Annotated in this window: 59 protein-coding genes and 1 riboswitch (1 of these 60 running past the window's edge); of the genes, 16 read left to right on the forward strand and 43 right to left on the reverse strand. The window is 54.4% G+C overall.

Annotated elements, in window-relative coordinates:
- Positions 1-569: 569 nt before the first annotated feature.
- Positions 570-1,712, reverse strand: coding sequence for a homocysteine methyltransferase (locus MHH28_RS16185; RefSeq protein WP_405116658.1), 1,143 nt, complete (start codon positions 1,710-1,712; stop codon positions 570-572).
- A gap of 523 nt (positions 1,713-2,235) precedes the next feature.
- Here MHH28_RS16185 and MHH28_RS16190 point away from each other — a divergent pair.
- The gene (locus MHH28_RS16190; RefSeq protein WP_405116660.1) at positions 2,236-3,063 is read left to right on the forward strand and encodes a TerC family protein; all 828 of its coding nucleotides are present in this window, start codon (positions 2,236-2,238) and stop codon (positions 3,061-3,063) included.
- 142 nt (positions 3,064-3,205) lie between these two features.
- Here MHH28_RS16190 and MHH28_RS16195 read toward each other — a convergent pair whose 3' ends face one another.
- Genes MHH28_RS16195 through MHH28_RS16205 form a run of 3 tightly spaced genes read right to left on the reverse strand, consistent with a single transcriptional unit; the run spans position 3,206 to position 5,686 of the window.
- Positions 3,206-3,958 carry an ABC transporter permease gene (locus MHH28_RS16195; protein ID WP_405116663.1) on the reverse strand — a complete coding sequence of 251 codons (753 nt, stop codon included), beginning with the start codon at positions 3,956-3,958 and terminating at the stop codon, positions 3,206-3,208.
- The gene (locus MHH28_RS16200) at positions 3,952-4,734 is read right to left on the reverse strand and encodes an ABC transporter ATP-binding protein (RefSeq protein WP_405116665.1); all 783 of its coding nucleotides are present in this window, start codon (positions 4,732-4,734) and stop codon (positions 3,952-3,954) included. The genes MHH28_RS16195 and MHH28_RS16200 overlap by 7 nt, the downstream gene beginning before the upstream one ends.
- Positions 4,715-5,686 carry an ABC transporter substrate-binding protein gene (locus MHH28_RS16205; protein WP_405116668.1) on the reverse strand — a complete coding sequence of 324 codons (972 nt, stop codon included), beginning with the start codon at positions 5,684-5,686 and terminating at the stop codon, positions 4,715-4,717. The genes MHH28_RS16200 and MHH28_RS16205 overlap by 20 nt, the downstream gene beginning before the upstream one ends.
- A 280-nt stretch (positions 5,687-5,966) precedes the next feature.
- On the opposite strand from MHH28_RS16205, the gene MHH28_RS16210 reads away from it, so the two are divergent.
- Together MHH28_RS16210 and MHH28_RS16215 are read left to right on the forward strand one after the other, a co-directional pair.
- Positions 5,967-6,512, forward strand: coding sequence for a hypothetical protein (locus MHH28_RS16210; RefSeq protein ID WP_405116670.1), 546 nt, complete (start codon positions 5,967-5,969; stop codon positions 6,510-6,512).
- A 252-nt stretch (positions 6,513-6,764) separates the two neighbouring features.
- Positions 6,765-6,950: a hypothetical protein gene (locus tag MHH28_RS16215; protein ID WP_036723496.1), complete on the forward strand. Its 186-nt coding sequence runs from the start codon at positions 6,765-6,767 to the stop codon at positions 6,948-6,950.
- 104 nt (positions 6,951-7,054) lie between these two features.
- Here MHH28_RS16215 and MHH28_RS16220 read toward each other — a convergent pair whose 3' ends face one another.
- The 3 genes from MHH28_RS16220 to MHH28_RS16230 are packed head-to-tail and all read right to left on the reverse strand — an operon-like array spanning position 7,055 to position 8,774.
- Entirely contained in the window at positions 7,055-7,891 is an 837-nt protein-coding gene (locus tag MHH28_RS16220; RefSeq protein WP_405116672.1) for an alpha/beta hydrolase, read from the reverse strand.
- Between the two features lie 52 nt (positions 7,892-7,943).
- Positions 7,944-8,366, reverse strand: a complete 423-nt coding sequence (locus MHH28_RS16225) for a MarR family winged helix-turn-helix transcriptional regulator (RefSeq protein WP_405116675.1) — start codon at positions 8,364-8,366, stop codon at positions 7,944-7,946.
- A 48-nt stretch (positions 8,367-8,414) separates the two neighbouring features.
- Positions 8,415-8,774 (reverse strand): helix-turn-helix domain-containing protein, encoded by a 360-nt coding sequence (locus MHH28_RS16230; RefSeq protein WP_341184170.1) that lies wholly within the window; start codon positions 8,772-8,774, stop codon positions 8,415-8,417.
- A 193-nt stretch (positions 8,775-8,967) separates the two neighbouring features.
- On the opposite strand from MHH28_RS16230, the gene MHH28_RS16235 reads away from it, so the two are divergent.
- Positions 8,968-9,498 carry an NAD(P)H-dependent oxidoreductase gene (locus MHH28_RS16235; RefSeq protein ID WP_405116678.1) on the forward strand — a complete coding sequence of 177 codons (531 nt, stop codon included), beginning with the start codon at positions 8,968-8,970 and terminating at the stop codon, positions 9,496-9,498.
- Between the two features lie 7 nt (positions 9,499-9,505).
- On the opposite strand, the gene MHH28_RS16240 is transcribed toward MHH28_RS16235, so the two are convergent.
- The 12 genes from MHH28_RS16240 to MHH28_RS16295 all read right to left on the reverse strand — a co-directional run bounded on the left by MHH28_RS16240 (position 9,506) and on the right by MHH28_RS16295 (position 22,180).
- Entirely contained in the window at positions 9,506-10,267 is a 762-nt protein-coding gene (locus MHH28_RS16240) for a SagB/ThcOx family dehydrogenase (protein WP_405116680.1), read from the reverse strand.
- Positions 10,268-10,530: 263 nt separating this feature from the next.
- On the reverse strand, positions 10,531-10,713 hold the full coding sequence (locus tag MHH28_RS16245) for a hypothetical protein (protein ID WP_405116683.1): 183 nt from the start codon (positions 10,711-10,713) through the stop codon (positions 10,531-10,533).
- Positions 10,710-10,958, reverse strand: coding sequence for a hypothetical protein (locus tag MHH28_RS16250; protein ID WP_405116685.1), 249 nt, complete (start codon positions 10,956-10,958; stop codon positions 10,710-10,712). Before MHH28_RS16250 ends, MHH28_RS16245 begins: the two co-directional genes overlap by 4 nt.
- Before the next feature lie 245 nt (positions 10,959-11,203).
- A complete protein-coding gene (locus MHH28_RS16255; RefSeq protein ID WP_405116687.1) occupies positions 11,204-12,925 on the reverse strand; it encodes a beta-N-acetylhexosaminidase family protein in 1,722 nt (573 codons plus the stop codon).
- 14 nt (positions 12,926-12,939) lie between these two features.
- The gene (locus tag MHH28_RS16260) at positions 12,940-14,679 is read right to left on the reverse strand and encodes a family 10 glycosylhydrolase (RefSeq protein ID WP_405116689.1); all 1,740 of its coding nucleotides are present in this window, start codon (positions 14,677-14,679) and stop codon (positions 12,940-12,942) included.
- 56 nt (positions 14,680-14,735) lie between these two features.
- A complete protein-coding gene (locus tag MHH28_RS16265) occupies positions 14,736-16,370 on the reverse strand; it encodes an extracellular solute-binding protein (protein WP_405116690.1) in 1,635 nt (544 codons plus the stop codon).
- A gap of 34 nt (positions 16,371-16,404) precedes the next feature.
- Entirely contained in the window at positions 16,405-17,295 is an 891-nt protein-coding gene (locus tag MHH28_RS16270; RefSeq protein WP_405116692.1) for a carbohydrate ABC transporter permease, read from the reverse strand.
- Between the two features lie 94 nt (positions 17,296-17,389).
- Complete coding sequence (locus MHH28_RS16275; protein WP_341184163.1) at positions 17,390-18,316, reverse strand: ABC transporter permease subunit; 927 nt, start codon at positions 18,314-18,316, stop codon at positions 17,390-17,392.
- A gap of 24 nt (positions 18,317-18,340) precedes the next feature.
- The gene (locus MHH28_RS16280; protein WP_405116694.1) at positions 18,341-19,639 is read right to left on the reverse strand and encodes a 6-phospho-beta-glucosidase; all 1,299 of its coding nucleotides are present in this window, start codon (positions 19,637-19,639) and stop codon (positions 18,341-18,343) included.
- On the reverse strand, positions 19,624-20,613 hold the full coding sequence (locus MHH28_RS16285; protein ID WP_405116697.1) for an N-acetylglucosamine kinase: 990 nt from the start codon (positions 20,611-20,613) through the stop codon (positions 19,624-19,626). Before MHH28_RS16285 ends, MHH28_RS16280 begins: the two co-directional genes overlap by 16 nt.
- 19 nt (positions 20,614-20,632) lie before the next feature.
- The gene (locus MHH28_RS16290; RefSeq protein ID WP_405116700.1) at positions 20,633-21,622 is read right to left on the reverse strand and encodes a LacI family DNA-binding transcriptional regulator; all 990 of its coding nucleotides are present in this window, start codon (positions 21,620-21,622) and stop codon (positions 20,633-20,635) included.
- Positions 21,623-21,955: 333 nt separating this feature from the next.
- Positions 21,956-22,180 (reverse strand): LuxR C-terminal-related transcriptional regulator, encoded by a 225-nt coding sequence (locus MHH28_RS16295; RefSeq protein ID WP_019908812.1) that lies wholly within the window; start codon positions 22,178-22,180, stop codon positions 21,956-21,958.
- 424 nt (positions 22,181-22,604) lie between these two features.
- On the opposite strand from MHH28_RS16295, the gene MHH28_RS16300 reads away from it, so the two are divergent.
- The 8 genes from MHH28_RS16300 (at position 22,605) to nagA (ending at position 31,580) form a co-directional block, all read left to right on the forward strand.
- Complete coding sequence (locus MHH28_RS16300) at positions 22,605-23,582, forward strand: LacI family DNA-binding transcriptional regulator (RefSeq protein ID WP_405116705.1); 978 nt, start codon at positions 22,605-22,607, stop codon at positions 23,580-23,582.
- 407 nt (positions 23,583-23,989) lie between these two features.
- Entirely contained in the window at positions 23,990-24,913 is a 924-nt protein-coding gene (efeO, locus tag MHH28_RS16305; protein ID WP_405116707.1) for an iron uptake system protein EfeO, read from the forward strand.
- A 4-nt stretch (positions 24,914-24,917) separates the two neighbouring features.
- A complete protein-coding gene (efeB, locus tag MHH28_RS16310; RefSeq protein ID WP_405116709.1) occupies positions 24,918-26,258 on the forward strand; it encodes an iron uptake transporter deferrochelatase/peroxidase subunit in 1,341 nt (446 codons plus the stop codon).
- A gap of 12 nt (positions 26,259-26,270) precedes the next feature.
- On the forward strand, positions 26,271-26,696 hold the full coding sequence (locus MHH28_RS16315; protein WP_405116712.1) for a hypothetical protein: 426 nt from the start codon (positions 26,271-26,273) through the stop codon (positions 26,694-26,696).
- Between the two features lie 50 nt (positions 26,697-26,746).
- Positions 26,747-28,573, forward strand: a complete 1,827-nt coding sequence (locus MHH28_RS16320) for an FTR1 family protein (RefSeq protein ID WP_405117138.1) — start codon at positions 26,747-26,749, stop codon at positions 28,571-28,573.
- Positions 28,574-28,792: 219 nt separating this feature from the next.
- Complete coding sequence (locus MHH28_RS16325) at positions 28,793-29,671, forward strand: MurR/RpiR family transcriptional regulator (protein ID WP_405116715.1); 879 nt, start codon at positions 28,793-28,795, stop codon at positions 29,669-29,671.
- Complete coding sequence (gene nagB / locus MHH28_RS16330; protein ID WP_340994254.1) at positions 29,671-30,399, forward strand: glucosamine-6-phosphate deaminase; 729 nt, start codon at positions 29,671-29,673, stop codon at positions 30,397-30,399. Before MHH28_RS16325 ends, nagB begins: the two co-directional genes overlap by 1 nt.
- The gene (gene nagA / locus MHH28_RS16335) at positions 30,387-31,580 is read left to right on the forward strand and encodes an N-acetylglucosamine-6-phosphate deacetylase (protein ID WP_405116719.1); all 1,194 of its coding nucleotides are present in this window, start codon (positions 30,387-30,389) and stop codon (positions 31,578-31,580) included. Before nagB ends, nagA begins: the two co-directional genes overlap by 13 nt.
- A gap of 169 nt (positions 31,581-31,749) precedes the next feature.
- Here the strand turns inward: nagA and MHH28_RS16340 are convergent, their stop codons facing one another.
- Complete coding sequence (locus tag MHH28_RS16340; RefSeq protein WP_405116722.1) at positions 31,750-32,586, reverse strand: YhcN/YlaJ family sporulation lipoprotein; 837 nt, start codon at positions 32,584-32,586, stop codon at positions 31,750-31,752.
- Between the two features lie 190 nt (positions 32,587-32,776).
- On the opposite strand from MHH28_RS16340, the gene MHH28_RS16345 reads away from it, so the two are divergent.
- On the forward strand, positions 32,777-33,847 hold the full coding sequence (locus MHH28_RS16345; protein WP_405116725.1) for a glycosyltransferase family 4 protein: 1,071 nt from the start codon (positions 32,777-32,779) through the stop codon (positions 33,845-33,847).
- Between the two features lie 95 nt (positions 33,848-33,942).
- Here MHH28_RS16345 and MHH28_RS16350 read toward each other — a convergent pair whose 3' ends face one another.
- The 11 genes from MHH28_RS16350 to MHH28_RS16400 form a co-directional block, all read right to left on the reverse strand.
- Positions 33,943-34,986 carry a glycosyltransferase family 4 protein gene (locus MHH28_RS16350; protein WP_405116728.1) on the reverse strand — a complete coding sequence of 348 codons (1,044 nt, stop codon included), beginning with the start codon at positions 34,984-34,986 and terminating at the stop codon, positions 33,943-33,945.
- Entirely contained in the window at positions 34,983-35,705 is a 723-nt protein-coding gene (locus MHH28_RS16355; RefSeq protein WP_405116730.1) for a glycosyltransferase family 2 protein, read from the reverse strand. The genes MHH28_RS16350 and MHH28_RS16355 overlap by 4 nt, the downstream gene beginning before the upstream one ends.
- Before the next feature lie 25 nt (positions 35,706-35,730).
- Positions 35,731-36,306: a class I SAM-dependent methyltransferase gene (locus tag MHH28_RS16360; RefSeq protein ID WP_405116732.1), complete on the reverse strand. Its 576-nt coding sequence runs from the start codon at positions 36,304-36,306 to the stop codon at positions 35,731-35,733.
- Between the two features lie 71 nt (positions 36,307-36,377).
- Entirely contained in the window at positions 36,378-37,094 is a 717-nt protein-coding gene (locus MHH28_RS16365; protein WP_405116734.1) for a glycosyltransferase, read from the reverse strand.
- Complete coding sequence (locus MHH28_RS16370; protein WP_405116736.1) at positions 37,091-38,089, reverse strand: NAD-dependent epimerase/dehydratase family protein; 999 nt, start codon at positions 38,087-38,089, stop codon at positions 37,091-37,093. Before MHH28_RS16370 ends, MHH28_RS16365 begins: the two co-directional genes overlap by 4 nt.
- Positions 38,086-38,925 carry a dTDP-4-dehydrorhamnose reductase family protein gene (locus MHH28_RS16375; protein WP_405116738.1) on the reverse strand — a complete coding sequence of 280 codons (840 nt, stop codon included), beginning with the start codon at positions 38,923-38,925 and terminating at the stop codon, positions 38,086-38,088. The genes MHH28_RS16370 and MHH28_RS16375 overlap by 4 nt, the downstream gene beginning before the upstream one ends.
- A complete protein-coding gene (locus tag MHH28_RS16380) occupies positions 38,922-39,908 on the reverse strand; it encodes a polysaccharide biosynthesis protein (protein WP_405116740.1) in 987 nt (328 codons plus the stop codon). Before MHH28_RS16380 ends, MHH28_RS16375 begins: the two co-directional genes overlap by 4 nt.
- Positions 39,898-40,992: a non-hydrolyzing UDP-N-acetylglucosamine 2-epimerase gene (gene wecB / locus MHH28_RS16385; RefSeq protein ID WP_405116742.1), complete on the reverse strand. Its 1,095-nt coding sequence runs from the start codon at positions 40,990-40,992 to the stop codon at positions 39,898-39,900. Before wecB ends, MHH28_RS16380 begins: the two co-directional genes overlap by 11 nt.
- 52 nt (positions 40,993-41,044) lie before the next feature.
- Entirely contained in the window at positions 41,045-42,538 is a 1,494-nt protein-coding gene (locus MHH28_RS16390; RefSeq protein WP_405116743.1) for a glycosyltransferase family 4 protein, read from the reverse strand.
- A 238-nt stretch (positions 42,539-42,776) separates the two neighbouring features.
- Positions 42,777-43,910 carry a glycosyltransferase gene (locus MHH28_RS16395; protein WP_405116745.1) on the reverse strand — a complete coding sequence of 378 codons (1,134 nt, stop codon included), beginning with the start codon at positions 43,908-43,910 and terminating at the stop codon, positions 42,777-42,779.
- Positions 43,911-43,942: 32 nt separating this feature from the next.
- Positions 43,943-45,040, reverse strand: coding sequence for a glycosyltransferase (locus tag MHH28_RS16400; protein WP_405104142.1), 1,098 nt, complete (start codon positions 45,038-45,040; stop codon positions 43,943-43,945).
- Between the two features lie 398 nt (positions 45,041-45,438).
- On the opposite strand from MHH28_RS16400, the gene MHH28_RS16405 reads away from it, so the two are divergent.
- Positions 45,439-46,203, forward strand: a complete 765-nt coding sequence (locus MHH28_RS16405) for an AAA family ATPase (protein WP_405104143.1) — start codon at positions 45,439-45,441, stop codon at positions 46,201-46,203.
- 96 nt (positions 46,204-46,299) lie between these two features.
- Here the strand turns inward: MHH28_RS16405 and MHH28_RS16410 are convergent, their stop codons facing one another.
- From MHH28_RS16410 to MHH28_RS16450, 9 genes are all read right to left on the reverse strand, one after another.
- Positions 46,300-46,473 carry an aspartyl-phosphate phosphatase Spo0E family protein gene (locus MHH28_RS16410; protein WP_405104144.1) on the reverse strand — a complete coding sequence of 58 codons (174 nt, stop codon included), beginning with the start codon at positions 46,471-46,473 and terminating at the stop codon, positions 46,300-46,302.
- 116 nt (positions 46,474-46,589) lie between these two features.
- On the reverse strand, positions 46,590-48,002 hold the full coding sequence (locus MHH28_RS16415) for a hypothetical protein (protein ID WP_405104145.1): 1,413 nt from the start codon (positions 48,000-48,002) through the stop codon (positions 46,590-46,592).
- A gap of 9 nt (positions 48,003-48,011) precedes the next feature.
- A complete protein-coding gene (locus MHH28_RS16420) occupies positions 48,012-49,913 on the reverse strand; it encodes an LTA synthase family protein (RefSeq protein ID WP_405104146.1) in 1,902 nt (633 codons plus the stop codon).
- A gap of 317 nt (positions 49,914-50,230) precedes the next feature.
- Entirely contained in the window at positions 50,231-51,568 is a 1,338-nt protein-coding gene (locus tag MHH28_RS16425; RefSeq protein WP_405104147.1) for a 5'-deoxyadenosine deaminase, read from the reverse strand.
- 63 nt (positions 51,569-51,631) lie between these two features.
- A riboswitch (purine riboswitch) is annotated at positions 51,632-51,730 on the reverse strand.
- A 177-nt stretch (positions 51,731-51,907) separates the two neighbouring features.
- The gene (locus MHH28_RS16430) at positions 51,908-52,435 is read right to left on the reverse strand and encodes a GNAT family N-acetyltransferase (RefSeq protein ID WP_405104148.1); all 528 of its coding nucleotides are present in this window, start codon (positions 52,433-52,435) and stop codon (positions 51,908-51,910) included.
- A 182-nt stretch (positions 52,436-52,617) separates the two neighbouring features.
- Positions 52,618-53,022: a hypothetical protein gene (locus tag MHH28_RS16435; protein WP_405104149.1), complete on the reverse strand. Its 405-nt coding sequence runs from the start codon at positions 53,020-53,022 to the stop codon at positions 52,618-52,620.
- A gap of 19 nt (positions 53,023-53,041) precedes the next feature.
- Positions 53,042-53,329: a hypothetical protein gene (locus tag MHH28_RS16440; protein ID WP_405104150.1), complete on the reverse strand. Its 288-nt coding sequence runs from the start codon at positions 53,327-53,329 to the stop codon at positions 53,042-53,044.
- Positions 53,326-53,661, reverse strand: coding sequence for a restriction endonuclease subunit S (locus MHH28_RS16445; protein ID WP_405104151.1), 336 nt, complete (start codon positions 53,659-53,661; stop codon positions 53,326-53,328). Before MHH28_RS16445 ends, MHH28_RS16440 begins: the two co-directional genes overlap by 4 nt.
- 33 nt (positions 53,662-53,694) lie before the next feature.
- Complete coding sequence (locus MHH28_RS16450; protein ID WP_405117140.1) at positions 53,695-53,988, reverse strand: nucleoside-diphosphate sugar epimerase; 294 nt, start codon at positions 53,986-53,988, stop codon at positions 53,695-53,697.
- 317 nt (positions 53,989-54,305) lie between these two features.
- Here MHH28_RS16450 and MHH28_RS16455 point away from each other — a divergent pair, with 317 nt between their 5' ends.
- Together MHH28_RS16455 and MHH28_RS16460 are read left to right on the forward strand one after the other, a co-directional pair.
- The gene (locus tag MHH28_RS16455; RefSeq protein ID WP_405104152.1) at positions 54,306-54,830 is read left to right on the forward strand and encodes a GNAT family N-acetyltransferase; all 525 of its coding nucleotides are present in this window, start codon (positions 54,306-54,308) and stop codon (positions 54,828-54,830) included.
- A 168-nt stretch (positions 54,831-54,998) separates the two neighbouring features.
- Positions 54,999-55,370 carry a hypothetical protein gene (locus MHH28_RS16460; protein WP_405104153.1) on the forward strand — a complete coding sequence of 124 codons (372 nt, stop codon included), beginning with the start codon at positions 54,999-55,001 and terminating at the stop codon, positions 55,368-55,370.
- 324 nt (positions 55,371-55,694) lie between these two features.
- Here the strand turns inward: MHH28_RS16460 and MHH28_RS16465 are convergent, their stop codons facing one another.
- The 3 genes in view from MHH28_RS16465 to MHH28_RS16475 are tightly spaced (at most 47 nt apart) and all read right to left on the reverse strand, a layout consistent with a single transcriptional unit that may run on beyond the window.
- Complete coding sequence (locus tag MHH28_RS16465; protein ID WP_405104154.1) at positions 55,695-56,426, reverse strand: sugar phosphate nucleotidyltransferase; 732 nt, start codon at positions 56,424-56,426, stop codon at positions 55,695-55,697.
- A gap of 47 nt (positions 56,427-56,473) precedes the next feature.
- Entirely contained in the window at positions 56,474-57,211 is a 738-nt protein-coding gene (locus tag MHH28_RS16470; protein WP_209994792.1) for a glycosyltransferase family 2 protein, read from the reverse strand.
- A protein-coding gene (locus MHH28_RS16475) for a glycosyltransferase family 2 protein (protein WP_405104155.1) crosses the window boundary here: on the reverse strand, positions 57,208-57,432 show its 3' portion. It continues 768 nt past the right edge of the window; the window shows 225 of its 993 coding nt (coding positions 769-993); the start codon falls outside the window, past its right edge; the stop codon is at positions 57,208-57,210. Before MHH28_RS16475 ends, MHH28_RS16470 begins: the two co-directional genes overlap by 4 nt.

Below are 57,432 nucleotides of genomic sequence, written 5' to 3' on the forward strand. Positions count from 1 at the left end.
AAACTAGTACAGTGTCAGATTTAAAAGGGTGGATAAGCTTGTGAAACTCAGGGGTTCGTGTAATGAAACCCTATCCTCCCAAAAAATCTAACGGACCGAAAAGACCTTATTCCCACGAGAACGCCACCTTATGCAGCTTAACGGACTCAGGAGACCTTATCATCCTTCTACGAGTCGTTTTGGAGCTGAATTGGAGGGGATAAGGTCCTTGGAGTCCGTTACTCGCCCAATTGGCGACTTTCTTCCCAAATAAGAGTACCTCAGTCCGTTACGCTAAGCCAAACGCCCCTGAAGAACAAGGCCCGCTTGGAAAAAAGATGTAATTTGAAGGGGGATGGCGTCTGCTCCACTATTTTAAATCTGATAAGGTACCAATCTCTCTCAAGTGGAAACGGCTTTGCCGTCCTTTTAAAGGACGGTACCGTTTCAGCGAGAAATAGAAGGATAATGTATAGCGTGAAACCTATACATTCTTATATCTCAAAAAAAGCCGCGCCAGTACTCCACATAGAGAACCGCCGCAGCTTAAACATCAGCATATAAAATTACCGCTTCAGCCTGTAAACCCTTTATACCGCATTCTGCGCTCGCTGCTGCTCTTCCATCAGCCACTGCAGCAGCATAACTTCCGGCACAGTGCCTTTGCCGGCTTCTGCGTATGCTCGGACCTTCTCCAGCAGGCGTCCGGCCGTCTCGTCGCTGACCGCAAGACCCTGCTGCTCCAGCACATGCGTCACACCGCCGCTGCCGGAATGCTTGCCGAGCACGAAGCGGTGGGCCCGTCCCACCTCCGCCGGATCAAGGAACTGGTATGTGGACTTCTCCTTCATCAGCCCGTCCACATGAATCCCCGATTCATGGGTGAAGGCAAGCTGCCCCACAATCGGCTTCGCATCGCCGACACTTCGCCCCGACGCGGTAATAACCTTGTCCGCGATGCTCTGGAGCAAGTCCGCACGGACAGCGCATTCCCCGCCGTACAAATAACGCCAGGCCATGGCGACTTCCTCCATGGCCGCATTGCCGGTCCGCTCGCCGATCCCGGCCACTGTCGTACTGGCCCACACCGCTCCGGCAGCGATGCCGCTAAGGGTATTGGCGCAGGCCAGTCCGAAATCATTGTGGCAGTGTACCTCCAGCTCCACATCCTCAGGCACTGCACCCAGCAGCAGGCTCACCCTGTCTGCCATCTGCCCCGGATGATGGGCCGAGACGGTATCCGCATACCGGAACCTGCGGATTCCTTCCTTGTACAAGGTATTCACCACTTCGATCAGGAAATTCATATCCGCCCTAGAAGAGTCCTCCAGGCCTGTCGATACGGTCATACCCTGCCGCAGCCCGTATTCCACGGTACGCAGCAGCTTGTTCAGACCTTCGCGGGGCGTCAGCCCCAGCTTGCCCTGCAGCTGAATCTCCGACACCGGAATGGAGATGTGACTCCAGTTCACACCGCTCGCCTTGGCCTTGTCAATATCCCCGGGGACCGAGCGGTTCCATGTCATTAGCTTCATGGGTAATCCCAGCTCAGCTACAGCAGCAATATCCTCCTGCTCCCGCTTGCCCATGGCAGGAATGCCTACCTCTGCCTGCTCTACTCCGCTCTCCGACAGCAACTTTGCGATTTCCAGCTTTTCCGCCCTCGTGAATGATACTCCAGCCGCCTGTTCACCATCCCTCAGTGTCGTGTCACATAGCTTGAGACGTTTCACGGTTTACCTCCCTCTCCGCAGCAAGCGCAATTCGGATTACGGGCAATACGGACGCTATAACAGGCGAAGTCGAGTGAGCTGAAGCGATGCATTACGCCCGCATAAGTTGTCCCTACCCCTGTAATCCATTTTACGGCCTCCAGCGCCGCCAGACAACCGGCAATCCCGGGGTGGCTTTTCAGGCCTGTCACTTTCTAATGATATTTGTTCTCATAAAACATTGACAACGCCTCTTAACTCGGATATGATACTTTTAGCCAGAGACGAATCACTCAAAATTTCATATAATCCCGTAAAGGGGAGTAGCTGTTAGATAAAATCGTCAATACGAGAGTATGAGGATATTCTCCGGTTTTATCGGCAATAGATTATTGTTAGCGAGACCTTTACCAACCAGGTTACCTTTATTCCAAAGGCTAATCTGTTTGGTAAAGGTCTTTTTTATATATATTTTTGGTTAAACTAAGGGTATCACCGTTAGTTTCTCAAAAAAGCAGCTAAACCACTTGAGGAGGAAACAGCAATGGATTGGGGATTATTATTAGAATACGGATGGGTATTGCTCGTTCTCGTAGCACTGGAAGGGCTGCTTGCCGCAGACAACGCACTTGTTCTGGCAATTATGGTTAAACATCTTCCTGATGAGGAACGGAAGAAGGCGCTGTTCTACGGATTGGCCGGTGCATTTGTCTTCCGGTTCGGCTCGCTGTTCGTCATCTCCTATCTGGTGGATATCTGGCAGGTACAAGCCATCGGAGCGCTATATCTGTTATTTATCGCGGGGAATCACATCTTCCGAAAAGTGCTATTCGCTAAGCCGGTCACGGAAGATGCTGCTGAAAGCGGAAGCCCCGGAGCTGTAAATAAGAAGAAAGCCAGCTTCTGGTTCACTGTACTTAAGGTTGAAGTAGCAGATATTGCCTTTGCTGTAGACTCCATCCTCGCAGCCGTAGCCTTGGCTGTTGCCCTTCCGCCAAGCGGAATCGGTCACATCGGCGGCCTCGACGGCGGACAGTTCCTCGTGATCTTCGCGGGCGGCTTCATCGGTCTCGTCATTATGCGGTTCGCTGCTTCGTTCTTCGTCAAGCTGCTTCACACCCGTCCGGGTCTTGAGGTTGCTGCCTTCTTCATCGTCGGCTGGGTTGGCGTTAAGCTTGCCGTCATCACCCTGGCCCATCCTTCGCTGGGTGTACTGTCCGAAGACTTCGCACACAGCACCTGGTGGAAACTGACCTTCTACGTGGTTCTGATTATCATTGCGGCCACGGGCTGGTTCCTGAGCAGTGTTAAGACTGAAGAGAATGTCGGCGAGAATCCTGTCAAGGAAGTCGACAAGCAGCTCGGCAAATAATCTCTATTAGAAAGAATAGCTGGTCCTTAAAAATAAAAAGAAATCGCCCCTTTTTGATGGTTAATGGATTTTCCATCTTACCAAAAGGGCGATTTCTTTTTTGAGTTTTTTGAAACTTAGGTATCGCATCCCGCTTAAACAGCTATCTTCGCCACTTCATGAATCTGTAATCCAGTACATCCACCAGCAGGAACAGCACGAACCCCACCAGGCTGAACAGCATAATTCCGGCATACATCTCGGGGTAATCCAGCCGCAGCCAGGCATCCATGATAAAGAAGCCCATGCCATGCTCCGTCCCATAGATCTCGGTGAAAAAGAGTACAGAAATCGCTGTGCCCAGCGAAATACGAATCGTGCTGAGGATCACCGACAACGCGCCGGGAAGCGTCACATTCCAGAATTTCTGCAGCGGACTGGCACCGATACTTGTCAGGACATCATAGGTACTCTCAGGGATAGCTTTCACACCGTCACGTACCGAGATAATGACCTGGAACAGCAGGATCAGCATAATCATGAGCACCTTGGAGGTCTCCCCGAGGCCGAAGAAGAGCATCACCACCGGCAGCAGTGCAATCTTGGGAATCGGATAGGTCAGATAGACGACAGGGTCCAGTACCCGGTTCCAGAATGGGGAGCGGCCCATCAGCAGACCAGCCAGCAGACCCAGCAGCAGAGCCAGCAGCACACCTTCAAAGATCCTCAACAGACTGTAGCCGACATTCAGCGCCACATCACGGGCCCCCAGCTGAAACATCGCCTGATAGACTGCGCCGGGACTGGGCAGGATGGAATGATTCATTAGCAGATAAGCAATATACCAGAGCGCATTCATCCCGGCAAAAACAAGCAGCAGGCGCAGCAGATGAATAAAATGCCGTCGTTTTACCATTTCTCCATCATTACCTTTCGGATTCTCTTACTCTGCTCGAAGTACTCATCGCTCTCCCGCTTCCCGGTATGCTTCATTGCAAATACAGCAGCGTTATCGAGAATCTCCGGCGGCTCCTGTTGTCCCGGCAGCATGATGATAATCTTCTGTCCCAGGAGAATCGCCTCCTCCACATCGTGGGTCACGAACAGCGTGGTAGCCGGATGCGCCTGCCAGTTATCTATGAAAATCTGCTGCAGCCCTTCCCGCGTCATCGCGTCAAGCGCCGAGAACGGCTCATCCAGCAGCAGCAGCGTCGGCTGAATGGCAAAAGCGCGGGCAATGGCTACCCGCTGCTGCTGCCCGCCGCTCAGCGACAGCGGGAACCGCCCGGCAAGCCGGGCGATCCCCATAGATTCAAGCCAATGCATAATTTGACGGTCCTGCTCCTGTCTTGTATGGCCCGCCGCGCCGGGACGGGCGATCCGCATCGCAATCCGGATGTTGTCCCGGACCGTCTTCCAGGGCAGCAATCCGTAATTCTGCGGCACCAGCCCGATTAGCGTCTCCTTCTCATGAACAGATCTGCCATTGAACAGCAGCTCTCCTTCGTATCCGGGCAGCAGTCCGGCAATGGCCCGCAGCAGTGTGGATTTACCGCTGCCGGAGGGGCCGATCACCGTATAAATCCCGTGCTCCGGCAGGGTCAGATTCATCTCTCCCAGGGCCAGCTGCCCGTTCCGGTAGGCTACATGCAGATGATGAATGCGGAGACCGCTATTTTTTAAACTGGACATCGGAGATCACATCTTCGGCCGCCAGATCTTTGGTCAGCAGTCCTTTTTCACGGGCCCAGGCAAAAGCAGCCTCCACTTCCTTCACATCCACCTGGTTCGCAGGCAGATACTCCGGCACCTTAATCTCATTCTTCAGCGTGTCCGGATAACCCACTTCCTTAATAATCAGGTCGATATATTCCGACTGGTCGTGCGTCTTCATGTAGTCTACAGCCTCATCATAAGCGGCATACATATCGCGGATACCCTGGCCCTTGGCATCAATGGCACTCTGCGGAAAAGCCAGCACAAACGGATTGACACCCGCGCTGTGGGTCGAGCTGAGAACGCGCAGACCGGCAGAGCGGCCCATCGTTACAAAAGGCTCCGGCAATACAGCCGCATCGGCCTTATTATTCTTAAGCAGCTCCAGTCGCGTTGGAATCTGCGGCACTTCCGTTACGGTAATGTCGGCTTCTGTCAGGCCAGCCTGCTTCAGCATCATGGCGACAGTATACTGGGTGGAGGTATTCTTGGACAGGATGACAGTCTTCCCCTTAAGGTCCTTAACCTCTTTCACTGCATCATTTCCGGTCAGCAGGTCGAATTCACCTGTGGTCGTGCTGGTGATTTTGACATCGAGTCCTGCTTCATTATAGATTGAGATCGCCACCAGATCCGCACTGAGTCCATCTACCTTACCCGCCTGAAAAGCCACATCACGATCCTTCGCGCTCTTGAAGGTCTGGATATCCAGGTTCACCTGATGCTTCTGATCGAATCCCTGCTCATGGGCAATAATAAAAGGAATCGCATCGATGGATGGCAGCAGTCCCAGCGATATCGTAACAGCCTCAGCAGGTGCAGCTGCAGCAGCTCCTGTATTTGCATTCTTGGCATTTCCTGCCTGATTTGCGTTACCGCATCCGGCAGCTGTCACGCTGACAGCAACAGTCAGTACGACTAGCTTCATAAGGTGTTTCCAGTTTCTTGTCTTCATGAATCTTAATTCCCCCATCTCTTATCGGTTACGCTTCATGCGAATTTATTCACATACATAGTACACCCATTGTCCTATTTTGTATATTTATAAATTTAAATATCAGTCTTCTAATGTCCAATATGTTCATGGAATTCTTTTTACAGCAGCACCCAATAATGACGCAAATATGCTATAATGACCTGTACCTATCCGCAGGTATCCCCCTTCAAGCAGCAGTTCTATTCCAACCCTATCTAAGGAGCTGTGCCCTATGAGCGATGTAATTCTCCAGCAGATTCTTGCCGAGCTGCAAGGCGTGAAGTCTGAAATTACAGAATTAAAATCGGAGATTTCAGGAGTTAAATTCGAAGTTACAGGAATGAAGTCCGAAATCACAGAATTAAAATCCGAAATTTCAGGAGTTAAATCCGAAGTTACAGGAATGAAGTCTGAAATCACAGGGATCAAATCCGAGATTTCAGGACTCAAGGCCGATGTTAAAAATCTTCAGTCAGAATTCGCTGCATTCAAGTCTGAAATTACGGCCGAGCTGGTGATCATCAAGGATGAAATTGAAAACATCAAGGCAGACATCTTTACCATCAAGGATGATATCGAAAGCATTAAGGAAGATACGAAGCTAATTCCGCTTATTCAGCAAGCGGTAGCCGAAGTCAACACCGAAGTCGTTGCTGGCCGGGATTCTCTGGAGCGGATCGACCGGAGCCTGCGCGGACATGACGCAACGCTGGATATACTGGCCCGGCGTTCTATAGATCAGGAAGCCGAAATGAAACGGTTAGCTGCTTCTGCATAACACCCCACCTTTAAGCGACTGCCCTGCCCGGCTGCCGCTTTTTTGTTGCCTGTGCGCAGTCCACCCCACAAGGACATTGATCTCTTATGCAAACACAAACCCAGGTATCACAACATTATTCCTTATTTATTTGTCTTTTAGAGGCGGACATCACATTGATTTATTGATTATCCATGTTATAATGAAAGCGTAACCAGGATAGATGTCCCAGAGTTTCATTACCGTATTTCATCGCCAAGGAGGATGAATGCAATGCTGGCAGGGATTAAGGAACTGAAGAATTGGGTAACCGGAATGTGGCAGCCTGGAATGGCTTCAGGAGAAGAGGATTACCGGAGAATGGAGTACAGCGCACACCGGCACCTGCACACACCGCCAACACCGAGCCCGCTTACTTACGAACAGGAATCACGGATCAAGACCGTCAAATTTCACTAATTTCCATTTCGATGTATATATAGAACATCATTCACCTATCAGGTTAAGGCCGCTAAGGAACGGGAGCATCCCGGTTCAGGCGGCCTTTTATTTGTGACACTACATTATCTTGCTAACCACCGCAAGATCGTCTGTGCCGCTTCCAGATAGCGCTGTCCTGCGAGCAGGCCGGTATGGGTGGTGCCCCAAAGCCCTGCGTAGGCTGCGTGGAAATACGCTGCATTGGCTCTGCCCCGGTGCTCATCTTCATCACTGTTAACGGCATGGATCACCAGACAAGGGCAAGTAATGGACCCGCTGTCTACGGATACCCCCTCTGCCCCAAAGTGATAAGAGAAGGTTCGAAACGCCTTGGCAGACTCCATCGTCAGGTATTTCCGCTGAAACGCTATGTCCTCTGCCGTCTCATCCAGGCTGATCTCCTCTTCTCGAACCGGAGCGGGCACTACGTTACCCGGCACTATCTTAACGATATCCGTATAAGGAACCTCCTCATGTACCTCTCTGCATAGACTTGAATCAATCAGCACAAGCCCAGCCAGCGCGGTTGTCTCCGCTACCTTTTGACTAAGGATTCCGCCCATGCTGAACCCGATCAGGACAGGAGCAGCTCCGCGTTCAGCCTGAATCAACTGCACTATCTCATGGATATCCTCCAGATAATCTTCAAAGGTAATCTGCGTCATATCCAGCACCCTGCTCCGGTAATGACTTCTCAGATTCATCACATAACAGGTCCAGCCTTCGCGGATGAAATGGGGAAGGTACTTGCTCCACATCCAGCTTCCGGTATACGCACCATGCACAAACAGCAGCGGTGCCTTATTTTTCTGTTTCTGGCCTTCCCGGGCCTCCTCACCCTTGTAAATCTCCAGGTAGAGATCATGCTCCCCGACATATTTCTGTGTATGCGGCGGTAATTCATTAGTGTAGTCTCTCATTGTAATGTCCTTCCCGCAATTAGTTTGATATCAAACTATCACACAAATTTTTTTAGAAATTATGATTGATTTTCATTAAAATTGTCAGCAAAATTGTCTGCTCCTCTTCCGTAATATTACGGTAGAATTGCTTCAGCATCGCAGAGGAGACCGATTCAAATACCGGCTCAAGCTCCTTCCCCTTCCCGGTTAGAGTAACATATACGTACCGGGTGTCCTCCTGATCCCTCTCCTTCGTAACCAGCCCCAGCCGGACCAGCTTATCGACAAGTGCTGTAACCGTAGATTTGTCCTTATGAATATGGGCCGAGATCTCGGCCATGGTGAGTCTGTGCTTAGACAGCAGGGCATACAGAATATCGCCATGTGAGGTGGCAATGCCGTCTACTCCCTGCTTCGCCATCTCTTGTACGATGAACCGGTTAACCTTCTCGCGGATCTTGGATATAAGTGAAATAGCATCTCTGGTTTCCATAAATGAATTATAGTTTGATATCAAACTAATGTCAATAGATCAGTTCTTCTACTCTTCGGAGTCCTCATCAAGCAGCATGATTTCCTCGCCCCGCTGCTGGCGGATCGCAATATTGGTTCTCCCCCAGGAGCACATCAGGTCAATAATCTCATTGGCTGTGATCCCATACTCGGTGATGTAATATTCCACTTTGGGCGGCATTTGACTATAGACCAACCTGCCGATGATCCCGTCCCGTTCCAGCTCGCGGAGCTGCTGAATCAGAACCTTTTGCGAGATGCCCGGAATACTGCGCTGCAGTTCACTGGTCCTCTTGGTCCCCGACATCAGTATACATATGATCAGCGACTTCCACTTCCCGCCGATAATCTCAAGCGTCGCCTCGATCCCTAAATGATATTGCTTCATCCCCGCACCTCCCCGGCAGTCATAACAACGTGCTGATCTAATGATTACTATTCTGCCACATCCGGCACCCGATTCCAATGCACACCTTGAGGTAACCTTGTTACTTCATTGTCTGTATTTACATTTTCGGGGGCTTACAAAATAATAGAAACAGCTGCACAACATAAATTATACACCGGAAAGGTGATCCCTAATGACAACCCTAGTAATCATGGCACACCCCGATATAGAGGCTTCAAGAGTGAACCGGAGATGGAGACAAGAGCTGCTGCTGCATCCGGAGGACGTTACGGTCCACGAGCTCTACAAGGAATACCCGGACTGGAGCATCGATGTTCCGCGGGAGCAGCGTTTATTGGAGGCGCACGACCTGATTATTTTCCAATTCCCCTTATACTGGTACAGCTACCCCCCGCTGCTGAAAAAATGGCTCGACGATGTGTTCACTCACGGCTGGGCTTACGGCTCGAGCGGAAATAAGCTGAAGGGTAAGAAGCTGGGCATAGCGATGACCATCGGCGATAAAAAGGAAAACTACCTGCCAGCCGGGTCCGTTTCTTTCACTGTAGAGGAGATCATCGCCCCGTTCCAGGCCAGTGCCATCCATGTCGGCGCAACCGCCCTACCCTACTTCGCCGTGTTCGGCGCTTCCTTCCAGGCGAGTGATGATGTTATTAATCAGAGTGCCGTGGATTATCTGGCGTATATCAATCAGAACCGGTAATGTGCTGCTAGTCCCTCTTCTTCCCGACCGCGCCAAGGTAGATTACAAATTCATCATCGCCATCCAGTTCGAGCACCTCATCAATCAGCTTCTGGTCGTAGATTCCGATGGCACAAGCTCCGGCCCCGATGGATTCACTGGCCAGGTACAGATTCTGGCAGACATGCCCGGCATCAATGAGAATTTTTTTGTGCGCGGAGATATCATATTTCCATTCGGACCGGTATGGGGTGGTGCTCCAGGCGAACAGAACGGCAGCCTTCCTGGCGAAGTTGGGGACAAAGGGCTGATCCAGCGTGATCGCATCAATCTTCTGCTCCAGCTGGTCTAATTCAAACATAAATAACAGCTTGTGCTCCACAGGAAGGTACCGGTAGATGCCCTGCGGTATGCCTTCCACCCGCATAATCAGCAGATAGGTCTCAAACGTATGGGTCGCCCCGCTACAGGGTACCGTCCGCAGAGTCAGTCCATTCTTGCTCATTCCCGTAATGCCCTGGGTGGCCCATAGTAGATAGGATAGCTCCTCCAGACTTAGCATGTCGGCCGAATAGAACCTTGTGCTCCTTCTTTGCCCGATACAGTCTACCATACTGTTCTGACTCACAACGTCCCGGCTGACCTCAGGCAATTCGATGATCCGCGATCCTTCATCATAGGGCTTCACAATCGGCGGCTGCGCGATGCCCTTCATCTTATCCGTTTTGATCTGCTTGAATTCATGAAAATTGGATTTCAGCAGTTGTCTTTGTTGTTCGTATCTTGTCATGTTAAATCCTCCCGGTGTCCCTTGATCCTATAAATTTATCATGTGTCTTGAATTAGTTTGTGATTATAATCACTATATTAACAAATGCAAAGCTATTTTTGCAGCGATGACTAGTCCAGCTTGAAAAAAGACCAAATGAGGCCCACCTTTCCCGGCGGCAGTCACTTGGTCTATTCACTATTGAAGAATGGAAGCGATATCATTAATGCGAACGCAACTCCATCTTTTGCATATCTACGATAAAACCATGGGTCCGCAAGATATCATGCTTCATAAACAGGGTCTCCGTTTTCATAAGTTACACCTATCTCTTCGAGTACATCAGGACTGAACACAGTATGCGAGGAACCCGTATCAATAATGATATCTTTAATTTGCAGCGTTCTCCCTTGGTAGCATACGGAAATATCTATTGTCAGAAGTTGTCCATCATAAGCTATCTTCATGACCGCCGCCTCACACTCATCAATGGGTCTCTGCGCAGATGAATAACGCACTCCTCATTGGCAGTGTGATAGACAAGATTTCCAGGTTCGGCGCCGAAAAATTCCTGGTTGGCATTCTTCTCAGATACTGCACGAATAGGAGCTACTTCCGTTATAATTTTCTTATCATCTTCCTCACGATACTCAAGAATGGAAAGCAAAACAAATTGGTCAGGAAACAATTCTCTTACTTGCTGCCATTTCATTCTTTCACACCTCCCGGGTAGCCATCGATAAAAAAGTGGTTCTAATGAATTCATTTTAGCATAGTTTGAAATCAAATTGAGAGCTGGCAAACAACAAAAAACCTCCCCTCACCCGAAAGGGTAAAGGAAGGCTTAAACACATCACCTCTGAAGCACGGCAGCTAAATTCTCAGCTCTCCAAGCCTATTCCGGTAGGAATACCTGTTGCGAACGGCCTATACGTCAGCTGTACAGTGTTGTGCTGCTTAGATTACCTCCTCAGCTTCCAAAATCAGCCGGTAGCCGTTCTTGCCCTCCCGGACAGCAAATCCCCAAGCCTCAGCGGCTGTCCAGGCCGGATCACTGCCCAGCCGGACCTCGAAGGCCTGAGCGGCTTCGGCCCGCCCGCGTAATTCTTCATCGGCTCCGGGTTCCGTCGTCCCGGCAGCCTTCCGCCGCAAGGCTCTCCACAGCTCTACATCCGCAAGCGCTCTGTGCAGCCAGGGTCCTGCTTCTTGCTTGAACTTGGAATTCTCCATTTCAAGCAACCGGTAAGAGACGCTCTCCAGGCGGTCGAAATACGCGTCAAGCCTGCGGATATCTTTGCTGCGCACAGCCTCATTCAGTTCCTCATATCCGCCGCTATAGAGCTGGCTGTTCAGATTCTGGCTACAGAAGAACATCATGTCGTCTGCCAGTTCTCCGGCGAATTCCCGGACCGACAGCTCCCAGGACAGCTCCGGCATATAACGCTCACTGTTCCACATATAGTCGGCCATGGTGTTCAGTGTAATCTTGGAGCATTCCCACTGAACCATCGGATTCGCTACCACGGCCTGATGTCCGGTCTGGCCAAGCCGGGAATAACGTCCGCGAACCGGGTCCAGAAACAGCCGGTCGTAGTCGGCATCATTGACAGGGATGTTGTCCCACAGCCACAGCTCATGTCCGTAATAGGTGTAATTATCCCGTGCCTGCCTGCTCCCGACCTGCCGGGCAAAGACGGCCGAACCGGTCCAGAATACCTTGATATCCGTATGCAGCTGCTCACGGATATCCCGCTTATATTCGCTATCCCGGCAGGACCAATACTCGGAGGGGCACATCACCAGAGTGACCTTCTGCAATTGACGGCTTAAATAGTCATACATACGGTTGGCCACATAGGCATGCGCCAGCCCGGAGCGCTCCAGGTAATGAAGGTTCTCCCCTGACAATGCGTAGTCGATGTCGTCCATCAGCAAGGCGAAATGCCGCACCCCGATGGCGATCATCGCTCCCAGCTTCGCTTCCAGACTGGCCAAATCATCCTCACTACGAAACTGCAGATCATTCCCCGGACTAATACAATAATAGAAGTCCACCAGCTGCGTATCGCATTCCTGCTTCAGCTCACGAATCTGCTCGAACATGGCCTCTGGATAAGGCTCACGCCACAGCTCACGATGATAGGGATCATCCTTGGGAGCATGCATGAAGGTGTTCATTCGATGAGCTGCCAGGTAACGCACAGCATCGATCCGGTCAGCCCAGCTCCACGGTGTGCCATAGAAGCCTTCAATAATGCCGCGAACCGGAAAAGAGGGTTCATCCTGAATGGCAGCCACGGGCAATCGGCACTTGCCTTCCTCTACCCTCAGCAGCCGGTGTAAGGCGTCCATCCCATACCTGAGTCCTCTCTTATTGGAGGCAGCAATGGTAATTTTGCCGTCCTTACCGATGTCCAGCCGGTAACCATCGGCCTTAAGCGCTCCCTCATATTCAAGCTCCAGCCTGATATTGCCCGGCTCAGGTGATTCTTCTCCTTCTCCAGGCGGTTCAATGATCCTAATCGGGCCATCCGCAACAAGCGGGCCTTCATATTTCTGAATCATGGAGAACGTTGAAGACAGCTCAATTCTCAGCTGCTGCCCTTCCAGCACCAGCTCTTCGCCCTGATCGTAGTAATCCCGGAAGAAATACTGCCGTTCCTGTAGCGGCATAGTCATATGCATCTCTCCCCCTAATCCGTAACCTTTACATTTCCAAACACAGCTTTGTTCCGCGAATCATTCCCGGGATTACTGAGGGCAATCCCGATATACACTTTATGTTTCATGGGGATCTGAATGGTTCCGACCGTCTGCCAGCTGCTTCCATTGGCCGAAATGGACCCTTTGAACGTATTGCCGTTTCTCGTCAGCTTCAGCCATTTCGGAACCGAGGCAGCTGCGGTATGGTCGGCCATACTGCCCGCAGTTTCTGTTCGATACTGGAAGGTGGCCCCATTCGCAGGGGTTAGCATCATATCCGCGTGCCTGGAATTATGACTCAGCGACTCCCGGATCATAATACCGGCCTTGGCCCAGCCATCCAGCCAGCTGGCGGACTGCACCTTCACCACGATCTCCGCATTGCCGCTCACGGGTTGATAGATATAATTCAGCTGATCCCCATTGCCCCAAATATCCGTTGAGCTGCTGCTAAGTGTAAATTGCTTATTGGAAGCATTGTAGGTGGCGTTCCCCGGCATGGAACCGATATTCCGCGCCTTCCATACCGCGGGCAGCTGAGCCGGATAATCCTGCTCTACCGGAGCCGTCCAGCCTGGCGTCGGCCAGGTCTCCCGTTCATGGATGTTCGCCAGTTCCTCTTCCGGCCAGGCCCCGTAGGCAAAGAACGACAGGCGCTTCACGCCCGGATAATTCTCACGGATGCCTTTATACACCTCCTGATATTGATCATCGGTCCAGTCATTATCCAGGGTAGCTACAATGTCCACATTACTGCCGCTGATCCGGTCGCTCGTATCCTTCAGGATGCCGTAGGAGGTACTGTATACCCAATCACTGTTGAATTCCCAGTCATCGAAGTACGCCATCGGTGCAACGAAGTCGATCTCATCCTTGAACTTGGCAACATTCTGTCCAACCTCTGTGAACTCCGGCGGCAAAATATACACACCGAGCGGCACATCCGGATTCGCGGACTGGGAAATATCCTCACGGATATCGCCTACATACTGTCCAATTTGTTCGGTTCTCCATTCATTCCACTGCTGGCGCTGCGGCGAATCCGTATCAAAGTCAATGCTGAGCGGCGAATATCCGAACTGAGCCTGATACTTCGCAACCGTGTAATCACTGACGTCCATGTTGTAATTGTCGAAGCGGATCCAGTCCAGCACAACACCGTCCACATCATAATTCCCGATCACTTCCTGAATGATGGAACGCTCATACTGCTGAACCTCATGGTGAACCGGATTGACGAAATATTCGTTGCCGTTAGAGCCTGTAAACGGCGTCTGAACCCCGTCCACAAGCGCCTGCATCTGCCATTCATCGTGAGCGAGGAAGGCCTGCTGGTCGTGGAACTGGGGAATCCAGGCATGAACCTTGATTCCTGCGGCATGGGCCGCCGTAATGACAGCCTGCAGAGCATCGAAATTCTGGTAACCCTGGGCGATGGGAGCGATATCACTCTGATAAAATACACTGCCGGACGGAACCTCATCATCTTCATCCTGCTTCACGTTCATGCTGATGACATCGACCCCGTAGGTTGTGGACAGCGCGATGAAGTTCTGGACATCCGCCAGGTTCTTGAACTGGTTCACGGTCCGTACAATCACTTCCGTCTCAAAAGGGGGATTGCTCTGCTCCTCGGCCTGGGCCGGAAGGGGAAGGGAACCACCCGCTACCGAAGAAACCAACACCAAGCTTAACACTGCCATAAACCTTGATCTCAGCGTAAATGCCATAATCTCGCCTCCACATCATAGTCGTATTTAACTCAGTGCTACCTAGATGACAAGAATTATTTCGTAGCGTTGATCTTCTTAACATTCTCCTGCCATTTCTCGGTTCTGAACGCCAGCAGCTTATCCAGTCCGGCCTTTTCGGTGTTTTTTCTGGCGGTATCCAGTGCTGCCAGCACCTCTTCGTCCGACTTCGCCTGAACCATCTGGGCGTAGGCAAGGGTGTAAATATCCGCAATATTCTGGGCGATGATGCCGGTCTCCGTATCGGGAAGCGGATCGGTATTTACGAATTGTGTAATGTCCAGCGCGGTTTTCCAGGTCACTGTGGACTGCGCTACGGTCTCCCAGGATTTCTGGTTCGCGGAGAGCAGCGCCTCGAGGCTCATTTTCGCCGTATCAATGAAGGTCGTATTCCCGGCCCAGTTAAAGTCCTCGAATTTCCGCATCGTATCCGTACGCTCGTTGGCAGGCGTTGTCTTGTATTTCTCGTTCGGGATCGGTGCTCCGTCCGCATCCTCTTCATCCCAGTATAAGCCCTTAGGGCCGAAGAACAGCACCTTCTGTCCCTCCGGACCGGTAATCCAGTCAAAGTAAGCGAAGATCGCCTCCGGGTCCTTGGCTTGCTTGGTAATGACACTGACGTTCCAGCCCAGCGTCTCAAAGCCGCTTACAAATACTTTGGTCTTGTCTATTCCCGCCTTGTGGACCGGCCAGATAATTTCATAACCGCTGTCCGGATTGCTGGCTGTCAGTGCCCGGTGTCCCTCGGCTCCGTACGTGGTGATGTTGGATTCAACCATGACGGCTACCCGTCCGGTATTGACCTTTTCCTTGACCGCATCCTGGGTTTGCTGAAGTGCGTCCTGCGTAATCAGCCGTTCACGGTACAGCTTATTGATGTACAGCACCATCTCCTCATAAGCAGGATCATCCAGAATCGATGACAGCTTGTCGCCGTCCGGGTAGCCCATGAGTGTAACGAACTTGCTGGTAGAGTTCTCCTTGAAGCCGCCATACATAATTTCCAGACCGGCCCCCTTCTCCCCAACCTCCAGAGGAACTACATCCGGGTACTTCTCTTGCACCTTTAGCAAATATTGATATAAGTCATCGAAGGTTTCCAGCGCCGGTCTGCCGAGTGCGTTATATATATCCTTATTCACCATCCACCCGCCGTTGCCGAATTGCCCGGAGGTGTACCAGTTCGGGATCTGATAGATTTTCCCGTCATCGGAACGGAGCAGATTCAGCGTCGATTCCTTCACATATTTCTTGAAGTTCGGATACTTCTCATAGTAATCATCCAGGGCAACGAGCTGCCCCGCCTGCACCAGCCGTTCCACCGAAGATCCCCGGTCTGTAAAAATGACATCCGGCAAATCGCCGCCAACGATCATCGTGTTCAGCTTTTCTCCGGCCGCTCCTCCCGACTGGATCGGTTCAACCGTAACCTTGCGGTTCTCCTGAATCCACTTCGTCGCCTCATTCTCCCCCCATGGTGATGTCGTAAGCCAGTCGTAGTTCCCATAGAAGCTGAAGGTGACAGGCTTGATCCCGCTGCCGTCATCTGTAGCACCCTCGGTATTCAGATTGTTCTGTGAAGTGCCGGAATTCCCCCCTCCGCTACAGGCAGCGAGCAGAAGCACCAGCGAAGTCAGCAACAGAGCTACCCATGTCAGGCGATTGCGCATTCTTTTTCCTTCTTTCTACGTAAGATGGAGACTGCTATTCTTTCAATGAACCGACCATTACGCCCTTCACAAAGTACTTCTGGAGAAAAGGGTAGGTCAGGATAATCGGAATAGTCGCGATCATCATCGTAGCCATAGTCAGTGACTTCGTGGTAATCGTCCGATTCCGGTTCATATGATCCAGCGCGATCGCATTCGAGGAGCCAATCTGGGTCATGATGTTGGAGTTCATCACCTGCCGCAGCAGGGTCTGTATAGGAAGCAAGTGATCTTCGGTAATGTAGATTGCTCCTGTAAACCAGTCGTTCCAGTACCCTACTGCGGTGAACAAAGCTATCGTAGCCAGTACCGGGCCGGAGACGGGAATCACGATCCGGAAGAAAATGCCGTAGTTGCTGCTGCCGTCGATTTTGGCGGATTCCTCCAGCCCCTCCGGCAAAGCGCTAAAGAAGGTGCGGATGACAATCATGTTCCAGACGCTGATGATGCCGGGGATAATCAACACCCAAAAGGTATCCAGCATCCCCAAAGAACGGATGAGTAAATAACTGGGGATAAGCCCTCCGCTGAAAAACATTGTGATCATGAAGAACACCATGTATTGTTTGCGGAATACCAAGGTCTTCTTGGACATTCCGTAAGCTAACAGAGCCGTGAAGAAGACGGATAATGCCGTGCCGCAGAGCGTTCTGAGAATGGTGATCCAAAAAGAATTCAGCAGGCGGTCATCCTGAAACACAATATAATAATTTTCCAGCGTAAATGCTCTCGGCCACAGGGTTACACCACCGAGCGCCGTATCGCTCCCCAGATTAAGGGAGATGACAAGCGCATTCCAAAACGGGTATAGCATAAGCAGCGACAGCAGGGCCAAAAGGATATAAATACTCCGCTGCATCACTTTGTCGCCCAGGCTTAGTCTCATTGTTCACCCCTCCTAAAAAGGTTTATGGAGTATTACTTACAGCCGGTACCTCGCAATAAAACTTGCACCCGTAAGCATTCGCTATGAGCAGCGGCTACCAGAGACTGACGTCTGCCCGGCGGGCGATTTTGTTGGCTGTCACCAGCAGAATGACGCTGATCACCGCTTTGAACAGCCCTACCGCTGTCGCATAAGAGAATCTGGCATTGAGTATCCCAACACGGTACACATAGGTGTCGATCACATCGGAGTAAGGGCGCAGCACCGGATTGGTTGCGAGCAGCAGAATATCCTCGAAGCCCGCACTGAGCAGACCGCCGATGGCAAGAATCATAAAGATGACGATAATGGGGGTAATGCTGGGGAGTGTAATCAGGTGAATTTGTTTAAAACGGCTTGCTCCGTCTATAGATGCAGCCTCATACAGGGTCGGATCAATGCCGGCAATCGCAGCCAGATAGACAATGCTTCCGAAGCCGACCTCCTTCCACACATTTACACTTACCAGAATGGACCAGAAGTATCTGGGTACCGCAAGGAAGTTAACCGGCTCCTGGACCAGATTGAACCGTTCCAGCAGATAGTTCACCGTTCCGTTATCAACGGACAACAGCGAGAAAACGAAACCGGATACGATAACCCAGGACAGGAAATACGGTAAGTAGCTGACAGTCTGGATCACGCGCTTGAAGCCCATATGCCCGACTTCATTCAGCATCAGCGCAAGCAGAATCGGGGCAGGAAAGCAGATAATCAATTTAAGCAGGCTAATCACAAGGGTATTGCGCATCACATTCCAGAACTCCGGCGCCTCGAAGAACATACTGAATTGCCTCAGTCCAACCCAGGGGCTGTTCATCATGCCGCCGAAAATATCGTATTGCTGGAACGCCATAACCACGCCATACATCGGAATGTAACTGAAAATGAAGACAAAAATAATTCCCGGCCAAACCATAGACTGCAAATCCAGTTGACTGTTAAATTCCTTCCACCTGCTCGGTTTCTTGGCCGTATTCATCCGCTTGGCCTCCTCTGGACGATTCTATTGAAATAACGGCAAAAACGGTTTGTTCTTCTCCAGCATGACATCCAGCAGCTGTTCTGCCACAGTAACCGAAGGCATGAGCGGATGATGAACCATTGCCTGCAGGGCTACATCCCGGTCTCCATGCACCGCCGCCTCGATCGTAAGGCTCTCATATTGCTTGACGGCAGCCAGCAGGCCTCTCATAGACTGGGGGACTTTGCGGAGCGGAATGGGCAGCGGACCCTGCTTGGTGACTATACAGTTCACCTCAATCGAAGCATCATCCGGCAAGAAATCAATAATCCCGTTATTCCTTACATTCAGGGTCTGGATATCGCGGGAATCATTATGAATGGAACGCATCAGCAACACTGCCGCCTCCGAGTAATAGGCTCCGCCGCGCTGCTCGAGCTGCTCCGGCTTCTCCTTCAGCTCTACGTTCCGGTAAAGCTCAAACAGCTCCTCTTCCACCTTCTTCACGACTTCGGCGCGCGAGCCGGTTGTTGCCGCTGCTTCCTTCTGTTCCGCAAGCATCTCATCCGTCATATAGTAATAGCTCAAATAATAGGAAGGGATCGCCTGCAAACCATTCAGAAACCGGTGATCCCAGGCGTCAAACGGCACATTTCCCGCCTTGTAGCTCTGGGGATAATCTATGAGCTCCTGCAGCCTGCTTTTTCCGTCAATTACAACATCGGATACCCAGTGCAGATGATTGATGCCGACAAACTCCGCATAGATCTTCTCCATGGGAAGTCCGAAGAACCCGGAGAGCCACTTTTGAAACCCGATGGGCGAGTTGCACAGGCCTACACTTTTTACCGATGAATATTTGTGAACCGCTTCAGTCACCATACCGGCTGGATTCGTAAAATTCAGCAGCCAGGCATCGGGGGCCAGCTCCTCCATATCCTTGCAAATATCCAGAATAACCGGAATGGTCCGCAGGCCCTTCATCATTCCTCCGGGACCTGTCGTCTCCTGACCGATGACACCGTACTCAAGCGGAAGGAGTTCATCCCATTTGCGCGCTTCCAGCATGCCTACCCGGATTTGTGTGCAGACGAAGTCGGCTCCCGCAATGGCCTCCCGGCGATCAAGCGTCTGCGTAACGGTAACCGGCAGCCCGGACTCTGCAATCATGCGCTTGCTCAGTTCCGTAATCGTATGTAGCTTCTCTCTCCCCTCTTCAATATCCACCAGCCATATTTCGCAGACAGGAAGCTCCCGGTGATGCAGGATGATCCCTTCAATTAATTCAGGTGTATACGATGACCCCGCTCCGATCACAACCAGCTTCAATGTGTTCTCCATGAATATTGCTCCTCCTTACCCTGTGATAGTTGATCAAGAACCTCGTGATTCACACGCAGCCCGCTGCTTTCCATCGCCAGAACGACCGACCCCACCACTGGCTCCCGGGTTAAAATCCTTAATGTGCCGTTCGGAGCCGCCTGCTTCACTCTTTCCTCAATCGCCCGCCGGATAATGCCCGGGCGGTCTCCCTTGGTCAGCAGGCTGCCGGCAAGCACGATGTCGAAGGACTCCTCCTCCATGCCCAACCGGCGGATGGCCGATGCCGCCGCCAGACCCAGCTCATCACCTTGCTTGACCAGCAGCCCGTTGGCTACCGGGTCCCCTTCCTCTGCCGCCTGAAACAGCAGCTCCGCAATCTGCGGAGGCAGGTCTCTGAAATGATCCAGGTAATCCTCCCTCAGCTCCGGGACGTTGGAGTAGCCCAGCAGCTCAGTTAGGCGCTCGCTGAGGACCGTCTTCTCTCCTCTGCCGTCATCCGCCCTGAGGACACTGCGGAAGACCTCCATACTTAAGTCATAGCCGCCACCGAAATCCCCGAACCGGTAGCCGAATCCGCCGCATTGATAAGTCGCACCCGCCGGATTTTTGCCGCTGCAGTTCACGCCCGAGCCGCAAATCAGCACGATTCCGTAACTCTTCTCTGTCCCTGAACGCAAGGCGTTCCAGGTATCACAGGAAATCTCAGTCCGGGGAAGGCCGAGACGGCTGATGATGGGCCGCAGGATTCGGAAATCGGCTTCCCTGTCCGCTCCCGCCAGGCCGAACCAGGCGTGATCCAGCTGGTCCCTGGTCAGGCCGGAGGCCATAAGGGCTTCCGATACCGCCTGCTGCAAGCTGTTCTCCGCCTGCTCACGGTTCAGCTGATGATTCCCGTTCCCGCCCTTGCCTGCACCGAGAATCTTCCCCTGTTCATCTGCAATCATTGCGTAGGTCTTACTGCCCCCTGCATCCACTCCCAAAAAATACTTCACAGATCATTCACTCCTAATCTCAAGTTAATCGAACAGAGGCGGTGGATTCACGAATGAGAAGCTGTGGAGCAAGCTTCGTTACCGCAGGCGGAATCACCTCCCCATGAATCAGCTTCAGCAGGATGTCAACGCCGATGTTGCCCATCTGCGCCTCAGGCTGCCGGACTGTCGTAAGCCGCGGGTAGAATTCACCGACAAACTGCTGATCGTCAAAACCCACCACCGAAATATCCTGCGGCACCCGAATCCCTTCCTCCCGCAGGGCTTGAACAACCCCAAGCGCAATAAAGTCGTCTCCGCAAAAAATGGCCGTCGGCAGCTTATCTTCACGAATCCATCTCTGGGCCATCTCATAACCGCTGCTTACCGTAAATCCGCAATATTCTGTGGCAAAGGGCGATAGTCCTGCATCATCCAGCGCCTGAACGTACCCCCGTTTGCGCTCCGTTACACTGAGGAACTCGGGCGGGCCGCCGATATAGGCGATCCGGGTGTGTCCAAGGCTGATCAGGTGCCCGGCAGCTTCATACCCCCCTTGATAGTTATCAACGAGCACACTTGGAACATCTTCATGCTCGAACTGATTATCCAGCAGGACCACCGGAATGTTCTTGCGCTTCAGCTCCTCCACGTATTCCTTCTCCTCCAGCGGAGACAACAGGATAATCCCGTCCACGCGGTCCTTCTGGAACAGGAAGTTGACCCCATCATCGTCATTCTCAGCGATCGACAGGGCCAGGAAATAACCCTGCTCTGCCAGCTTCCGGTTCACTACGCGAATCACGCGGTCATAGAAAGAGTCGTTAAAATTGGTAATCGACATCCCGATGACTCCAGTCTTGCCGCGCACAAGGCTCCGCGCCGCTGAATTGGGCTGATAGTTCAGCTCCTCCATCGCTTGCAGCACTTTCCGCCTGTTGCCTTCACGTACAGAAGGTGAATTGTTAAGGACTCTGGATACGGTCACTACAGAGAGCCCCGACTTCTTGGCTACATCATGAATATTCATGTAAATATCTATGCCTCCACGCTCGAAAGTTTAAACGATTTAACTTTTTAAGAAATAAAAAAGATTTACTCAGCATGCCACAACCTACAGCCTGACTGAAAAATCGAACATTGGACGTCAGCTTTACATTTTACTAAAAGTATCGAAACCACTTCAAAAGTTTAAAGGTTTATACTTTACACAGATTTTACAACCAATCGCCCCATCCGTCAATCTGTAAATCGCAAAAAGCTTAATATTCGCGGACTACAATCACCTGCAAACAACAAAAAACCTCCCCTCATCCCGAAGGATAAGAGAAGGCTTAAACGCATCACCTCTGAAGCATGGCAGCTAAATTTTCAGCTCCCCAAGCTTGATCAGCTCGACAACCGCTTGCGAACGGCCTTTTACGTTTAATTTTTGCATTACATTGGAAATGTGATTGCGGACGGTTTTTTCGCTAATGAATAGCAGTCCGGCAATATCCCGTGTAGTTTTGTCCTGCACAAGAAGCTCGAATACTTCGCGTTCACGATGCGTCAACAAAAATTTACTATGATGTTCATTCCCCTTCAATGGTGTCACCCCTCCTTGCCCTGGGTTTGTTTGGTATAACAAGGTAAAGGGATACAGTCAAACCATACTATGTGGGGGGGCAGTTAATGGTGCTGTCGCAGCATTAAATTGGGCGGGGGCAGGAGCGGAGTCTGGACAATCCCGGCATATTGCAGCCAGGGCGCAGCAAAAACAGCCGCAGCTCCTTAGACATCAAGGGCGGCAGCCGGCAGGCAAATGGTATAGAATTCGGTTACAGCAACAAGCTGTACCGGTCCGTCACGCCCTTGCGGTCACGCCGGTTTCTCCGGTAGAGATTGCTGTTGCACCCCCAGTGTAATGTATGAAATGGATTCCATAGCAAGCTTTTTATAGGCCGGAAAAGCTGTTCATTTCTATGGTAAAATAATGACATACCAGTCTCACACAGGAGGCGCAGACGCACGTGGCTAATATTAAAGAAATCGCCCGGATGGCCGGAGTATCCGTCACCACCGTCTCGCGGGTGCTGAATAATCATCCGTATGTCAGCAAGGACAAAAGAGCTGCCGTACTGCAAACGATCGAGCAGCTGGACTATACCCGCAATATGAACGCCGTTCATCTGATTACCGGACGCACCGGTGCGGTGGCGGTGATTGTTCCGTATATTCATGCTTTTTATTTCTCGATTATTATGAATGGAATTGCCCACGAGGCGCTGCTCTCGCAATACCGGCTGATTCTGTGCCAGAGCAATTACCGGGAAGAAGAAGAAATCAAAGTGCTGGAGATGCTGCGCCATAAAGAGATTGACGGTGTCGTTATTGTATCTACTGCGCTGAAGCCAGACATCATCGAGGAGTATACGGCCTACGGTCCGGTCGTCACCTGCCAGGACAGCGGTGAGCGCCGCTATTCCTCTGTCTATATTGAGCATTATGCGGCTTTCAAGCAGGGGCTGGAGTATTTGACCGGCAAGGGCTACCGCTCCATCGGTTACTGCGAGGGCCGTCAGGGCGGCAGCAGCGCCATGATCCGGCAGGCCGCTTACCGCGAATTCATTGCTGGGCATCAGCTGGCTTTTGAAGAGGAATGGATGATCTATGACTGCCTAACGGAGGAGGACGGCGCAGCCGCTGCCCGGTCACTGCTGAGGATGCCGCGGCGGCCGGAAGCCTTGATAATCACCGGCGATCATGTGGCGGCAGGGCTGATCATTGAAGCGCGCAAAGCGGGTCTCTGCATCCCCGGGGACCTCGCGGTCATGGGCTTCGATAATCAGCCGATCGGCCGGCTGCTGGAGATTACCACCATCGACAATCATCTGTATGAGATGGGAGCCGCCGCCTTCCGCATCATCCATGAGCAGATTCACTCGGAGCACCCCGAGCCGGTCTACCGCAAGCTGGACTACCGGATTATTGAGCGGTCCACGGTGTAGTAACAGATCTGGCGGTTGAGCTATTGTAGGATTTCAGGAGTTTTCGGGATTACACATTGTTGTAGGTATTACAACTTTGATTCAAGAATAGCCGGATGTCCGAGAGGAATGTTGTATAAAAAACAGGAATTTACAAGACTCTCTCCTAAAAACAGAGAAATTGCTGTCTTTTCTACAACAAAACTTGATTTGGGCCATGGTTATGAGTAGAGTGTTGCATTTTGTACAGGAATTCAGATAATATCTGCGTCTTCTGGTTAGCCGGAGGCGTTTTTTGTTATTTCATTTGTGCGAATCGGCATGAATATGATAATTATCACATTTTCATTGACAGGTAAAGGTTCGAGAATTATGATAAGTCCATCATTGATAATGATTATCATTAACAGAAGGAGTGTCCATAATCCATGAAGATTAGTCATGCCGTACCTGCGGGTCTGCTTGCAGCTTCCCTCCTGTTTGCCGGATGCGCAAGCAAGGATAACAGTAATAACGATGGCAACAATGGCAACGGCGGGAATAACTCCGGAAATAATGCCGCAGCTGGGACCGGGGGCGGGGCCGCCGGCACACCTTCAGCCACCACAGCCCCGGACGGAACGGCGGCCGACTTCACTACTGCCATCGACGAGTACCGGAAATACGTTATTGAACAGTGCGATGCGTTCGTCAAGCAGACCGAGGGCTTCACAGATGCCGTCAAGGCGGGCAAGCTGGAAGAAGCCAAGGCGCTGTATGCTCCGGCGCGTATGCATTATGAACGGATCGAGCCGATTGCTGAAGCGCTTGGAGATCTGGACCCGAATATAGATGCCCGTGAGAATGATGTGGATGCAGCGCAGTGGCGCGGCTTCCATAAGATTGAACAGGCGCTCTGGCAGAATCATACAACGGAAGGAATGACGGAGGTCGCGGACCGCCTGCTGAAGGATGCGCAGCTGCTGCGCGCCAAGGTCGAGACGGCCGGAGTCGATGCCAATCTGCTCGTTACCGGGGCTGTTGAGCTGCTGAATGAGGTCTCCTCCTCCAAAGTAACAGGGGAAGAGGAGCGTTATTCCCATACGGATCTGTATGATTTTGTGGCGAATGTGGAGGGGGCCCGGAAGATCTATGAGCTGCTCCAGCCGGAGCTGGCCAAAAAAGACCCGGACCTTGCGCAAACCATCGGCGAGCGGTTCACAGCCTTAATGAATGAGCTTGCGCCGTTCAAATCCGGGGATGGATATGTGTCTTACGAAACACTGAAAGAAGACGAGGTCCGGAAGTTAAGCCAGAATCTGGATGCCTTGGCCGAGCCGTTATCCAATATGGGAACGATTCTGGGAGTGTGACGGTATGAATAAGAAAGACAAGAATCCCCGGAGTCACGCCGACGCGGACAGCAGGACTCCTGCGCCGGAGTCCAAGTTGTTCAATACCAAATTCAGCCGCCGCGATATGCTGCGGCTTACCGGTGCCTCGGGCCTCGGCCTGCTGCTCGGCGGAGGCGGTGTGGGCGGCATTCTGGCTGCGCGCCAGGCGGCGGCTCCGGCTGTTCCTGCGGCTTCTGCGCAGTACACAGCAACAGATCGCATTCCGTTCTACGGAAAGCATCAGGCGGGTATCCTTACCCCTGCGCAGAATTTTCTGTGCTTCGCCTCCTTTGATCTGACGACCACCAAGGTCAGTGATGTGAAAAAACTGCTGGAGGCCTGGACCGCCGCTGCCGCCGCCCTGACCTCAGGCACGATGATCGGCACAGCGAATGACAAACCCAATCTTCCGCCTACCGACACCGGCGAAGCGGATGGCCTTACCCCATCCAAGTGCACGCTTACCTTCGGCGCAGGTCCGGCCTTGTTCGACAGCCGCTTCGGCCTTGCCGGGAAGCGGCCTGCCTCCTTCACCGAGCTCCCGGCATTCACAGGCGACAGCCTGGAGCCGCAGTGGTGCGGCGGCGATCTCTGTGTGCAGGCCTGCGCCGATGATATGCAGGTGGCATTCCATGCCATCCGCAATCTGGCCCGTATCGCCCGGGGCACGGCAGTGCTGCGCTGGACACAGGAAGGCTTCCAGCGCAGCGGCAGTGCCGACCCGTCAGGCGGCACGCCGCGCAATCTGCTCGGCTTCAAGGACGGCACCGGGAATCCCGGGGTCACCGATGAGGCGCAGATGCGAAATATCGTCTGGAGCGGCAGCGCGGATGGCCCGGCCTGGATGAACGGGGGCACGTATCTTGCACTGCGCCGCGTACGTTTCCGTATTGAGGTCTGGGACCGCTCCTCCCTGAGCGATCAGGAGGCCACCTTCGGGCGGCACCGGCAGAGCGGCGCACCGATCGGAGCGCAGGATGAATTCGCCGAGCTGAATCTGGAGGCAGCCGATGCCGCCGGCAAGCCGCTTATTCCGCCGGATTCCCATTCCGCTCTCGCCCACGGGGACGGCTCGGTCAAAATGCTGCGCCGCTCCTACTCCTATTCCAGCGGCATGGATCTCAAGACCGGACAGCTGGATGCCGGACTGGTATTCATCAGCTTCCAGAAGGACCTGATGAAGCAGTTCGTCAGCATCCAGCAGCGCCTCTCCAAAAATGACCGGCTGAATGAATATATGGTTCACACCGGCAGCGCTGTGTTCGCCTGCTTCCCGGGTGTACGCGAAGGCGGCTATATCGGGGAGCTGCTGCTCGAGGGATGAAATGCCCAGGCTGTGACGGGTGACGCTGAGGAAGCAGGAGCCATGGAGATTCTGAGGCCAGAAGCGCAACGGCGATTCGGGGACCAGAGCTGCGGCGATTCGGGGACCAGAGCTGCGGCGATTCGGGGACCAGAGCTGCGGCGATTCGGGGACCGGAGCTGCGGCGATTCGGGGACCGGAGCTGCGGCGATTCGGGGACCGGAGCTGCGGCGATTCGGGGACCGGAGCTGCGGCGATTCGGGGACCGGAGAGGACGGACAGGTAGCTGATCGTTACGGACAGAGAGGCCTTTATTTTCTCTTTTCGAGCATATTCAGCTACTCGAGCGGACTGCACGGCGCTTATTTCCGCTACGGCGGGCGTTTTCCTCCCAATTATTTGTACATAAGCTCCACTGAGTCCGTTCAACTTGCAGAAACGTTAATATTGCTAAAATAAGCGCAGCTGAGTCCGTTACAAGTGACCCCTCCTCGCTAAACTTGAAGGGAATGATCCCGATGATCCTCACAGTTACACAGAGTTCTTGGCGGCAGATCCGGGCAGCGCTGCTGCTGCTCTGCCTGCTTGTGCTGCTGCCCGGCGCGCCGGCTTCTGCGTCAGGCGCGCCGCTGGATGAGCTGCTGCCGCCTGTAGGCAGCGCGCTGGTCGAGGCCGGCCAGAGCCGCTGGGAGGCGGCGGCGGCCGATATTGAATCGTTCGCGGCGCTGTGGCGCAGCGCGAACGAGAGCAAGCCGGACCCGGCACTCGCCGGTCCGGCGGCCGAGGTGGACGCCGCGCTGGCCGCTGCGGCGGAAGCCCTGGCGGGCGGCGGCGGAGCGCCCGCCAAGACGGCCCTGTCCACGCTCGCCCGCAGCGTGGACGCGTTCGTCACCGCCGCTGCAGGCGAAGGCGGCGGTGCCCCGGGCGCTGCCGGCCGCGCAGCGGCGGCGAAGCTGCTGCCCGCGGCGGAGCGCACGCGGGATGCGGCGCGCAGCGCCGACTGGGCAGCGGCGGCGGAAGCCTACCGCGCCGTGGTGAACGGATGGACGCCGGCGGAACGCGGCATCCGGGCGGACAATCCCGCCGTCTACGGCTTGCTGGAGACGAAGATGAGCCTGCTGCGAATTGCGCTGCAGGCAGAGCCGGTCCGCGCGGAGGCCGCGCAGGCGGAATCCGGGGCGCTCGCGGCCCTGCTGTCCGACTACAGCGAAGGCAAGGCCGTCGATACCGGAGGCACGCCAGCGGAGCCGGCTTCCATTGAGGGGCTGATCAGCTATCTGAAGCAGGCTTCCGCCGCCGCCCAGGCCGGAGACAGCGCAGCAGCCGCTGAGGTAATGGGGCAGTTCATCGCCGCCTGGCCATCGGCAGAAGGCCAGGTGCAGCTTGCCTCGCCCACAGTCTACGCCAGCATTGAGAATGAGAGCACTGCCGTCACCGGCTATCTGCTCTCCAGCCCTCCGAAGCTGAACCAAGCGCTACCGCTGATGGACACGATGCTCTCTGAGCTGACGCCGCTGGCCGGGGAACGGACATATACCGCGTGGGATGCGGCACTCATTCTGCTGCGCGAGGGGCTGGAGGCGATTCTTGTACTCGCCGCTCTCCTCGCCTATCTGCGCCGGGAAGCAGAACCGGCGGCCCGCCGCTGGGTCTGGTCCGGCGCGGCGGCAGGTCTGGCCGCAAGCATCGGGCTCGCCGTATTGCTGACCTATTCCCTCTCCCAAGCCGCCTCCGGCGGAGCGCGTGAGCTGATCGAAGGCATCACCGGCCTCGTTGCCGTGGTCATGATGCTCACCGTCGGCCGCTGGCTGCACGGCAAATCCAGCACGGCAGCCTGGAATAAGTATGTGGACCGCCAGATGCAAGGGGCCCTGGCCAAAGGCAATCTGTGGTACCTGTTCTTCATCGCTGCGCTGGCCATTCTGCGCGAAGGGGCGGAGACTACGATTTTCTACGCAGGGATGGCACCGGCCATTAACACCTCTCAGCTGCTGCTCGGGATTGGCAGTGCCCTGGTGGTTCTGATCATCCTCGGCTATGCCATGATTGTACTAAGTGCCAAATTGCCGGTTGCCGCCTTCTTCCGCGCTGCTACAGTGCTGATCTACTATCTGGTGTTCCGCTTTCTCGGTGAGAGCCTCCATGCCTTACAGATCGCCGGTAAGCTGCCCGCCCATAACGGGCACAGTCTGCCTTCCATCGGCTGGCTTGGCATGTATCCGACCTGGGAGACCACCATCCCGCAGCTGCTCATTCTCGTCTTCATTCTATGGGAGCTGCTGCGCGGCAGACGTCCTGCCAACAGGACGAAGGCTGCTGGCGGGATCACTAAGTAAACACTCTTGTTATGTAAAAGCTGCAATCTGTGCGTGTGCCTTCAACACGCAGATTGCAGCTTTTTGTGTGTCATTCCACCCCAAACCAAACTGCCTATTGCAACCTTCCGCAATTTGTTTTATCCTGAATATGAAAATAATTTTCTTTATCTATGTATATATTATGTAAAATAATTTCATGAGTAATCTTGAGCAATCTATAGAAAAGAAGGTGAGTGCTTGTCTCCCATTCTGCATGCTCTGGAGCATGGCAAGCCCAAGCTGTCACAAGTGGAACGCAAGCTGGCTGAACGCATTCTGGCCTCGCCCGGGGAAATTGTCCATATGGGCATCACGGAGCTGGCTGAGGCATGCGGCATCAGCACGGCGACGATTACGCGCTTCTGCAAAGCGCTGCACTTCAAGGGGTATCCCGATTTCAAGCTCAAGCTGGCGGCTGAGCTGGCGCATAGCGACGGCTCGCCGGAGGCGGGCAGCTCCTCTTATCAGGACATCGTCGCTGGTAATCCGCTGCCATTCATTGTAGAAGCGATGCAGGCCAACCACCTGGCCTCGATCCGGGACACTACCTCGCTGCTGGATCTGGGACGGCTGCAGCAGGTCATTGATCTGCTGTGCCGGGCGCGGCGGGTCGATCTGTACGGGATGGCTACGTCGTCCATCGTGGCCCAGGATTTCTATCAGAAGCTGATCCGCATTGGCGTGAACTGCACCGCTTTTGCCGATTCTCATATGCAGATCACTTCCGCTTCCTCGCTCTCTTCCGGCGATGTGGCCTTCGCGGTCTCGTATTCGGGGGAGACCCCGGAGACAGTCGATGCCTTAACCTGTGCGGCCGCAAGCGGCGCTGCCACAGTGTCGTTAACCTCTTATGGAAGCAGCACATTGGCTACGCTGGCCGATATTCCGCTGTTCTCCTCGTCCCTTGAGCAAGGCATGCGGCGCGGCGATATGGCGTCAAGAATCGCACAGCTGCATATTATCGATATTCTGTTCACCGGCATGGTCAGTACCCGGTTCGGGGATTTCATCCCCAAGCTGGAGCAGTCCTACAGGAACGTCCAACATTACCGTCATAAACGGGGAGGTCAAATCTAATGAATATTTTGAAATTTCAGCATGAAGAAGATTTCGCAGCTACAGGAGCCAACCTGATCGCCAGTCTGCTGCAGAGCAATCCCAGAGCCGTTCTGGGACTGGCTACCGGAAGCTCACCTGTCGGGGTATATGAGAAGCTGGTGGAGATGCACCGCAAGGGCAATGTCAGCTTCGCCAAAGCCTCGTCCTATAACCTGGATGAATATGTCGGGCTCCCTGTGGATCATCCGCAGAGCTATCGCAGCTTCATGAATGAGCATCTGTTCAACCATATTGATATCGACTTGGCCCGCACCCATGTCCCGAACGGAAATGCCCCCGATCTGGAAGCCGAATGTCTGGCCTATGACCGGATGCTGGAGGATAACGGCCCTGTGGATCTCCAGATTCTCGGCATCGGCAGCAACGGCCATATTGGCTTCAATGAGCCGGACGCCAGCCTGAGCAGCGGGACGCATGTGGTTGACCTGCTGGAAGAGACCCGGGAGGCCAATGCCCGCTTCTTCGAGCGTGTGGAGGATGTGCCGCGCCAAGCCGTAACGATGGGGATTGGCGGCATTCTCAAGGCGAAGCAGATTGTCCTGCTTGTCCGCGGGGAAGAGAAGGCCGAAGCGGTTAAGAATGCGCTGGAGGGTCCAATCACCACCCAGTGTCCCGCCTCGCTGCTGCAGAGCCATCCGAATGTGGTCGTGCTGCTGGATGAAGGAGCTGCCAAATGGCTGAAATAAACGGTACGCGCGGAGAATTGTTGTACGGCAAAGTGCTGACTCCTGACGGAATTATTGAGCAGGGTGTAGTTGCCGTAGCGGAAGGCTTGATCCAATATGCCGGAGAAGCTGCCTGGCTGCCCGCAGCCTATGAGGGCTGGCATATAGCCACCCGGGAGCCGCAAGGTCTGCTGATCCCCGGTTTCGTCGATGTGCATGTGCATGGCGGAGCCGGACATGACTTCATGTACAGCGATGCAGATGCTATTGACACCATCACACGGTTCCACGCCTCACACGGGACGACCTCTATGCTGGCTACAACCATGACGGCTGCCAAGGCAGATATCGATCAAGTACTGGCTGAGGTGGATGCTTATCGCACCCGTGAAGGCGGCATGCCTTATGCAAGGCTGGCAGGCGTACATCTGGAAGGACCGTTCATCAGCGTAAGATGGCCTGGAGCGCAGAATCCCGAGCACATCGTACCGGCTAATATAGAGTGGCTGGAGCAATGGGAGGAACGGTATCCGGGAATGATCCGCCAGGTCACCCTGGCCCCTGAGCGTGAAGCGGCTCTGGAAGCTATAGAGTGGCTGCGCAAGCATAGCATTACGGCTGCGCTGGGACACACCGATGCCACATTCGAGCAGGTGATTGCTGCGGCTGATGCCGGACTGAATCAGGCGGTGCACATGTTCAACGCCATGACGCCGCTGCATCACCGCAAGCCGGGGACGGCCGGGGCCGTCCTGTTCGATCCCCGGATCAGAGCCGAGGTGATTGCCGACGGCATCCATGTTCATCCGGCAGCCATCGGCATCATCACCCGGCTGAAGAACAACAACAATCTGCTGCTGATCACAGATGCCATGTCAGCGACCGGACTCAGCGACGGAGAATATGCCATCGGCGATCTGCCTGTCATCGTCAAGGACGGGATCGCCACCCTCAAGGAGCATCCCGAAGCGCTGGCCGGCAGCACACTGACGATGATCAAAGGCTTCCGTTATCTGGTTCAGGAGGTCGGTCTCAGCCTGCCCGAAGCCTCGCAGGCAGCCAGCCTTAATCCGGCGCTGTCGCTCGGCCTGCAGCGTTCTATCGGAACACTTGAGGCTGGCAAGCGCGGCGATATCCTGCAGCTGGACCAAGAGCTGAATCTGCGCGGCGTATGGATCGGCGGACGCAAGCTGGAGGCCTGATCCGGTAACCTGTAAACACAACAATGCAGCCCTCTCACCCGGCTTTCCGGGAACGGTGGCTGCATTGTTTGCGTCTGTCTTCATTACACTGTTGCCTGTGTGTGCCCGTCATCTGAATAAGCCTCATATCCCGCTGGAATACTATCTTCATTCAAGAGCACAATGCTGCTTACCGTCCGCTGCGCGCAGGGAAAATGCGTTCGGCCATAATGCGGAATTCATTCGCGAAGCCTTTGAGCGGATGTCCGGCACGGAATTCCCGGGCATAATAATCGGCCCGTTCCACGAAATCCGGGTTCGCCGAGACATAGACGTTCTTCACGTAAGTGTTTCCTTTTTTCACCTCTGCGGCGATCTTGTCCTTAACTTCCCCGGTAAGCGTGTCTCTATCCGTGATAGCAGCTCCCGTACCCGGTGACACGCTGCGTGTTCCAACGGTGCCCCCAAGGCTCTCATCGATATCACGCTTCATATGCCGTCCATCCGTCATATTGCTGCCGGACATGATCCCGTTGTTGCCGTTCCCCGGATAATTTTCCGGAGCCGCCATGCCTGTACCGCCGACAGTCCCGGTGCCTGTCAGGCTCCCCGGAATTCCAGCCATCGAACCGCCTGTACCCGTCATTCCGGGAACGCCGGCAGCTGTCCCTCTTCCCGTAGCCATCTCCCGGGTGGTATTCCGGGTGTGTACGCCGCCCGAAGCATTCTCCAGCATTACAGCGACATAAGCGCTTCTGCCAACCATAATCACGTTAGCCGAACGGACTTCCGGCATGGCCGCTACACGGTCAGCCAATTCCTTGCTCATCTCCATGCTGCCGAAGTCATCATCGCGCATCCCGTTCCGTACAGAGTTTACGTGAATACGCCCGTCTGCCCCCCGTACATTTTTGGTCTGCATATTACCGTTGTCGCTTGCAGAGTTGTTGGTACCGCAACCGGTAATACTGATGGCACCAACCAGCAGTGCCGCAGTAACTGACAAACCTAATTTCGATCGCAACATTCATTCATCCCCCATCACAGAAGTAAGTAAGTGCAGCGTAACAACCTTAGCATGGCTCCCCTGCTGCCGGGCTATCCAGAGCAGGATTTGGCAATGCCGCCCCACAGTCACATGTAAGAGTAATCCGGCGTATCTTATAAAACAGCAGACTGTATGTCTCCGCAGGCAGTCCAGATCAGGAGGGGTAAGCTTGAAAATTCTATTTACGTTTTATGTACCAAGCGGCGGGGTCGAGACCTTGAACAGGCTGCGGTGTGAGAGTCTTCAGAAGAACGGCATTGAATGCCATGTCCTCTATCTCATGGCGGGGACCGGCACCCACAACAGTGTAAGCTTTCCGGTATTCATCACTCCGCATGATGAAGATATCAGATCCATACTGAATACCCATCATTATGACGCCATCATCGTCACCTCCGATTATCTGCTGCTGGAACGCCTGCGCCGGCTGGGGTATGGCGGGATCCTGATCTACGAGTCTCAGGGTCTGGGAACACGAAGCGAAGCCCGTAATGTGATTATAGAGTCCGTGCCTTATCTGCAATCCTACTGCAATGCTGTGCTGATTCCCCCCACCGATCATTTACTGGAGCTGTTCATCGAGATCTGCCCCTGGCTCCAGCGCTATGTCATCCCGAACCTCGTGGACGTCCACGAATTCCAGTATATCCCCGCCGAGGCGCCTGTTGATCCCGTGATCGCCTGGGTAGGGCGGCTGGAGCCCAATAAGAACTGGAGCGAGTACCTGAAGGTTGCCTATCATATCCGCCAAGCCAAACCTAACCTCCATCTCTGGATGTTCCATGATCCGGGCTTGGCCGCCGAGGACCAGAAGGCGGCATTTCATGAAGAGCTGCATGCTCTTGGCCTGAATGACCGGCTGAATGTGTTCACGAATATACCCAATCAGATGATGCCTGTCTATTATTCATCGATTGCCGCTTCAGGAGGCTTCCTGCTGTCCAGCTCTGTCACAGAAGGCTTCGGATATGCCGTAGCTGAGGCTGTCTGCTGTTCTTGTCCTGTATTGAGTACGGATTCCGACGGGGTCAGATCCTTCATCACCCATAATATTACGGGTAAATTCTATCCGATTGGCAATGTGGAGGCTGCCGTGAACGAAGGACTGGAGCTGATGAATAATACTGCGCTGCGTGAAGCCATACGCTATCAGGGCCGTCAGCATATGGTTACGCATTTCGGATTCGATCAGTACGCGCATTCCTTCCGCGAGATGATGAACTCCTTCTCTATCTTTTGACTACAGTCTGCCGGCCAAAAAAAACCTTCAATCCCCATCGCCAACCGGGGTTGAAGGTTTCTCTGTGTATTGTGTTGCGCCAGGGGCCGGAGGCCTCACGCGCCTTGTCTGGACACTATTTCAAACAGCTCCGCCTGGAAAACCTGCACGCTTCTCTCCCAGGTGAACTGCAGGGAATCCTGCTCTCCCCTGGCGGCCAGACGCAGGCGAAGCTCCGGGTCCTTAATGAGCGTCACGATATCCGCAGCAAGACGGTTCTCATGACGGTACGACATCAGGCAGTTCTGCCCGTGCGCACAGTATTCAAGATTCCCCCCTGCATACACGGTAACCAGTGCGGCACCGCAGCGCATCGCTTCAAGCCCCGGCAATGAACCGGCATCATTGGTACTTGAACTGACAAAAATATCTGTCTCATTGTAATGATAGGCCAGCTCCGTGTCATCCCCGGGTGTCCGAAGCTGATAGCGCCCGGTGTTAAGCAATACCTGCAAACTCCTGGAAGCGGCATATTCAGCAGGGGGTGTCATGATATAGATCTCCACCTCAGGATGAAGCCGCTTGACCATATCGAGCTGCTGAAGCAGGTATTCCTGTTCCCGGTGGCCCGAAAAGCCACCCTCCGGACGGCGCATGATGGCCGAAACGATCAGTGGCCGGTCGCCATTGCCGCGTATATGCCTATTATGGAAATCCGGAGCAACGCCAACCGGAACAATTCTGCCCTTAACGCCGTGATTGATCCGTATGACCTCCTGCTGCCAGCGTGACAGTACAAGCAGGTTGCGGGTAATGCTGTAAGAAGCGAATGACTGATTATTATCCGGCAAAAAATTTGGCTCATAGCATAAGGCCAGCCGGATATGCAGCCCTTTGCCCTGCCGGCTGGCCCGCTCGGCAACCGGAACAGTTGTATAAAAATTGGAGATAATGACATCTCCGTAAGGAAAATGATGTTCTGTAAGAACCGGAGCGGGCACAGGGATAATCGGACATTTCATCTCATATTCCACGACACCCAGGCTGGGCATAAGAATAATAACCTCATGGCCAATAACCGTCAGAGCGTTCGCCAGCTCCGCTATCATCCGCTGCGCGCCGCCTCTGGATAAGGTCAGGACCGGAAAAGTCAGTCTCAATTCCTTCTCTCCTTTCTCAGCAGCTGCGTCAGATTGCTCTTGTGCATGAATTGCACCATGGCAATTTCCCGGGCCTGCGCTTCCCTGTGTAAGACAGAGCCCATCTCATTATGCACACGGTAATCCAGCAGCGGCTCTTCGATATATGACCATTCATAGTGCGGCAGAGTCCGCAGCCACATGTCATAATCCTGTGTATACAAAAGATGCTCATTAAACCGTCCAACCGTGGAGAGGATCTTCATATCAAACAGCACCGAGCTGCCGTTAACCGGACAGCCGGACATCATAGTCTCAATGAAAGCCGGCCTGCTGTAGGCCGGCATACGGATGATTTCAGAGAACCGTTCCCCAAGCTCATTGATATAATAATAAGCGGTATGATTGAAGGAGGTTCCTGTGGCGCGGATGGCTTCTATCTGCCGTCTGATTTTGTCCGGATGGAACAGATCATCCGCGCTTAACCAGGCAAAATAAGCTCCGCTGGCCACCTCAATTCCCCTATTGAGCGCCGAGCCGGTGCCTCCGTTGGTCTTGCGGACATACACGATCCGGCTCATATAAGCTTCAAGCTTCTCCATATGAAGCGTTGAACCATCATCCACCACGATCAGCTCGATATCCGTGTAGCTCTGGGCCAGCACGCTTTCGACCGCCAGATGCACGTAGGGGCAATTATAGAACGGAATCACCACCGAGACCCTGGTCTTCTGATTCATGCCCCGGCCTCCTCCCTGAGTTCATTTATACGGTCTTGCAGGCGAGCAGGGCGTCCAGCGGCGCATGATTCTCACCGAAGGCTTCCCGGAATGAAGGATTCTGCGCATGGTGAAAGCCCTTCAATACAGTTACTGAGTAGCCCAGCTTCATAAAGTCTTCAGGCTCCCAGCCGCTCCAGTGTTTCTGGTAATGCTCCCCATGCAGATTGAAATGGTCCTTCCCCTCCTGCGGGAAGAATCCCCGTGGTGTAAAGACGATCACACGGTTCGCAGCGATAAGCTCTGCCTTACGCAGCAGCTCCATGCCTTCACTCATCGAGAAATGCTCCAGAGAATCGATCAGAGTGACCGCAGAGAAGGTTCCCGGCAGGAACAGCTTATCGATATGGCCCGCATCGGCATGAACCGGAATGATATGAGGGGCCTTGTATTTACGGTGCAGCAGATAAGGCCTGTGGATATCCAGCCCCAGCACCACAGTGGCCTCATACCGCTCCAGCAGCGTACCGGTACCGCTGCCGATATCCAGGATACTCTCGGAGAATTTCAGCTGCTCCAGCAGGACGGGCAGGAAGTCTTTCACTTCGATCTCCCGGTACATGTGCTCTCCCTCCTAAGCGTTAGTTGCTTGGTCTTGGGCTGTACTGCGGTGCCGGCCATACGCTCCGGCACCTAGCCGCCCATGGAAGCTATCAAGGCGCTTAACGGAGCGTGATAACGGGCACTGGTTGCTGCCGCTTCGGCCATGATGACGTCGTAATGTCTGAGCGTGCCCATTCCCTCATGCCGGCGGTAAGCTGTCAAGGACTGGTTCAGCATCACCGGCGCATAACCGTTCAGAATGGCCCGGTACCACAGATCATAATCGTGGGTATACGGCAGCGCCTCATCGAACATCCCGATGGCCCCGAAGATCTCCCGCTTGAACATCACCGTACAGCCGTTGATGGGATTGCCGTACAGGAAGCAGCGCAGATATTCAAGCTGGTTCGGAAATACAGCCGCAGCATTCAGCTCTGTAGCCTGCGAGTTGCTGTTAATGTAATTGAAGTTGGTATAAGAGATCAGCAAACGGTTCTGTTCCATGAACAGAACCTGATTATTGATTTTGTCACGATAGAACATATCATCCGAGCTGAGCCAGACCACATAATCTCCCGTGGCATGGGCAATGCCGTGGTTAAGCGCCGAAGCGGTGCCTCCATTGGCTTTGCCCAGATAATGAATGTGGGGCAGATAAGGGGTAATCCGCTCCGCGTGTTGCGTTGAACCGTCATCCACTACGATAATCTCATAGGGCTGCCAGGATTGGGATATGGCGCTCTGCAGCGCCTGCTCAATATAAGGGCAATTGTAAAAAGGAATAACTACGGATACTCTGGGCTTCATAACAACCTTCCTTCCTTACCGGCCCTTGTATAGCCGATAATATCCGCCAGTGAACGGTCCAGCGCAATCTCCGGCTTCCAGCCGGGAACCGCAGCATAGCGCCCGGATTCTGCAGGCGGTACCTTTGTATCAGCAGATTCAAACGGTGGCTTCGCCGGAACGGCAGATGACCGGGAATCATTGTCCCGTCTCTGCTTCTCTTGCGGGCCCCAGTCCATGGCAACCGGAGCTGCGGCATGAGCCAGCAGCTTCTCTGCAATCTCCCCAAGCTCCCGCTCTGTCCCGGAATCGATACGGTAGATTCTGCCGGTCTCCCCCGAATCCAGAATGAAGCCATACGCCCTGACCGCATCACGCACATCCAGAAAGTCGCGCAGCGCATGGCGCGAGGAGAGCCGGAAAGCAGCAGGAGCTGCCTCTCCGGTTACGGCGGCCGCTTCACTGCGCACGATATGCTGTGCCAGCAGGGAGCAGAAGCCGGTGGACGGACCCGGACCGATCAGGTTCGATGGCTCTGCCATCAGCACCGGCTGTGCAAACAGCGTTCCCCAGGCCAGCGATACCAGCTCCTCCAGCGTCTTGCTGAGGCTATAGGGGTGAGGCGGGTCTGCCTCGCCCGGTCTATACTTAAGCCGGGAGCCGGCCACCAGAATACGGCTGGCCGGCTGAACACGCAGCGCCTCAAGCAAATATAGAGTAGCCATTACATTGGTCTCCATGTAGAGCAGCGGGTCCCGCCAGGACTCCGGGACCGAATTCTTGCCTGCCAGGTGCAGCACCTGATCCGGCTTCACCTCTGTAATCATTGACGCCACTGCCCTGCGGTCCCCCAAGTCGCAGACATACTGCTGAACGCCGTCAGGGAATAACTCCGCCGCTGCCTTGCGGCGGACTGCAGCAGTCACCTCCGCCCCTCCAGCGGCAAAATAAGCCGCAGCATGCCTGCCGGTAAAGCCGCCAGCTCCGGTAATTAGCAGACGCCGCCGCCCACTCATGTCGGCAGCTCTGAGCTGCGCATAAATTCGGCAAGCTCGCTAAGCATCCGGGGATAAGAAGGCAGCTCAATCGTGACATCGCTTCTCGTGCTGATCAGCGTCCGGTCCTGAACCGGTGTCTGCTGCGGGATAATCTCAACATCCTCTTTATGAAAGGCCGTCTGCATCATCTGCAGCAGCTGATATTTGCTTACGGGCTGCGGGTGGGCTAAGTGAATCAGCCCCGAGAGATCCGAGTCCAGCAGGGAATCGATCACTCTGGCCAGCTCCAGCGTAGTGACTCCATTCCACATCACGCCTTCATATCCGCTTACCCGGCCCTTCTGCGCCAGGAACCATTCCAGAAGTCCAATTCCGCCGGAGCGGATCTCGGGCCCGATAATGGAGGTGCGGATCGTGAGATGTCCGGGATCGCGCACTTCTCCAAGACTCTTGGTGAGGGCGTAGACCGAGGTTCCATCAGCGGCATCCTCCTCCGTGTATCCGCCGCGTGTTCCTTCGAACACGCAGTCGGAGCTGATGTGGATGAGCCGGGCATGGATCTGGTCCGCCGCCCGCCGCAGGCGGTGGGGAAGGAACCCGTTGACATGATACGCGCCGATCCGGTCCCGTTCAGCGAATTGATTGAGTACCCCCATCGCATTAATAATGCAATGGGGCGAGACAATTTCAACCAGCTTCTCTACACCGGCGATGTCGTCGGCGTCTACATACAACCCTCCAAGATCCTTCTTATCCCGGGTTGTATGGAAAATGTGGTGCTTGCCCTGGCGGCGAAAATATTCCGCCAGCATATGACCTGCCATACCATTACCGCCGAGGATAAGGAGTTTCACTGGAGGAACCCTCCCCGGATCAGGATATCCTTGATTTCAGCCTGCTCCATCAGATGATTCTCCGAGCTGAAGCTGCTGAAGGATACTTGGGGGTAATGACGGTAATGCTCCTTCAGCTCCGGCATGTCGAGCGTGGGCAGAATCACCAGGTACTGCTCATCGTAGACCACCGTAGTCAGACTCTCGAAATCACTCATCAGGATCTCATGAATCTTTTCCCCCGGGCGGATACCGGTCTCGATCATACTGACATCCGTCCGGCCTGAAGCTTCGATCAGCACATCGGCCAAGTCCACGATCCGGCAGGTCGGCATCGTCATGACGAAGATCTCGCCGCCGATGCTGACATCGGAGGCCTTGAACAGCAGGGTAATGGCATCGCGCAGGGTGAAGAAGAACCGGGTCATGTTCATATCCGTGATCCGCACCTGTCCCTTGTCCTTAATCTGCTTCATGAACAAATGGACCACACTGCCGTTCGTGCCCAGCACATTGCCTCCGCGCACGGTGACAAATTTGGTGCCCGAGCCGATCAGATTGGCATAGACGAACAGCTTTTCGCCGATGGCCTTGGTCATGCCGTAGAAGTTCGACGGATTGGCCGCCTTGTCGGTAGAGATGTAGATCGCCTTTTCCACATTGTTGGCAATCGCCGCTTCGATGACATTCTGTGTGCCGACCACATTCGTCTTGAGCGCCTCGTACGGCTGGTCCTCGCAGACAGGAACATGCTTGAGCGCGGCCAGATGGAAGACATAATCCACACCGCGGCAGGCCGCCACCAGCGCATCCTTGTCACGGATATCGCCGATGATGAAGCTGAGATGCTTATCTTCAAATTCACGGCTCATGGCTACCTGTGCAGACTCACTGCGGGAGAATACGATGATTTCTTTGGGATGCTGCGGCAACAGCTGCCGGATCAGCTCATGCCCCCAGGAACCGGTACCGCCTGTAACCAGAATCCGTTTATTATTGAACATGCAGGTTCCCTCCAAGCAGAAATTTAACTACCTTAACCGAGACACCTTGGGCAAGATACCCTTCGGGCGCCTCCCAATCGGGCTTAAGCGACGTCATCAGCACGGTGCAGCGCAGAATGCTGTTCTGTTCCACCCCGGACACTACATTACTTCCGCAATCGACGGTCTCCGGGCGCTCTGTCGTCCGCCGTATGGTCACCGTAGGCACTCCCATCAGGCAGCATTCTTCCTGAACGGTGCCGCTGTCGGTAATGGCGCACAGGGCATAACGTTCAAGATGAACAAAGTCAAAAAATCCGAAGGGTTCATGAAACTCCACCAGCGGGTTCATGCTCAGCGCCAACTCTTCCGTAAGCTTGGAGCGTGTACGGGGATGGATGCTGCAGATTAGGCGGAGTCCCAAATGCTCCGCCACCAGGTTCAGTCCGAACATAATCTGGAGCAGGGCGGCCGGATCATCGACATTCTCGGCCCGGTGGGCAGTCACCAGCAGATACCGGCCTGCTTCAAGCTTCAGCCGGGACAGGATGTCACTGGCTGCGATCTGCTCTTCGTAATGCGAAATCACCTCATGGATGGGATTGCCGGTTAACACGATCCGCTGGCTGGGGAACCCTTCGCTGAGCAGATGTCTTTTACTCTGCTGGGTATACGGCATATTTATGGTGGAGACGGCATCTATGATACGGCGGTTTTTCTCCTCCGGCACTTTCAGATCGTAACAGCGGTTGCCTGCCTCCATATGCACCACAGGGATGCCCATCCGCTCGGCCAGAATGGCACACAGCGCACTGTTGGTGTCGCCCAGCAGCAGCACGCGGTCCGGCTTCTCCTGAAGCAGGATGCTCTCCAGGCTGCCGAACATGGCGGCCAGCTGGCCCCCGAGTCCGGCCTGCTTATCCTGCAGCACATAGTCCGGTGCGCGGAGTCCCAGCTCGGCGAAGAATACCCCGCTGAGGCTGGCCGTGAAATTCTGTCCAGTATGCACCAGCACATGCCGCTCGGCATACCGGTCCAGCAGCGGAATGATGACGCTAAGACGAATGATCTCGGGCCGTGTGCCCAGAATCGTCATGATCTTCATGGCTTCACTCCCCTTTGATTATGGCCTGCCCTAATGGAACCGGGCAGGCTGCTCAGGATGCCTTACGCCGCCGTTTGCCCCGGCGGCTTCCGGCATGGCCCGCGCGGCGCTTCTTGCCGCCGCCGGCCCGCCGCCGCGCGGAGCCTGCCGCGCGCTTCTTGCGGCGCGGGCGCGTTCCCGCCGCGCCGCTCCGGGACTTGGCGCGGCGCAGCCTGCCGCGCCGAAGCTTCGCAGCCCGCAGCCGTGCGGCGCGGCGCCCGGCCTTGCCCCGCGGCGGCGCTGCCGCGGGGGTATCCTTCCCGCCCGCCGGCGCAGCTGCGGGCGGGACTGCGGGGCCGCCGGCAGGCTGCGGCGGCTGGAGGCAGTAGCGGAGATGCCACTTCTCCGCTAAGCCTTGCAGCCGGGTGCGGTAAGCCGCCGGGCCGTAGACGGCATCGATGAGCTCCCGCGCCTGCCGGCCAATGTCGGCCGCCATCGCCTGGTCGGCCAGCAGCGCGTTCACCTGCCCGGCCAGCGAGCCGATGTCTCCGACAGGCACAAGCAGGTTCCCGCAGCCTGCGGCGTTCAGAATCTCGCGCAGGCCGCCGGAATCATAAGCGACGACCGGCTTACTGAAGGCATAGCCCTCCAGCGCGGTCATGCCGAAGCCTTCACGGATCAGGCTGGGGACCACAAGCAGGTCCATCGCACAGTAAGCGGCGGGCAGACATTCTTCATAGCCGACGAACCGGAAGCGGGAGGTCAGACCCTCCAGCTTCACTTTGCGCACACAGCGCTCATAGTAGCTTTTATCTCCGGGAGTGCCCACTACGAGGTAGCGGGCAGCCGGATGCTGCTCATGCACCAGGACTGCCATCTGGACGAAATGCTCCAGCCCCTTCTCCTTATTAATGAAGGAAGAGACATAGCCGATCAGCGGGTCCGCCGGGGCGATCTTCAGCTCACTCCGCCGTTCCCCGCGCAGCTTGCTCCACGCCTCGAACATCATATCCGCGTCACTCCATGACGGAGGAAGCTGGGTCACCTTACCCTCACGGATATCCTCGGGGAAGCACGCTGCCGCCGTCTGTGAAATCGCCAGAATCTCATCGCTGTTGTTATGGATCAGCTCTACACTGATCGGGGTGAACTCGTTGTCGGTAATGGTCTCCGAGATCTTCCAGATCACCGGTATGCCCAGTGACTTCGCTGCCATCGGCGGCAAGGCGTGCACGCAGGTGCTGGTGATCACGAAAGACGGGCGGAGCTCCGCAAGCCAGTTACTCAGCTCATGATACTCCCGGCCCTCCTGCAGCTTGCGGATATCTGCCGGAAGACCGGCATAAGGGGTGTACACTCCATAGACCAGCGGAATAGACATCAGCCGGACATGAAGACCATAGCTCCGGGCCAGCTGTGTCAGCTTCCCGTCCTGCGGGGCTACGAGGATACAATTGAAGTACGGAGACAGCTCCCGGCTGAAGAATAACAGCAGCTTCTCCGCACCCGTAATACTGCGCGTGTTGGAGACATGGGAAAAGAGGACGATCGTCGCTTTGTCGGCCATGGTGTCTCGGCGCTCCCCTGGGAAGGGCTGTGGAGCAGCCATTCACCTCCTAATTTTAAATGCACATCATCCAATATCACTCTACGTTGCACCCGCTTTGGACGGGTATATTGGCTGGCAGGCTAACATCTCTGCCCGGTACTCCAGTATATTGAGGCGGCACAGATGCCGGCACGACACCTGTCCCCTGTGATAAGCACATTTTGCTGACAGCCTGTTCTACAAAAGCTCCGCGTGCCTACCCGTAAATAATAGTAAGCAGCTGACTCAGGCGTCTGGTGTACGTGTGATCCCTCAGCGTCCGTTCAAAGGCGCGGAGGGACATCTCCCGGCGCTCCTCCTCATGCGTCAGATAGTACTGGATTTTGTCCATTAGCTCGCGGGGGCTCGAGAAGGTGTCGATCTCTTCGCCCACCTTGTAGAAGGAACCGAGGTCGTCACGGGAATCACTGAGCTGGAGCGTGCCGCTGGCAGCAATCTCGAACGTACGCGGATTCGGCGATACGGCCGGAATATACAGCGTGTTGTTGTTGACGGCATCGTCGATATGCGAGCGGTGAAGGTTGATCACAATCTTCGAGCCGCTGTAGGCTACAGCTGTCTCCTGGGGAGACATCCACTTGCCGATCTCAATCCGCTCGCCATAGAGCGGCGCTTCAGGCAACCGGTCCCACCAGATTCCATTAATGACCGTGTTATAGCTCATCAGCTCCGGCATAATATCGCGGAAGAAATTAATCCGGTTCCAGTAGGCGGACCCGATGAAGCTGACATCCCGGATGACCGGCGAACGGCCGGTAGTCGGACGGTAATGCTCGCGGTGCGCAGCGAAGGGCAGATAGTGGACCTCCGCGCAGCCAAGGCCGCGGTAGATCTCAACGCAATTGCGCTCCAGTGTGAATACATAGTCATAGTGAGGCACAATCTTCATCGTGAAATCGGTGTAATACGGATCATCTGTCAGCCAGATCGCGGTCCTGATGCCCTGGCCGCGCAGAATGCCTACCTGCTCCAGCGGCAGATCCAGACCATCCAGCACCAGCACGAGGTCAGGGCGCTGGGCGGCAGCCAGCTCCACCAGATTCTGGCGCACATCGGTAATCGTGACATGGGCCGTCTGCCGCTGCAGGGCGAAGAGTACCGCATCATCCAGGGGAGAATACGGATAGCCCTTGCCTGAAGCCACATACATCACATGGATATTCCTTACCGCCTGCGGCTCCTCCGGGCGTCCGTCCAGCACAGCCAGCCGTCCCCGCAGATAACCTTCGTCATAACCGCCCTTGAAGCCGGTCAGGCGTCCGCGCAGTTTCTCTTCCTCCGCTGGGGTTCTCGGCAATGGCGGGGCAGGCATAATAAATTCATTGTTCATGAGTATTCGCTCCTTTTGATCCATAATGAAATTCACCCTCTTGAAGTAAGAACACTGAGCAAATGCGGCAGACGCGAAGTAAAGGTATGCCGGCGCAGCGTGGTTTGCAGTCCCCGCAGCGCATACTGGCGGCGTTCCTTCTCGTGCTTCAGGTAATAATCAATCTTGCGCTTCAGCTCATCGGCAGAAGCGAAGGTCTCCAGATCCCGGCCCGGCTTGTAGTGGCTATCCAGATCCTGCCGGATATCGGTCAGCTGCATCGTCCCGCAGGCGCTGATCTCATAGGTCCGGGGATTAATGGAGAGGGACGGAAGCTGGAACGTATTCCGGTTGTCCTGCCCTCCTTCCCAGGGCCGGTGGATATTGATGACCAGCTTGGCGCCGCTGTAATAATTGGCCGTCTCCTCCGGCGGGATGAAGCCCTCTCTGATGAACGGAGACAGCTCCTCGAAGTGGGTCAGCCGTTCCCAGAATCCGCCGGCAATCAGCACCTTCTTGCCCCGCAGGAAGGGGACCAGTTCATCGAACAGCTCCGTACGGTTGCGGAAGGCATTGCCGATGAACACCACATCATAGTGATATTGCGGTCCGGTGTGGCGCGGGTAGAACATATTGGGGTTGACGCACAGCGGAAGGTAATGCACAGACGCCGTCCCCAGCGAACGGTAGAATTCCACACAGCCCAGTTCATGCGTGAACACATAATCGTAATAGCGGCAGATGACTGAGGTGTCCTCGGTGAAATAAGGATCATCCACAAACCAGATCGCTGCCTTGATCCCCAGCTGTCTTATTGCCGTAATTTGTTCCAGATGATTCTCCGGAAACACATGCAGCCCGTTCATCACCAGCACTGCTTCCGGCGATTCGCGTAGTGCCACCTCCAGCATGGTCTCTGGAGTACAGATAATCAGCTCGCTTACCAGCAGCCGCAGCGCTTCTGCGACTCCCGTATCGATGGCTTGAAATCCCTGGGGAACATACATCAGCTTAAACGGCTGGCGCTGCCCCACCACTGGGGTATTCAGGCGCTTCACGGCTTCGCACAGGCCGAGATGGTATCCATCCAGATAACCATCCCGGTAATCCTGCGGAAGCCCGCCTCTCTTTTTTGTTTTCACGGCCTTCACCCTGCCCCGTTATATTCTCAAGACAGTAGTACTATATGCGGAGTCAGCATCCGCCTCATGGACATCTGTCTGTATCACACCGAAATTGGCATATGCCCCCGGTCTTTCGCCCGCTTGGCCCGAACCCCTGCTGATTCCATCCACTCTTGTCCATGCAGAGCACGGCCTGCACACCGAAGCCATTTAAGTACTTTGCGGGGAGCCCCATAACAGCCCCACAAAGTGAAGCCACACACCGAAGTCTATTCAAGTACTTTGCGGGGAGCCCCATAACAGCCCCACAAAGTGAGGTCACACTCTGAAGCTTACTCAAGTACTTTGCGGGGAGCCCCGGAATCATCTACAATTAGAGGAATAGCCTGTTGCGGGAGAAGAACCTACGAAGGGGGAATGAAGAAATGAGTTCAATCTATGACCGGGGGGTGTATCTCCGCCATGTCGAGCTGCTGCGCGATGCCGTTCCTTCCTTTGGAAGCTATCCGTTTAATCTGCCGGTGGTACGCACCCTGGAACGGCTTGCTTTTCAGAAGCAGGTTACTTTTCTTGTAGGGGAGAACGGTAGCGGAAAATCTACCTTACTGGAGGGCATTGCTGCTGCCTGGGGGTTCAATCCGGAAGGCGGGACGCTGAACTTCTCGTTCAACACCCGCAGCTCTCATTCCGGTCTCTATGAATACCTGCGAATTGCCAAAGGGGTTAAACGTCCGAAGGACGGGTTTTTCCTACGCGCGGAGAGTTATTACAATGTGGCTTCTTATATCGATGAGCTGGATGAGGCAGAAGGCCCGGGGCGCCCTATTAAAGACTCCTACGGGGGGCAGTCCCTGCACGAGCAGTCACACGGAGAATCCTTCTTCTCCACGTTCGTTCACCGCTTCAGCGGACAGGGCATCTATATTCTGGACGAGCCGGAGGCCGCCTTGTCTCCCGTGCGGCAAATGTCGCTGCTGGTGCGGATGCATGAGCTGGCTGAGCAGAATTCCCAGTTCATCATCGCCACTCACTCCCCGATCCTGATGTCCTATCCGGGTGCGGAGATTCTCCTGCTGGAGGGAGAGAGCATTACGCCTGTTGCGCTAGAGGACACGGCTCATTACACCGTTACCCGCGCCTTCATGACCAACCGGGAGAAGATGCTCAGCGAGCTGCTGGACGATGACTAAAATAACCCCACAACACCTAAATCTATTAAAAAAGACACCTCAAGGCGTTGAACGCCCGAGATGTCTCTTGAATTGGCATAGCTGATCTGTATTTCTCTAATAAAGCTGATCATCCTTCTCTGTATTACAATCGCTGTATTCATTCAGGAGCGCATCCAGCTTCACCGATTGGCGGAGTACCCGGACATCCTGCATCCCGTACTCCAAGGCCAGTTTGTTCAGTTCCTCTCTTGCCTGCTCAATCTTATCCTTGTATTCGTCATTCCCCATAGCGGCCCCCTTGTAGGATGAGGCTGTATCAAGCCATTTCCACTCTTTTACTAAAGTTCCAAACACATTGTATTCTATAATCCGCTAGGGGTCAATTAACGGTTTGACATGATAAGTTATTTCAGCAGCTTCAGCAGCTTATGCAGCGCCCAGCCCAGCATCGCCACCGCCATCATATCGAAGCAGACATTGAACAGGAACAGATGCTTGCCGATATCCGCACGCCCGTCACCGAGGATCGGTACCAGGAACGAAAACAGCCCAATCAGTCCCAGCAGCATCATGAGTTCTCCGGCAATCCGCCCGGCAACCTCCCGGGTACGGAAGTATTGGTATAGCAATCCGGCGTAATACACCAGATAAAAGATAGCCAGAAACCCGAGGGAATGAGGCAGATGCTTGTTCTTGAGCTCGCTCCAGCCGCTGTACATCCCCGCTACTGCGCCCGCAGGCTTACCCTCGCTTTTCTCATAGCTTCCGAGATAGTAGGGGCGGATGGACATGCTGTTCGCTGCCGCATACTTCATATTCTCTATTAACCTGCCGGGATGCTTCATATAGAAGAAGAGCACATCCTTATGCGATACGCGGTCATAGAAATCCGGGATCAGCGAAGGATCATCCTGCTTGATTGCCGTATCCCCCTGGAAATAATTCGTGCCCGCCAGCACCTCCAGCCGCTCCGGCAGCCCCAGATCGCGCAGATCCCCGCGCACATCCGGAGATTCATTCAGAATCCCGAAGAATACCGTCTGATACAGGTTGATATGCTTAAGCTCCTTCGGCGCTGCCACATACATGATTACAGATACCAGCGCGGTAGCCACCGCAAGACTGAGCGCCAGCTTACGCCAGTTGCCGGTTCCGTTCAGTGTCCGCAGACGAAGGAAAATCAGCGCGAAGGCCAATCCGACCGGAGCATTCTGGATTTTGGAGCAGATCAGGAACAGCACGGCAATGAAGAACAGCGTAAGGCCCTTGGACGACGGCTGCTCCTGCCCGGTAAGCCTCAGCCCCAGCGCGAACGTCAGCAGCATGAAGACCATCGACACCGGCTCGCCGAACAGAGAGTTGAAATAAGCCAGATAGCCGATATCGTAGAATACAAACAGCACTCCCGCACCAAGCAGTACTCCTGTAGCATAGGAGCTCTTCGCTCCCAGCTTGACGATCATCCACGTGGCCGCCAGCAGCAGCACTGCATAGACGGCCGCCAGAATACGGATATCGAAGTAACTGCCATGCACCAGCCCCGCAAGCAGCCTTGGCACCAGCACCAGCAGAATTTGCGAGGACGGGTAGAAGCCCTTGAACAGATCATCATAAGCAAACTTAGAATGGCTGTAGCTGAAGAAGCGGTCCGAGTATTCCTCCCCGGCATCAAAGTAGTTCAGTCCGATCGTATTCATCATCCGCAGGAAATCGCCGTTGTCGGCAACGCCGGTGAAGGGCCGCACGAACAGCAGATAGATTATCAGCACAGCGCCGGCCAGAGTGATGAGAACCTCGGGTTTCCATAGTCTTTTCATAACATTCTCCTAACGCTGCGGAAGCAGCTTCACATATTCATCAGATAAGCCCATCAGCTTCAGGATGTAATCGTAATCGCTCTGGTAGGCACTGAAATCCTTGACCGGCTCATACGTATCCAGCGAGACCGCCTCACCGTCCGCGAAGCTTTTACCGGGCACGAACAGCACTTCATCATTGAAAAAAGAGCCTGTCGGCAAATAATAGCGCATGCCCACCACATTGCGGTCCACATTCAGCAGATCATGTCCGAACGCTGTGAATCCTTCGTCCTTGAGCGAAATCCCCAGCAGATTGGCAACCGTAGGCAGCACATCCAGCTGTCCGCCGGTCCGCTCCACAACCTGTCCCTGCTTCATGCCGGGCACGTGGATCACCAGCGGAATGTTGAACCGGCTGATCCGCTCGTCATACTTGATGCCAAGCGCTTCCTCCACCTGCTCCGCCGGGACATCCTTCGGCTGAAGGCCGAAATGGTCACCGTACAGCACCAGCACGGTATCCTCCCACATGCCCTGCTGCTTCAACCTGTCAATCAGCGTGCCTATTGCATAATCCGTATAATTCACCGCCGTCAGATAGTCGGCCAGCATCGTGCCCTGGAGCTTGTCCGGCACCTGAATCCGGCGGAAGCTGTCCGGCACCTTGAATGGATGATGGCTGGAGGCCGTCACCAGCTGGGCATAGAAGGGCGTGCCCTTCTGATGCAGCACCGCCAGCTTCTCCACGGCAGTAGCATAGAGCTGCTCATCGGAGGCTCCGAAGGAATTAAAATGGTCATTCTTAAAGGAGCCCTTGTCATAGTAGCCGTTGAAGCCAAGCGCAGGATAGAGCTCATTCCGGTTCCAGAAACCCACCTTGTTCACATGGAACGTGTAAGCCTCATACCCCTTATCCCGCAAAAGCCGCGGCAGTCCCGGCAGCTCCCGGTCCCCGAAGCCTGTGGACATGGCAAGCGAAGCGATCGGATAGATTGAGGTGTTGCTCATGAATTCCGCATCCGAGGTATTGCCCGGACCTACCTGCTGATACACATGCGGGAAATAGAAGCCCTCTGCGGCCAGGCCATTCAGCACCGGGGTCAGCTCCTGACCCTCCAGCGACTGATGCAGCGGGAAATTCTGAAACGCCTCCAGTTGGATGATGATGACGTTTTTCCCCTTTTGCGATCCGAAATGCTCCGGCTGTCCGCCAGTCACAGTCTTGTATGGATAGCTGGCCTCCAGTGCCTGCACCTTGGCTATCGTCTCCTGAATATCGCCGGTCCCGATCAGGCCGTTATCTTCCCGGGCCTTGATCGTTGCCACCACCTCATAATTCAGGAATCCGGCCGTCTCCGCCTGGACCAGCTCATTGGTAATTCCCCTAGCCGAATGAATCGAGTACGCTGACAGCGAGCCGCCGCCAATAATTGCCACCAGCAGCATCACCCGATAGATGCTCCGGGATCTGCGTGCAGGCTGACTGTCCCTCTGCCATCGTTGTTCAGGCCCTCTCTTCCATCTGCGGAAGAGCGAATAGATCATCACGATCAGCAGATCGGCAAAAAACAGATAATCCACCCATTCTATCGTAGATTCCACACTCTCTTTTACCTGAAACACCTGGTTCAGCTCATAAAGCGCCAGATAAGTAGGCACCGAACCGAAGTGATTGAAGTACACACTGGCCGCGAACAGCAGCAGCGACAATAGGCCGTTGAAGGTCCAGAAGACCCCTTTTCTCATCCGCCGGGGCGTAATTACAGCCAGCACACCAAGCAACAGCAGCACCGGCGCCAGATCCGCAGCGATCCACTCCCAGGCAATCCGGTCAAAGAACAGCCCTCTCAACAGCAGCAGCTTCAGCCAGAGCAGTCCCGCTACGATATAGAAATGAGCCTGCGCAGATGCAGGTTTGCCCTCTCTCATTACAATCCCCTCTAACTCTCTTCATTAATAGTTGTGTAAGAATAATTCCTTGTTTTTGTAAAAGTTCACATTGCTCTAGTATAGCAATACTTATAAAGGGAATCAAAAGAGGGCCTCACTTTTAAACCATTCAGAGGGAGAAAAGGTTCATTTTCAGAAAAAATAGCGTGAGCACTCACAACAAAAAAGCAGAGGAGCAGAGTCCCCTGCAAAGCTATAGTCTGAATCTCAATGCTTCAATGAACCGGCAGCTGCGATGCCTCTGATCCCCTTAATCGGGCATTCCCAGGCAAGCTGGCGATGAAGCCTTCTCGCGCTCAGGCTAACCGGGTGTTCACCAGCAGTCTTTTGATGGAACGGTTCGCTTCATGAAGCACGACTTCCTTGTCGATGGTCTTCAGCAGCCCTGAATGCATAAGGATCTCACCGTCCACAATCGTCGTCTCCACATCGGCCCGAGTGGCGGAATAGACGATCCGCGAGACCGGGTCCACATCATGGGAAGGGAAGGTATGAAAATTATAAAGATTAAGGATGGCCAGATCCGCCTTCTTGCCGACCTCAATACTGCCGATCTGATCCTCCATGCCTACCGCCTTCGCGCCGCCGATCGTCGCCATCCGGAAGACACTCCGGGCATTCATCGCAGCCGGGCCATGTACCGGCTTCTGGATGAGTGCCGCCAGACGCATCTCGTTGAACATATCCAGATTATTGTTGCAGGGGGCACCGTCCGCTCCCAGACTGAGGTGAATATGGTCCTGGAGCATGCCCGGTGTATCAGCGATGCCGGAGGCCAGCTTGAGGTTCGAGCCCGGGCAGTGGCTGACATGCACACCCCGGTCGCGCAGAATCCGCTTCTCCTCTTCATCGAGCCAGACGCAGTGGGCCAGAATCAGACGTTCGTTGGCCAGCCCCAGGTGATCCAGATAGACCACGTTGCGCATACCGGTCATCGCCTGCACAATCTCAATCTCCCCCGGATTCTCGGAAGCATGGGTATGCACCTTCACCCCGTAATGGGCTGAGAGGTCTCGTACTTCTCTTAGCAGCGGCTCTGTACAGGAAATTACGAAACGGGGGGAAAAAGCATATTGAATCCGTCCGTTGCCGTATCCGTTCCATTTCTCCAGCAGATCCACGCTCTCCTGCAGCGATGCCGCCGTCTCCTCCTGCAGGGCCGCAGGTGCATCGGGGTTCTTCTGATCCATCATCACCTTCCCTGACAAGGCGCGGATGCCGCTCTTCGCTATCGCCTGGAAGGCATAATCCGTATGATGTACCGTCTCCATATCCACGATGGTCGTTGTTCCGCTGGTGATCAGTTCTCCAATACCGAGCATGGCAGAATAGTACAGCGATTCCTCATCATGCGCCGCTTCCAGCGGCCAGATCCGCTTGCGCAGCCAGTCCATCAGCTCCAGATCATCCCCCTTGCCGCGGAACAGTGTCTGGCACAGATGAATATGGGTCTGGATGAAGCCGGGGATGACCGTCCGGTTCTTGGCATCAATAACGGTCTCATCCCCCTGCACTTCAAGGCCGGTTCCGATCTCCGCAATCAGATCATCCTTGATGCGGATATCGCCGTAGATGATGTCCTCCTGCTTGTTCATGGTAATAATCTCCGCATGCCTGATCAGAATATTCGCCATTGTCTTCTCCCCCTGGTCTTGTTGATGTCTGGGCTGGCCTGTAACACAAAAAGGCCACAAAAATATGCCATAGCATATTTTCGTAGCCAGAAATTTACGGTTCCCGGTAGAGACCCTTAAACCAATTATTAAGGATATACGAAAAGGACTATTCAATTGCTTATGAATAATCCCATCATAGTCCAAAGACAACTTTACTGTCAACAAAAGTTATTAAAGTTAACACAAAAAATGAATATACTGAGAATTAGACTGAGAATAACATCATCATGCTTTTAAATTCAACATTAATGTAATATTACATAACACAAAAGTAGCGAACACGAGCCGCATCCCCAATTAAATCTCTGAGCTGTCATTCAGTGCCTTCTCAAATACCAGAAAGGCTGCGGTACGGCCGGGAAAACGAAATTCCCCTCTCTGTGAGTACCCAAGCGAAGGATACAGCTTAAGCGTCCTGTCATTCTTCGCATATGTATCCAGCCGGATGCTCCTGTACCCGTTGCTGCGGGCGAATTCCTCGGCAAAGGCGATCAGCCGCCGGGCAATCCCTCTGCCCTGAATCTCGGGATGCACCGCAAGCCGGTGCATGATCAGATGCGGCCCCGTCTGCTGTTCCCATTCCACGCCTGCATACTGCTCCGCCTGGTTCTCATCCAGCACAAGAATTCCGGCAATGGCCCCGTGCTCCAGGCAGACAAATAAGGTTCCCTTGCCGATATCTTCACTGATCACTTCACGGTTAGGGTACCCTTCATCCCATTGATCGCTTCCGCCTGCCTGCATAACTTGTACACATTTGGCAATCAGGTTCATGATCTCCTGAATCTCCCCGCTCTGCGCTCTTCGTATCTCATTCCCGCTCATGTACGTTCCCCACTTTCCTGCCTGAATAATGAACCCGGTATAGATTCTGTTAAGAAGTCTACCATCTCCGGCCGGAAATTCCGAGAGCCCGCCTTATCCCCGGGGGAACCTTAGAGGCGGCGCAATATGCGCCAGCCTCTATACAGCCGTTGTCCTGGCCCGCTGCTGTGCCTGCCGCTCTGTCAGCCCAGCTCCAGCTTATGCCCGTCCTCGAAGCCCTTGGCGAAACCTGCGTCGAACCCCACGTTGTATGCTTCGGTGTAGCCCTGCTGATAGGCGTCTCCCGGCGGCAGCTCCGGCGGGACGCCCAGATCCGGGGGGAGCGGAACCACCTGCTGCTCGAGCGGGGGTTCGATAGCCGGGATGACCTGCACCGGCGGCTTCACAATACGGGATCTGCGGAGCAGCCGTCTGCGGAGCCTTCTTTTTCTGCGCAGCAGCAGGGATTTCTTCCCCGACTTGCCAAGCAGGCCCTTGCGCGATTTGCGTCCGGGGCCTTTGCGTATCCGTGTCTTGCGCGACAGCAGCGGTCTGCGTCTCTTGCCCTTACCCGTGGAACGAAGCTTGCCCATTCTCTTTCTCTTCATCTTCTACGCCTCCTGTACTTCATCTACTCCTGGCGGTCCCCTCTGAGCAGGCCTTGTTCAGCCAGGGGGCTGCAGGCACTCCTTCTTTGGGCTCATGCAGTGAAATACCCGATATCATCCGGCACATTGAACTCTGGTACCCGCTAAGAATCCTGATATTGTCGCTCAGCTTGCGGGCTGTCAGCTCCGATTGCCCCGTCACTTCAGCAATACTCTCGAGGATGGCTGCGAGCGCTGCCTGGCTGCGGGCGATCGAGCGGATCATCTCCAGCTTGACGGCATGTTCGGAGAGCAGCCCGCCGCTCATTTGCTGTCGTCCCCGAAGCTGAAGCCCCCGTCTTCCCCGCCAAAATCGCCGCCCTCGTCTTCCCCGCTGCCCAGCACCGCCTTCAGGTTGCTGTACAGCCCGTTCTCCAGCTTCGTCAGCCCCTCAACCATTTCCACGATCACCTCGTGAATGGAGATGGATTCCTTCAGCTGGTCTTCGTGGGAGTCGAACGCTCTAGCATGGATGTGATGATGGGTCCACTGCTTCACTTTTTCCGCTTCCACCGCTTTGGCCTCAAGAATCATCGCGATGTTCCACTGGATGGCAGCGGTCGACTCCAGCATTTGCAGAAATGCCTTTTCTCTGCTCATCCTCCGCCTCCTTGCTCAAGTTACGCATTACTCTTACTCTTCTTCCTGACCGTTTAATTCCTTGATGACTCTGCCCACTCCCTCAGCCATCGCCTCTTCGAGATCGGCAAATGCATTGAGGTAAGCAATGATGTTTTTGTTGACCTGGCCTGAGCTTTCCACCAGCCCACTGAATCCGCCGAAATCAGGGTCCGCATCCGGCAGATCGTGAACTATTTGCGACATACGGACGGCTACGTGGCGTTCGGCGTCGAGAATCCGTGCCATTTGTTCGTGCGTATGGGCCATGTGCTGCAGGACTTTTGTAATTTTACTCTGCACCTTCATGTCTCCTTTGCTCAAACGCCCTGCTACAGCATATGCGGCATCCGCCTTGACGGTGCCGGAGAAGCGCCGCAAGTTATGGAGGGAGTTGCAGTAATAAGACTGTGAATGCTGCGGTGGGAAGCAAATGGAAAAAGAGCATTTAATTTTCTATGAATCGGGTAATAAAGTGAAATCGGGATAATGAAGTGATGTTTATCCACCTGTTATGTTCGTATACGGATATTGACAATAAATCGAATACCCGACTATGCTTGGCTGAAATAAGCGGTAATTATAAAGATCCGCACTATGGATATGGATTAACAGGGGGGCAAAGGATGACAACAATGGACAAACGCTTGATCCTGAGACCTCTGACCGCAGCCGAACTGGCGTTGGCCTTAGCGGATTACGCCGGGCTGGAGCAGGCGCTGGGCTTGAACGTGACAAGCACCACAACACTGCTTGACGATGAAGAGATGCGCTATGCGATGCGGGTCAGGCACACCAAGGTGCTGCAGGATGAACAGAATTACTGTTGGCTGACCATGTGGGCCATCATCCACCGGGAGCAGCAGCAGCTCATCGGCTTCCTGATTCTCAAAGGCCGCCCGAATGAACAGGGCGAAATCATAGTTGGTTATGTGCTTGACGAGAGATACCGGGGGCAAGGTTATGCTACAGAGGCGCTGCGGCAGCTCGCCGCCTGGATCTTCAGCCATCCCGGCGCTCGCTGGATCATTGCAGATACCGAGAAGGACAATTTCGCCTCCCACCGCGTCCTCCAGCATCTGGGTGCGGAGCTGTACCGGGAGACCGAGGATTTGTTCTGGTGGAGAATCTCCCGGCCAGCCAGTAGCTGACAGTGGCTGACAGTGGCATATAAGCTGATGGCGATAAGCTCATGGCTGGTAGCTGGTAGCTGGTAACTGCAAGCTGAGGACTGTAAGCTCGTAGCTGGTAGCAGTAAGCTCAATCGGCTGCATAGCCTGCCGGGGGAGTTCAGCCAGACTTTCTCCCCCTGCTCCTGCTTGTGGCGGGATTCGGGTGTATTTGTGCTCCTCATTTCCGCTCAGCGCCAACTTTTGCCGGATTCAAGTGTATTTGTACACTTCATTTCCGCTCAGCACCAACTTTTGCCTGATCCAAGTGTATTAATGCACTTCATTTCCGCTCAGCGCCTGCTTCCGCCGGATTCAAGTGCATTAATGCACTTCATTTCCGCTCAGCGCCAACTTTTGCCGGATTCAAGTGTATTAATGCACTTCATTTCCGCTCAGCGCCAACTTTTGCCGGATTCAAGTGTATTAATGCTCCTCATTTCCGCTCAGCACCGACTTTTGCCGGATTCAAGTGTATTTGTACACTTCATTTCCGCTCAGCGCCTGCTTCCGGCAGATTAGGTGGATTAGTGCTCCTCAGTCACACTAATGCTGGCGGCGGCATTGAATTCTAAGGAATTTATCCCTTAGGTACCTTTGACCAGTCTAGTTTCCTTCCATCCCCATCCTCTTCGTATGTAGAACAACTATTTACTCTTCTCTCCCCCTCCTCCCGCGAGAAATATAAGGATAATGTATAGCTCGAAGCCTAAAAAATTCTAATATTCCAAGTGGAAACGGCTATGCCGTCCTTCTTAAGGACGGTATCGTTTCAGCGAGAAATATAAGGATAAATTATCGTGTGGAACATATAAATTCTTATATTTCAAAAAAAAACGCCGCCCCTCAGGGCAGCGCATCTCTCAGCTTATCTCCGGCCTCCCGCAGAGACTGGAAGGTTCCGGCGTCACTCCACCAGCCCTTAAGCACATCGTAGCTCAGCTTGCGCTCTGCGGCATAAATGTTGTTCACATCGGTAATTTCCAGCTCCCCTCTTCTTGAAGGGGAGACGCGGCGGATGATATCGAATACAGCTTCATCGTACATATATATGCCTGTAACACAGAATTTTGTCTTCGGATGCTCGGGCTTCTCTTCAATGTAAGCAATCAGGGAAGCATCGGCGCTGTCAAACACCGGAACCCCGTATCTGCGCGCATCCTCGACAGGCTTCAGGAGCACCTTCGCGGTCCCCACCGGCTGCTGCAGATATCGCTCCACGTAAGGCTCCAGACTATCCTTGAACAGATTATCCCCTAAGAGCACGACAAACCGTTCCCCCGGCAGGATGAATCCTTCCGCCAGCTCCAGCGCTTCCGCGATACCGCCTGCCGCCTCCTGGATTTTGTAAGTCAGGGAGACGCCGAATTCCGCGCCGCTGCCCAAAAAGTCAGTGTACTGTCCTGCGGACTGTTTGCTGATAACCAGGAGAATATCGGTGATCCCCCCCTGGCGCAGCCGCTCAATCCCGTAGCACACCATAGGGTATTTGCCGACCGGAAGCAAATGTTTGTTCATAAGCCGGGTGAGCGGGTATAGCCTTGTTCCTGTTCCGCCTGCCAGTATGACTCCTTTCACTTACGTTCCTCCTCTTTCTCTACGTCTTTAGCCTTCGGCCTGCGGCCTCAGATGAACTGCGACGGGTCCACTTGCCATTTCTCCATAAAAATCCTGCGGTTGCGCTCCACCAGCTCCTGCAATGAGGCGGAATAGACCTCCTTGAAGCTGGCGCTGCCTTCATGATGAACCAGGCAATCTCCGGCAATCAGCAGCCGGTATCCCTGCAGCCGGGCGCGGTAGCAGTAATCGTCATCCTCATAATGGCCCGGCGAGAACCGTTCATCGAGCAGGCCGATCGCGTCCATAAGCTGTCTTTTGAATAAAAAGCACAGACCTACAAGCCTTCGGGTCTCCAGCCACTTCGCCGCATCGGGAATATTGGCCCGGAGCGCCTCGGCATGGAAGCCTGCAATATCGGTATAGCCAGTCTGCACCTGCTGCCGTCCGCTGGCGTAATTCGTCACCGGACCGACAATTCCTATATCGGGGGCACTGTACAAGGCGCTCTTCAGATTATCCAGCCAGCCTGGCGACACAATGACATCATTGTTCAGCAGCAGCAGCTCCTCCCCCGCAGCCAGCTGTAGCCCGATATTGCAGGCCAGCGGAAAACCGCGGTTCTCCGGGAGAGAAATGAACGTCAGCTTGCTGGCGCGGCAGTAGGCTTCGGTACCATCATCCGAGGCATTGTCCACTACAATAATCTCAAAGGCAGACCGGGTATGCGCCCTGATCGATTCGACGCAGGAGCGCAGCAGCCCGAGCCTGTTATACGTAGGAATAATAATGCTCGTCAGTGTCATAGCGCATTCCTCCAGGCGGCAATCTGCCGGCGGTGCTCCAGCAGGTTCTCGGCTGTCAGCTGCCCGCTGTTCTGCTGGTGGGCAATGACCCAGACCAGAGCTTCCGCGTGATCACCGGCAATCAGCTGCTCCATGGCGTTGCCGGTTCCCGTGTTGCCCTGGCGCAGCCGGTTCTGTTTGATCACATTCACCGCTCCGGCCTTCTCCACCCGCAGGCGGCC

The sequence above is a fragment of the Paenibacillus sp. FSL K6-1217 genome (genome assembly GCF_045040735.1).
Classification (GTDB): domain Bacteria; phylum Bacillota; class Bacilli; order Paenibacillales; family Paenibacillaceae; genus Paenibacillus_AQ.

Coding starts and splice junctions, on each gene's coding strand:
- MHH28_RS16370 (WP_405116736.1), bottom strand. CDS start 38,089: ATGAGTGGGCGGCGGCGTCTGCTAATTACCGGAGCTGGCGGCTTTACC.
- MHH28_RS16430 (WP_405104148.1), bottom strand. CDS start 52,435: ATGAGCGGGAATGAGATACGAAGAGCGCAGAGCGGGGAGATTCAGGAG.
- MHH28_RS16235 (WP_405116678.1), top strand. CDS start 8,968: ATGACAACCCTAGTAATCATGGCACACCCCGATATAGAGGCTTCAAGA.
- MHH28_RS16190 (WP_405116660.1), top strand. CDS start 2,236: ATGGATTGGGGATTATTATTAGAATACGGATGGGTATTGCTCGTTCTC.
- MHH28_RS16435 (WP_405104149.1), bottom strand. CDS start 53,022: ATGAAGAGAAAGAGAATGGGCAAGCTTCGTTCCACGGGTAAGGGCAAG.
- nagB (WP_340994254.1), top strand. CDS start 29,671: ATGAATATTTTGAAATTTCAGCATGAAGAAGATTTCGCAGCTACAGGA.
- MHH28_RS16410 (WP_405104144.1), bottom strand. CDS start 46,473: ATGGGGAATGACGAATACAAGGATAAGATTGAGCAGGCAAGAGAGGAA.
- wecB (WP_405116742.1), bottom strand. CDS start 40,992: ATGAAGATCATGACGATTCTGGGCACACGGCCCGAGATCATTCGTCTT.
- MHH28_RS16205 (WP_405116668.1), bottom strand. CDS start 5,686: ATGAAGCTAGTCGTACTGACTGTTGCTGTCAGCGTGACAGCTGCCGGA.
- MHH28_RS16455 (WP_405104152.1), top strand. CDS start 54,306: ATGACAACAATGGACAAACGCTTGATCCTGAGACCTCTGACCGCAGCC.
- efeB (WP_405116709.1), top strand. CDS start 24,918: ATGAATAAGAAAGACAAGAATCCCCGGAGTCACGCCGACGCGGACAGC.
- MHH28_RS16200 (WP_405116665.1), bottom strand. CDS start 4,734: ATGTCCAGTTTAAAAAATAGCGGTCTCCGCATTCATCATCTGCATGTA.
- MHH28_RS16255 (WP_405116687.1), bottom strand. CDS start 12,925: ATGACTATGCCGCTACAGGAACGGCAGTATTTCTTCCGGGATTACTAC.
- MHH28_RS16215 (WP_036723496.1), top strand. CDS start 6,765: ATGCTGGCAGGGATTAAGGAACTGAAGAATTGGGTAACCGGAATGTGG.
- nagA (WP_405116719.1), top strand. CDS start 30,387: ATGGCTGAAATAAACGGTACGCGCGGAGAATTGTTGTACGGCAAAGTG.
- MHH28_RS16245 (WP_405116683.1), bottom strand. CDS start 10,713: ATGAAGATAGCTTATGATGGACAACTTCTGACAATAGATATTTCCGTA.
- MHH28_RS16240 (WP_405116680.1), bottom strand. CDS start 10,267: ATGACAAGATACGAACAACAAAGACAACTGCTGAAATCCAATTTTCAT.
- MHH28_RS16355 (WP_405116730.1), bottom strand. CDS start 35,705: ATGAATCAGAAGACCAGGGTCTCGGTGGTGATTCCGTTCTATAATTGC.
- efeO (WP_405116707.1), top strand. CDS start 23,990: ATGAAGATTAGTCATGCCGTACCTGCGGGTCTGCTTGCAGCTTCCCTC.
- MHH28_RS16425 (WP_405104147.1), bottom strand. CDS start 51,568: ATGGCGAATATTCTGATCAGGCATGCGGAGATTATTACCATGAACAAG.
- MHH28_RS16450 (WP_405117140.1), bottom strand. CDS start 53,988: ATGAAGGTGCAGAGTAAAATTACAAAAGTCCTGCAGCACATGGCCCAT.
- MHH28_RS16365 (WP_405116734.1), bottom strand. CDS start 37,094: ATGAAGCCCAGAGTATCCGTAGTTATTCCTTTTTACAATTGCCCTTAT.
- MHH28_RS16275 (WP_341184163.1), bottom strand. CDS start 18,316: ATGAATACGGCCAAGAAACCGAGCAGGTGGAAGGAATTTAACAGTCAA.
- MHH28_RS16230 (WP_341184170.1), bottom strand. CDS start 8,774: ATGAAGCAATATCATTTAGGGATCGAGGCGACGCTTGAGATTATCGGC.
- MHH28_RS16420 (WP_405104146.1), bottom strand. CDS start 49,913: ATGAGAGAGGGCAAACCTGCATCTGCGCAGGCTCATTTCTATATCGTA.
- MHH28_RS16290 (WP_405116700.1), bottom strand. CDS start 21,622: ATGAATATTCATGATGTAGCCAAGAAGTCGGGGCTCTCTGTAGTGACC.
- MHH28_RS16270 (WP_405116692.1), bottom strand. CDS start 17,295: ATGAGACTAAGCCTGGGCGACAAAGTGATGCAGCGGAGTATTTATATC.
- MHH28_RS16340 (WP_405116722.1), bottom strand. CDS start 32,586: ATGTTGCGATCGAAATTAGGTTTGTCAGTTACTGCGGCACTGCTGGTT.
- MHH28_RS16380 (WP_405116740.1), bottom strand. CDS start 39,908: ATGTTCAATAATAAACGGATTCTGGTTACAGGCGGTACCGGTTCCTGG.
- MHH28_RS16280 (WP_405116694.1), bottom strand. CDS start 19,639: ATGGAGAACACATTGAAGCTGGTTGTGATCGGAGCGGGGTCATCGTAT.
- MHH28_RS16220 (WP_405116672.1), bottom strand. CDS start 7,891: ATGAGAGACTACACTAATGAATTACCGCCGCATACACAGAAATATGTC.
- MHH28_RS16265 (WP_405116690.1), bottom strand. CDS start 16,370: ATGCGCAATCGCCTGACATGGGTAGCTCTGTTGCTGACTTCGCTGGTG.
- MHH28_RS16360 (WP_405116732.1), bottom strand. CDS start 36,306: ATGTACCGGGAGATCGAAGTGAAAGACTTCCTGCCCGTCCTGCTGGAG.
- MHH28_RS16440 (WP_405104150.1), bottom strand. CDS start 53,329: ATGAGCGGCGGGCTGCTCTCCGAACATGCCGTCAAGCTGGAGATGATC.
- MHH28_RS16390 (WP_405116743.1), bottom strand. CDS start 42,538: ATGGCCGACAAAGCGACGATCGTCCTCTTTTCCCATGTCTCCAACACG.
- MHH28_RS16415 (WP_405104145.1), bottom strand. CDS start 48,002: ATGAAAAGACTATGGAAACCCGAGGTTCTCATCACTCTGGCCGGCGCT.
- MHH28_RS16195 (WP_405116663.1), bottom strand. CDS start 3,958: ATGGTAAAACGACGGCATTTTATTCATCTGCTGCGCCTGCTGCTTGTT.
- MHH28_RS16250 (WP_405116685.1), bottom strand. CDS start 10,958: ATGAAATGGCAGCAAGTAAGAGAATTGTTTCCTGACCAATTTGTTTTG.
- MHH28_RS16225 (WP_405116675.1), bottom strand. CDS start 8,366: ATGGAAACCAGAGATGCTATTTCACTTATATCCAAGATCCGCGAGAAG.
- MHH28_RS16260 (WP_405116689.1), bottom strand. CDS start 14,679: ATGGCATTTACGCTGAGATCAAGGTTTATGGCAGTGTTAAGCTTGGTG.
- MHH28_RS16210 (WP_405116670.1), top strand. CDS start 5,967: ATGAGCGATGTAATTCTCCAGCAGATTCTTGCCGAGCTGCAAGGCGTG.
- MHH28_RS16320 (WP_405117138.1), top strand. CDS start 26,747: ATGATCCCGATGATCCTCACAGTTACACAGAGTTCTTGGCGGCAGATC.
- MHH28_RS16470 (WP_209994792.1), bottom strand. CDS start 57,211: ATGACACTGACGAGCATTATTATTCCTACGTATAACAGGCTCGGGCTG.
- MHH28_RS16405 (WP_405104143.1), top strand. CDS start 45,439: ATGAGTTCAATCTATGACCGGGGGGTGTATCTCCGCCATGTCGAGCTG.
- MHH28_RS16395 (WP_405116745.1), bottom strand. CDS start 43,910: ATGAACAATGAATTTATTATGCCTGCCCCGCCATTGCCGAGAACCCCA.
- MHH28_RS16445 (WP_405104151.1), bottom strand. CDS start 53,661: ATGAGCAGAGAAAAGGCATTTCTGCAAATGCTGGAGTCGACCGCTGCC.